General features: G+C 35.8%; 58 protein-coding genes (1 of these 58 running past the window's edge). 34 read left to right on the top strand and 24 right to left on the bottom strand.

The window, feature by feature from the left end; genetic code table 11:
* The 3 genes from pbp4 to KA909_RS11960 form a co-directional block, all read right to left on the bottom strand.
* Positions 1 to 1,098: the 5' portion of a penicillin-binding protein PBP4 gene (pbp4, locus tag KA909_RS11970; RefSeq protein ID WP_210126104.1), read on the bottom strand. It extends 54 nt beyond the left edge of the window; 1,098 of the gene's 1,152 nt are visible here — the first part of the coding sequence; it begins with the start codon at positions 1,096 to 1,098; its stop codon lies off the left edge, out of view.
* A gap of 409 nt (positions 1,099 to 1,507) precedes the next feature.
* Positions 1,508 to 2,647 carry a polysaccharide deacetylase family protein gene (locus KA909_RS11965; protein WP_210126105.1) on the bottom strand — a complete coding sequence of 380 codons (1,140 nt, stop codon included), beginning with the start codon at positions 2,645 to 2,647 and terminating at the stop codon, positions 1,508 to 1,510.
* A gap of 135 nt (positions 2,648 to 2,782) precedes the next feature.
* Positions 2,783 to 2,953 carry a hypothetical protein gene (locus tag KA909_RS11960; RefSeq protein ID WP_154392021.1) on the bottom strand — a complete coding sequence of 57 codons (171 nt, stop codon included), beginning with the start codon at positions 2,951 to 2,953 and terminating at the stop codon, positions 2,783 to 2,785.
* Positions 2,954 to 3,024: 71 nt separating this feature from the next.
* Here KA909_RS11960 and KA909_RS11955 point away from each other — a divergent pair, with 71 nt between their 5' ends.
* Complete coding sequence (locus KA909_RS11955) at positions 3,025 to 3,948, top strand: ABC transporter substrate-binding protein (RefSeq protein ID WP_193838800.1); 924 nt, start codon at positions 3,025 to 3,027, stop codon at positions 3,946 to 3,948.
* A gap of 4 nt (positions 3,949 to 3,952) precedes the next feature.
* Here KA909_RS11955 and KA909_RS11950 read toward each other — a convergent pair whose 3' ends face one another.
* Positions 3,953 to 4,729, bottom strand: coding sequence for an urea transporter (locus tag KA909_RS11950; RefSeq protein WP_210130264.1), 777 nt, complete (start codon positions 4,727 to 4,729; stop codon positions 3,953 to 3,955).
* A gap of 217 nt (positions 4,730 to 4,946) precedes the next feature.
* Here KA909_RS11950 and KA909_RS11945 point away from each other — a divergent pair, with 217 nt between their 5' ends.
* Genes KA909_RS11945 through KA909_RS11915 form a run of 7 tightly spaced genes read left to right on the top strand, consistent with a single transcriptional unit; the run spans position 4,947 to position 10,015 of the window.
* The gene (locus tag KA909_RS11945; protein WP_053030032.1) at positions 4,947 to 5,249 is read left to right on the top strand and encodes an urease subunit gamma; all 303 of its coding nucleotides are present in this window, start codon (positions 4,947 to 4,949) and stop codon (positions 5,247 to 5,249) included.
* A gap of 12 nt (positions 5,250 to 5,261) precedes the next feature.
* Positions 5,262 to 5,669 (top strand): urease subunit beta, encoded by a 408-nt coding sequence (locus tag KA909_RS11940; RefSeq protein WP_053030033.1) that lies wholly within the window; start codon positions 5,262 to 5,264, stop codon positions 5,667 to 5,669.
* Entirely contained in the window at positions 5,669 to 7,384 is a 1,716-nt protein-coding gene (ureC, locus tag KA909_RS11935) for an urease subunit alpha (RefSeq protein ID WP_210130263.1), read from the top strand. Before KA909_RS11940 ends, ureC begins: the two co-directional genes overlap by 1 nt.
* 12 nt (positions 7,385 to 7,396) lie before the next feature.
* Entirely contained in the window at positions 7,397 to 7,849 is a 453-nt protein-coding gene (gene ureE / locus KA909_RS11930) for an urease accessory protein UreE (protein WP_107629269.1), read from the top strand.
* Positions 7,842 to 8,531: an urease accessory protein UreF gene (locus KA909_RS11925; protein ID WP_193838797.1), complete on the top strand. Its 690-nt coding sequence runs from the start codon at positions 7,842 to 7,844 to the stop codon at positions 8,529 to 8,531. Before ureE ends, KA909_RS11925 begins: the two co-directional genes overlap by 8 nt.
* 12 nt (positions 8,532 to 8,543) lie before the next feature.
* Positions 8,544 to 9,158 (top strand): urease accessory protein UreG, encoded by a 615-nt coding sequence (gene ureG / locus KA909_RS11920; protein ID WP_193838796.1) that lies wholly within the window; start codon positions 8,544 to 8,546, stop codon positions 9,156 to 9,158.
* Positions 9,158 to 10,015 (top strand): urease accessory protein UreD, encoded by an 858-nt coding sequence (locus tag KA909_RS11915; protein WP_193838795.1) that lies wholly within the window; start codon positions 9,158 to 9,160, stop codon positions 10,013 to 10,015. The genes ureG and KA909_RS11915 overlap by 1 nt, the downstream gene beginning before the upstream one ends.
* Before the next feature lie 225 nt (positions 10,016 to 10,240).
* On the opposite strand, the gene KA909_RS11910 is transcribed toward KA909_RS11915, so the two are convergent.
* From KA909_RS11910 to KA909_RS11900, 3 genes are all read right to left on the bottom strand, one after another.
* Positions 10,241 to 11,887 carry a phospho-sugar mutase gene (locus KA909_RS11910; protein WP_210130262.1) on the bottom strand — a complete coding sequence of 549 codons (1,647 nt, stop codon included), beginning with the start codon at positions 11,885 to 11,887 and terminating at the stop codon, positions 10,241 to 10,243.
* 243 nt (positions 11,888 to 12,130) lie between these two features.
* Complete coding sequence (locus KA909_RS11905) at positions 12,131 to 12,232, bottom strand: type I toxin-antitoxin system Fst family toxin (RefSeq protein WP_275126180.1); 102 nt, start codon at positions 12,230 to 12,232, stop codon at positions 12,131 to 12,133.
* Between the two features lie 207 nt (positions 12,233 to 12,439).
* Positions 12,440 to 13,417 carry an SMP-30/gluconolactonase/LRE family protein gene (locus KA909_RS11900; protein WP_193838793.1) on the bottom strand — a complete coding sequence of 326 codons (978 nt, stop codon included), beginning with the start codon at positions 13,415 to 13,417 and terminating at the stop codon, positions 12,440 to 12,442.
* Between the two features lie 278 nt (positions 13,418 to 13,695).
* On the opposite strand from KA909_RS11900, the gene trhO reads away from it, so the two are divergent.
* The 3 genes from trhO to KA909_RS11885 all read left to right on the top strand — a co-directional run bounded on the left by trhO (position 13,696) and on the right by KA909_RS11885 (position 17,238).
* Positions 13,696 to 14,658: an oxygen-dependent tRNA uridine(34) hydroxylase TrhO gene (trhO, locus tag KA909_RS11895; protein ID WP_210130261.1), complete on the top strand. Its 963-nt coding sequence runs from the start codon at positions 13,696 to 13,698 to the stop codon at positions 14,656 to 14,658.
* Between the two features lie 348 nt (positions 14,659 to 15,006).
* Positions 15,007 to 16,224, top strand: coding sequence for an MFS transporter (locus tag KA909_RS11890; RefSeq protein WP_210130260.1), 1,218 nt, complete (start codon positions 15,007 to 15,009; stop codon positions 16,222 to 16,224).
* A 36-nt stretch (positions 16,225 to 16,260) separates the two neighbouring features.
* On the top strand, positions 16,261 to 17,238 hold the full coding sequence (locus tag KA909_RS11885; RefSeq protein ID WP_193838791.1) for a choloylglycine hydrolase family protein: 978 nt from the start codon (positions 16,261 to 16,263) through the stop codon (positions 17,236 to 17,238).
* A 219-nt stretch (positions 17,239 to 17,457) separates the two neighbouring features.
* Here the strand turns inward: KA909_RS11885 and KA909_RS11880 are convergent, their stop codons facing one another.
* On the bottom strand, positions 17,458 to 18,834 hold the full coding sequence (locus KA909_RS11880; protein ID WP_210130259.1) for an MFS transporter: 1,377 nt from the start codon (positions 18,832 to 18,834) through the stop codon (positions 17,458 to 17,460).
* Positions 18,835 to 19,185: 351 nt separating this feature from the next.
* Between KA909_RS11880 and KA909_RS11875 the strand changes: the two genes are divergently transcribed.
* The 8 genes from KA909_RS11875 (at position 19,186) to KA909_RS11840 (ending at position 26,420) form a co-directional block, all read left to right on the top strand.
* A complete protein-coding gene (locus KA909_RS11875; protein WP_193838789.1) occupies positions 19,186 to 19,890 on the top strand; it encodes a DUF969 domain-containing protein in 705 nt (234 codons plus the stop codon).
* Positions 19,883 to 20,809 carry a DUF979 domain-containing protein gene (locus tag KA909_RS11870; protein WP_193838788.1) on the top strand — a complete coding sequence of 309 codons (927 nt, stop codon included), beginning with the start codon at positions 19,883 to 19,885 and terminating at the stop codon, positions 20,807 to 20,809. Before KA909_RS11875 ends, KA909_RS11870 begins: the two co-directional genes overlap by 8 nt.
* A gap of 24 nt (positions 20,810 to 20,833) precedes the next feature.
* Positions 20,834 to 21,472, top strand: a complete 639-nt coding sequence (pcp, locus tag KA909_RS11865) for a pyroglutamyl-peptidase I (RefSeq protein ID WP_193838787.1) — start codon at positions 20,834 to 20,836, stop codon at positions 21,470 to 21,472.
* A gap of 362 nt (positions 21,473 to 21,834) precedes the next feature.
* Positions 21,835 to 23,352 (top strand): ABC transporter substrate-binding protein, encoded by a 1,518-nt coding sequence (locus tag KA909_RS11860; protein WP_398577034.1) that lies wholly within the window; start codon positions 21,835 to 21,837, stop codon positions 23,350 to 23,352.
* Complete coding sequence (locus tag KA909_RS11855) at positions 23,345 to 24,304, top strand: ABC transporter permease (protein WP_193838785.1); 960 nt, start codon at positions 23,345 to 23,347, stop codon at positions 24,302 to 24,304. The genes KA909_RS11860 and KA909_RS11855 overlap by 8 nt, the downstream gene beginning before the upstream one ends.
* A complete protein-coding gene (locus KA909_RS11850; protein WP_193838784.1) occupies positions 24,294 to 25,061 on the top strand; it encodes an ABC transporter permease in 768 nt (255 codons plus the stop codon). The genes KA909_RS11855 and KA909_RS11850 overlap by 11 nt, the downstream gene beginning before the upstream one ends.
* Positions 25,028 to 25,801, top strand: coding sequence for an ATP-binding cassette domain-containing protein (locus KA909_RS11845; protein WP_193838783.1), 774 nt, complete (start codon positions 25,028 to 25,030; stop codon positions 25,799 to 25,801). Before KA909_RS11850 ends, KA909_RS11845 begins: the two co-directional genes overlap by 34 nt.
* Entirely contained in the window at positions 25,788 to 26,420 is a 633-nt protein-coding gene (locus KA909_RS11840; protein WP_193838782.1) for an ATP-binding cassette domain-containing protein, read from the top strand. The genes KA909_RS11845 and KA909_RS11840 overlap by 14 nt, the downstream gene beginning before the upstream one ends.
* 72 nt (positions 26,421 to 26,492) lie before the next feature.
* Here KA909_RS11840 and KA909_RS11835 read toward each other — a convergent pair whose 3' ends face one another.
* Positions 26,493 to 27,155, bottom strand: coding sequence for a CPBP family intramembrane glutamic endopeptidase (locus KA909_RS11835; RefSeq protein ID WP_210130258.1), 663 nt, complete (start codon positions 27,153 to 27,155; stop codon positions 26,493 to 26,495).
* Positions 27,156 to 27,311: 156 nt separating this feature from the next.
* Here KA909_RS11835 and KA909_RS11830 point away from each other — a divergent pair, with 156 nt between their 5' ends.
* Positions 27,312 to 28,130 carry a CPBP family intramembrane glutamic endopeptidase gene (locus tag KA909_RS11830; RefSeq protein WP_193838781.1) on the top strand — a complete coding sequence of 273 codons (819 nt, stop codon included), beginning with the start codon at positions 27,312 to 27,314 and terminating at the stop codon, positions 28,128 to 28,130.
* A gap of 130 nt (positions 28,131 to 28,260) precedes the next feature.
* Here KA909_RS11830 and KA909_RS11825 read toward each other — a convergent pair whose 3' ends face one another.
* From KA909_RS11825 to KA909_RS11810, 4 genes are all read right to left on the bottom strand, one after another.
* Positions 28,261 to 28,482 carry a hypothetical protein gene (locus tag KA909_RS11825; protein ID WP_228480654.1) on the bottom strand — a complete coding sequence of 74 codons (222 nt, stop codon included), beginning with the start codon at positions 28,480 to 28,482 and terminating at the stop codon, positions 28,261 to 28,263.
* 27 nt (positions 28,483 to 28,509) lie between these two features.
* The gene (locus KA909_RS11820) at positions 28,510 to 29,325 is read right to left on the bottom strand and encodes a CPBP family intramembrane glutamic endopeptidase (protein WP_193838780.1); all 816 of its coding nucleotides are present in this window, start codon (positions 29,323 to 29,325) and stop codon (positions 28,510 to 28,512) included.
* Between the two features lie 102 nt (positions 29,326 to 29,427).
* Positions 29,428 to 30,960: a sodium:solute symporter family protein gene (locus tag KA909_RS11815; RefSeq protein WP_193838779.1), complete on the bottom strand. Its 1,533-nt coding sequence runs from the start codon at positions 30,958 to 30,960 to the stop codon at positions 29,428 to 29,430.
* A 51-nt stretch (positions 30,961 to 31,011) separates the two neighbouring features.
* Positions 31,012 to 31,893: an N-acetylneuraminate lyase gene (locus KA909_RS11810; RefSeq protein ID WP_193838778.1), complete on the bottom strand. Its 882-nt coding sequence runs from the start codon at positions 31,891 to 31,893 to the stop codon at positions 31,012 to 31,014.
* Positions 31,894 to 32,135: 242 nt separating this feature from the next.
* Between KA909_RS11810 and KA909_RS11805 the strand changes: the two genes are divergently transcribed.
* Positions 32,136 to 33,002, top strand: a complete 867-nt coding sequence (locus KA909_RS11805; protein WP_193838777.1) for an ROK family protein — start codon at positions 32,136 to 32,138, stop codon at positions 33,000 to 33,002.
* Positions 33,003 to 33,070: 68 nt separating this feature from the next.
* Here the strand turns inward: KA909_RS11805 and KA909_RS11800 are convergent, their stop codons facing one another.
* Complete coding sequence (locus tag KA909_RS11800; protein WP_193838776.1) at positions 33,071 to 33,877, bottom strand: MurR/RpiR family transcriptional regulator; 807 nt, start codon at positions 33,875 to 33,877, stop codon at positions 33,071 to 33,073.
* A gap of 171 nt (positions 33,878 to 34,048) precedes the next feature.
* Between KA909_RS11800 and KA909_RS11795 the strand changes: the two genes are divergently transcribed.
* Positions 34,049 to 34,720, top strand: coding sequence for an N-acetylmannosamine-6-phosphate 2-epimerase (locus KA909_RS11795; RefSeq protein WP_193838775.1), 672 nt, complete (start codon positions 34,049 to 34,051; stop codon positions 34,718 to 34,720).
* A 24-nt stretch (positions 34,721 to 34,744) separates the two neighbouring features.
* A complete protein-coding gene (gene nagB / locus KA909_RS11790) occupies positions 34,745 to 35,473 on the top strand; it encodes a glucosamine-6-phosphate deaminase (RefSeq protein WP_210130257.1) in 729 nt (242 codons plus the stop codon).
* A 59-nt stretch (positions 35,474 to 35,532) separates the two neighbouring features.
* Here nagB and KA909_RS11785 read toward each other — a convergent pair whose 3' ends face one another.
* Positions 35,533 to 35,781 (bottom strand): hypothetical protein, encoded by a 249-nt coding sequence (locus KA909_RS11785; protein WP_193838773.1) that lies wholly within the window; start codon positions 35,779 to 35,781, stop codon positions 35,533 to 35,535.
* 116 nt (positions 35,782 to 35,897) lie between these two features.
* Entirely contained in the window at positions 35,898 to 37,055 is a 1,158-nt protein-coding gene (gene nagA / locus KA909_RS11780) for an N-acetylglucosamine-6-phosphate deacetylase (RefSeq protein WP_193838772.1), read from the bottom strand.
* Positions 37,056 to 37,273: 218 nt separating this feature from the next.
* On the opposite strand from nagA, the gene KA909_RS11775 reads away from it, so the two are divergent.
* Entirely contained in the window at positions 37,274 to 38,887 is a 1,614-nt protein-coding gene (locus KA909_RS11775; protein ID WP_193838771.1) for a BCCT family transporter, read from the top strand.
* Between the two features lie 275 nt (positions 38,888 to 39,162).
* Positions 39,163 to 39,948, top strand: coding sequence for a putative hydro-lyase (locus tag KA909_RS11770; RefSeq protein WP_193838770.1), 786 nt, complete (start codon positions 39,163 to 39,165; stop codon positions 39,946 to 39,948).
* A 57-nt stretch (positions 39,949 to 40,005) separates the two neighbouring features.
* Here the strand turns inward: KA909_RS11770 and KA909_RS11765 are convergent, their stop codons facing one another.
* Complete coding sequence (locus KA909_RS11765; protein WP_210130270.1) at positions 40,006 to 41,205, bottom strand: DUF819 family protein; 1,200 nt, start codon at positions 41,203 to 41,205, stop codon at positions 40,006 to 40,008.
* Between the two features lie 191 nt (positions 41,206 to 41,396).
* On the opposite strand from KA909_RS11765, the gene KA909_RS11760 reads away from it, so the two are divergent.
* The 4 genes from KA909_RS11760 (at position 41,397) to KA909_RS11745 (ending at position 44,902) form a co-directional block, all read left to right on the top strand.
* On the top strand, positions 41,397 to 42,815 hold the full coding sequence (locus tag KA909_RS11760) for an anion permease (protein WP_193839938.1): 1,419 nt from the start codon (positions 41,397 to 41,399) through the stop codon (positions 42,813 to 42,815).
* Positions 42,816 to 43,053: 238 nt separating this feature from the next.
* Positions 43,054 to 43,311, top strand: coding sequence for a hypothetical protein (locus tag KA909_RS11755; RefSeq protein ID WP_193838769.1), 258 nt, complete (start codon positions 43,054 to 43,056; stop codon positions 43,309 to 43,311).
* Positions 43,312 to 43,475: 164 nt separating this feature from the next.
* The gene (locus KA909_RS11750; protein ID WP_194378041.1) at positions 43,476 to 43,973 is read left to right on the top strand and encodes an HTH domain-containing protein; all 498 of its coding nucleotides are present in this window, start codon (positions 43,476 to 43,478) and stop codon (positions 43,971 to 43,973) included.
* Positions 43,974 to 44,089: 116 nt separating this feature from the next.
* Positions 44,090 to 44,902: a hypothetical protein gene (locus KA909_RS11745; protein WP_210130256.1), complete on the top strand. Its 813-nt coding sequence runs from the start codon at positions 44,090 to 44,092 to the stop codon at positions 44,900 to 44,902.
* Between the two features lie 54 nt (positions 44,903 to 44,956).
* On the opposite strand, the gene KA909_RS11740 is transcribed toward KA909_RS11745, so the two are convergent.
* The 4 genes from KA909_RS11740 to KA909_RS11725 all read right to left on the bottom strand — a co-directional run bounded on the left by KA909_RS11740 (position 44,957) and on the right by KA909_RS11725 (position 48,949).
* A complete protein-coding gene (locus tag KA909_RS11740) occupies positions 44,957 to 46,033 on the bottom strand; it encodes a hypothetical protein (RefSeq protein ID WP_210130255.1) in 1,077 nt (358 codons plus the stop codon).
* Positions 46,034 to 46,289: 256 nt separating this feature from the next.
* Positions 46,290 to 46,490, bottom strand: a complete 201-nt coding sequence (locus KA909_RS11735; protein ID WP_193838765.1) for a hypothetical protein — start codon at positions 46,488 to 46,490, stop codon at positions 46,290 to 46,292.
* 64 nt (positions 46,491 to 46,554) lie between these two features.
* On the bottom strand, positions 46,555 to 47,520 hold the full coding sequence (gene bioB / locus KA909_RS11730; protein ID WP_194376769.1) for a biotin synthase BioB: 966 nt from the start codon (positions 47,518 to 47,520) through the stop codon (positions 46,555 to 46,557).
* Between the two features lie 235 nt (positions 47,521 to 47,755).
* Entirely contained in the window at positions 47,756 to 48,949 is a 1,194-nt protein-coding gene (locus tag KA909_RS11725; RefSeq protein ID WP_193838763.1) for an NADH-dependent flavin oxidoreductase, read from the bottom strand.
* Positions 48,950 to 49,188: 239 nt separating this feature from the next.
* Between KA909_RS11725 and KA909_RS11720 the strand changes: the two genes are divergently transcribed.
* Genes KA909_RS11720 through lplA form a run of 5 tightly spaced genes read left to right on the top strand, consistent with a single transcriptional unit; the run spans position 49,189 to position 53,282 of the window.
* The gene (locus tag KA909_RS11720) at positions 49,189 to 50,190 is read left to right on the top strand and encodes an LLM class flavin-dependent oxidoreductase (protein ID WP_210130254.1); all 1,002 of its coding nucleotides are present in this window, start codon (positions 49,189 to 49,191) and stop codon (positions 50,188 to 50,190) included.
* Positions 50,191 to 50,211: 21 nt separating this feature from the next.
* Positions 50,212 to 50,553: a glycine cleavage system H family protein gene (locus tag KA909_RS11715; protein ID WP_053030078.1), complete on the top strand. Its 342-nt coding sequence runs from the start codon at positions 50,212 to 50,214 to the stop codon at positions 50,551 to 50,553.
* Positions 50,554 to 50,597: 44 nt separating this feature from the next.
* Complete coding sequence (locus KA909_RS11710) at positions 50,598 to 51,350, top strand: protein-ADP-ribose hydrolase (RefSeq protein ID WP_210130269.1); 753 nt, start codon at positions 50,598 to 50,600, stop codon at positions 51,348 to 51,350.
* On the top strand, positions 51,334 to 52,248 hold the full coding sequence (locus tag KA909_RS11705) for an SIR2 family NAD-dependent protein deacylase (protein WP_228480652.1): 915 nt from the start codon (positions 51,334 to 51,336) through the stop codon (positions 52,246 to 52,248). The genes KA909_RS11710 and KA909_RS11705 overlap by 17 nt, the downstream gene beginning before the upstream one ends.
* An 11-nt stretch (positions 52,249 to 52,259) precedes the next feature.
* On the top strand, positions 52,260 to 53,282 hold the full coding sequence (gene lplA / locus KA909_RS11700) for a lipoate--protein ligase (protein WP_053030080.1): 1,023 nt from the start codon (positions 52,260 to 52,262) through the stop codon (positions 53,280 to 53,282).
* A gap of 233 nt (positions 53,283 to 53,515) precedes the next feature.
* Here the strand turns inward: lplA and arcC are convergent, their stop codons facing one another.
* The 3 genes from arcC to KA909_RS11685 all read right to left on the bottom strand — a co-directional run bounded on the left by arcC (position 53,516) and on the right by KA909_RS11685 (position 56,820).
* Complete coding sequence (arcC, locus tag KA909_RS11695; RefSeq protein ID WP_053030081.1) at positions 53,516 to 54,445, bottom strand: carbamate kinase; 930 nt, start codon at positions 54,443 to 54,445, stop codon at positions 53,516 to 53,518.
* 18 nt (positions 54,446 to 54,463) lie between these two features.
* Positions 54,464 to 55,462, bottom strand: a complete 999-nt coding sequence (gene argF, locus KA909_RS11690; protein ID WP_193838761.1) for an ornithine carbamoyltransferase — start codon at positions 55,460 to 55,462, stop codon at positions 54,464 to 54,466.
* A 326-nt stretch (positions 55,463 to 55,788) separates the two neighbouring features.
* Positions 55,789 to 56,820 (bottom strand): PTS sugar transporter subunit IIC, encoded by a 1,032-nt coding sequence (locus tag KA909_RS11685; RefSeq protein WP_210130253.1) that lies wholly within the window; start codon positions 56,818 to 56,820, stop codon positions 55,789 to 55,791.
* Positions 56,821 to 57,671: the final 851 nt, after the last annotated feature.

The raw sequence follows: 57,671 nt of genomic DNA, 5'->3' as shown, positions 1-57,671 counted from the left end.
TAAGAAATCCCTATGATAATGAACATAGGCTTTGCCATCTTTATTGATGGCTATATGCCACTGAGCGTTATCCTTTGGCACGATATCATATAAATCTTTCTTAACATGATATTTCTTGCCATCAATTTCATGGTCACCTTCAGTTAATACTTTCTTGTATTCATATTTTTGGCGATATTGTTTAATAATGTTGTTCCCTATTCGATTTCTATTATATTTTGCATTTTCATCGCCATAAGGTTGAACGTTCATGACCGTTTCGTTTAAACGCAAGTGATTTTGCTTATTGGTTAATGCGATGTTATAGCCTTTATTACTTGTACCTGTCTTCAACCCATCCGTACCAGGTAAATAAAGCGGTTGGCCTTTTAATGATAGATTTGTACTCTTAAACGTATTGCCTTGTTGTGTATCTTGTGTCAACTTAGATATTTGCAATACTTCAGGATGCTTTGAAATAAGCTGTTGCATTAAAATGTTCATATCTTTCGCTGTACTTTTAGGATATTCTTGGTTTTTAAATTTAGATGGTGCGTATTGACCTAACAAGCTATTCTGCGCGCCAGCAGGATTGACAAAATTTGTATTTGTCATATGAAATGATTGCGCTTGTTGATTCATTTTGTTAGTAAATGCATCATTATTACCACTAATCTTCTCACCTAATATCATCGCAGCAGCATTGCTTGATGCTAATGTTGTTTGTTTGATTAATGCTTCGATCGTATATACTTGACCTTGTTGCAATGATACTGATGATAAATTTGGTAAATTAGACAGAGTTGCATAATGATTGGTAATTTTTACTTTATCGTTAAGCTTTAATCTTCCATTGTCAATGGCTTCATATGTTAAATATAAGGTCATCATTTTAGACATAGATGCCGGATCAACATGTTGATTTCCCTGGTAATGATATAAAATTTGCCCTTGATCTGTAGTCAACATGACACCACTCGGCTGATATTTCGTGCTTATGCTACTATGTTTTTCTTTATTAGCAATCGTTACTGGCGATTCACTCGCGTAACTTATCGACGTATGTAATAGCGCTATCGTAATGATGGCGCCTATCCCCTTTACAAATTTACTAAACAATATATCCCCTCTTTTTAAATATTTATAATATTGTACAATATCTTTTATAACAATATTATATGGATAATACAACTATATATAAACGCATAATCTTAGAATGCTGTTTCTTATTAAGATGATCAACTCTCATTTTTAATGATTTAACCAAATTAAAGGGAGTGGAACAGAATTCTTTTTAAATTCGTCGTCCGCTCCCAGCTTGCTTTGCTTGTAAAATCACTTTCGTGATTTTTTGTGTTGGGGCCCCGCCCGCAAGGATGACTAGAACTGAGAAAAGCTTGATTTAAGCGTATTTTTAGTTCAGTCAGCTACTGCGAATTTGCAAAATAGCATCATCATATTATTAATGTCTCATGCTCATTTCGCTGTCATTTGTCATAGCGATGAGTTATGTGCCTGTGACTTCTGATTATTTATACGCTTTGTCACCTTTAAAATAACTACGATCTTCCTTGCTATAAACCTTGTCAGGGTCTACAAATGGTTTCAACTTGTATTTGAAGTCATAAAGATTCAAACCATCGATAGCAACACGATCTTGATATACACTATACTCACCGATATCAGTAAAGTTATTAGGACCTACGCCCGCTAAATATTTGAAACCAGCTTTATGCTCTAGATATTGATAACCTGCAGAGCCCCTATCTTGCGCGCCATGAGGGAAAATAAATAAATCTGTTTGTCCAATGATTGGTGTGACTTCTTTCTTCCAACGTTCGGTATCTTTCACAATACGATCATATGAACTATTGGCAAAATCAATGTGCCCCCAAGAATGACTTGCAAATGTCCAACCGTCACGTTTCATTGCGTTTGCAACTTTGATTGCTTGTTCTTTTCGCTCATGATAATCTTTGCTGTCTAACTCATTGGTACGATATCCAAGTACACCGTTATAACCTGTTAAACCAACGACACCCTTTTGTCCATTCAGTGAGAAATCGGGATGATCTTTCACAAAGCGATTTAGAATCGGAACGATATCATTCGTTTCACTTTGTGTTACTTTCCCATCTTTACCTTTTGTTTCAGATACAACGTGATTAGATTTGTCTAAGACTAAGCGGTCTGCATAGCCGTTTCCTCTCATATAATCATAGTAATTCATATCATCAATGGATAAAATTAATGGTTTCTTTCCTTTAGGCAGCTTTAATGTTTTCTTCTTAATAGGTTTAGAATTAAAATCGTAAGCATCATGTGGATCAATTAATATGTAATGATGCTGATATAACTCATCAAGTGAACGTTTAAATTCATTAACAGTAATCATCCAATCATTATTACCTTTTGCTTGATTTGCTTCACCAGTGAATGCGATCTTAGGATCTGTAATTAACGGATGAAAAAAGACATGCGCCACATCACCTTTATATTCAACCCAATCTTCTTGTCCAGAACTTTTCTTTTTCGCATACATGTTTGCTTCTTTATTTTGCGATGCTTGTTGCGCTTTTTTATCTTGCGTGTGTGATGTCGATTGACATGCACATAAAACAATGGCTAGAACAACTGTGAATACACTCAACAAATATTTCTTAGTCATGCATTTACTCCTTTATATAACAAAGTGATTTTATGCCGATCACTGAATATTATATAATATTTTTATACTATGCATAACATATCATTTATAACTTAACGTAATTTTTACATGACATTAATTTTATTTAATATTAAATTATTTGTTTTTACGCTTTTCAATGAATTTCATAACTAAATTAACTACAATGGCTAGAACAATAATGCTCTTTAATATTAATTCGTAAATTTCCGGCATTGAAAATGTACTAATGAATACAAATACTATGATGAGCACTATCGCAATTTTATCGTGACTATCTAATGTCATTCTATTTCACCTTTTGCTTCATTTTAATTTCCTATATAATTGCATTATACATATAAAAGGAGATGGATGTTTTGAGAAAATTATTTGCTGTGGCGTTAGTATTTATTTTAGCCTTAGCTGCTTGTGGTAATAATAGCGATAATAATCATTCTAATGATGCTAAAGAAGATACTAAATCTTATACAACTGACGATGGGGATAAAATTAAAATTCCTAAGGAACCTAAACGAATCGTTGTTTTAGGTACAACGTATGCCGGTGGTTTAAAAGAACTTGATGCTAACATTCAAGCTGTAGCTAAAAATGTGGATGATAGTTCAGTATTAAAAGATAAATTTAAAGATGTTAAGAAAATTAATCCTGAAAACGTTGAAGCTGTAGCTAAAGCCAAACCAGATTTAATCATTACTTATAATACTGACAAAAACTTGAAAAAATTGAAAAAAATCGCACCTACTGTCGCATTTGATTATATGAAGCATGATTATAAAGAACAACATTTAGAGTTAGGTAAAATTATCGGTAAAGAAGATAAAGCGCAAAAATGGGTAGATCAATGGGAAGATAAAACGAAAGATGATGGTAAAGAAATTAAGGATGCCATTGGTGAAGACGCTACTGTCTCAATCATCAAAGATTTCGATAAAAAAATCTATGTTCTAGGTAAAACTTATGGTCACGGTAGCGAAGTACTTTACGATTCATTCGGCCTAAAAATGCCAAGTAAAGTTGAAAGTGCAACTAAAAAAGAAGATTTAGCTGATATTTCTGCGGAACAAATTCCAGAAATGGCTGGTGATTATGTCGTAACACCTGTTGCTAAAGGGGCTGACCTTTCATTCGAAAATAAAGATGTTTGGAAAAATACAGACGCAGTTAAAAAAGGACAAACATTTAAAGTTGACGAGGGTGTGTATTGGTTAAACGATCCCTATTCTCTTGACTTTGAACGTAAAGATTTAAAGAAAAAATTATTAGATTCTGCAAATAAATAGTGCCTTACTTGCATAACAACCCTGTAATGACTGCGATATACGTATTTAATTTCGTCGTAAATATCGCACCCAACGCAATACCTGTAAGTATAGCGTTATAGCCGTATAAACCATTCGTAATAGATGGATAGTCACCACCAAGTGCCACAATAAAGATAACAGCTAAGATACTGGAAATGATGGCGTATATACCACCTTTGATTGATCCTACAAAGATGCCTATTATAATTAACACACTTCCCAGTATAGACGTCACTAGAAAGATTTCACTGAAGTTCGTAGTAATACCACTAAGCCAACTGATATGATTATGACTAATATCTGGATGTTTTACTTGTTGTGGCAATATATCAATTGTCACTTTTAATTTCGAAAATTGTGTCGTCATTGCTAACACTAACCATGTCATCAATACAAATGGAAATGTTAGCATAGGTACACCAAAAGGCTTTAACCATTCTCTAATAGCCGCCCCCATAGGCAACGTTAAAATGGTCGCAATCAGCAATACAATCCAAGCTACCATAGTAGACTGAAGGAACAATGCTAAACCAATAGCCGTTAACACAGCATTATACCCTGCTAAGCCATCTTGAATTTCCGCTTCACTATAATTGAAGAAGGGTGCCAATAAGAGCGCTAATACGCTACCTATCATAGCCGCTATACCAATCTCCCATCGAGCCACAAACAAACCAATTAAAATCAGTACCCCTGACCATTTGTTATTCATAAACACAACTTGCGCTATATTTTTGAAAAAAACATTAATATACTTCACAAACTCACCTTACTCTTCTGTTATTACACTTCATTCTTTTAAATTCTAGCACTATTACTACAACTTACAAAATACTTTTACAAAATTTAATCATGTAGAAATACAATTAGAGTTTGGATTTAAAATAATTGTATGACTATATTGCTTGTACAATATTCTTAACAGTTCTAACATTAAGACTACGAACGTTATTTTCAAATGGAAAGAAGGAATAGATATGCATTTTACTCAGCGTGAACAAGATAAGTTGATGATTGTTGTAGCTGCAGAAGTTGCAAGACGTCGTAAAGCACGTGGTTTAAAGTTAAATCATCCTGAAGCACTCGCTTTAATCAGTGATGAATTACTTGAAGGTGCAAGAGACGGTAAAACCGTAGCCGAATTAATGAGCTATGGCAAAACAATACTAAATGAAGAAGATGTCATGGAAGGTGTTGCAAGCATGATCAAAGAAATTGAAATCGAAGCAACATTTCCAGATGGAACAAAACTCATTACAGTCCATCATCCAATCGTCTAAGGAGGCAATAATATGATTCCTGGAGAAATTATAGTTAAAAATACTGAAATCGAAATTAATCAAGGACGCGCGGAAACGGTACTTGTTGTTAAAAATACTGGTGACCGTCCCGTACAAGTTGGTTCTCACTTCCACTTCTTTGAAGCTAATAAAGCATTAAATTTTGAACGTGAAAAAGCTTATGGCAAACACTTAGATATTCCCGCTGGTGCAGCCGTACGTTTCGAACCAGGAGATGAGAAAAAAGTTCAACTTGTTGAATATGTAGGCCATCGTAATATATATGGTTTCCGTGGTTTAGTGAATGGCAAAATTGATGAAAGTCGCGTTTACCGTCCTACAGACGAGAATGATGACTACGCCGGTGTATTTCATGACGAAGGCGAAGAAAACGTCAATAAAAAAGGAGGACAAGATTAATGAGTTTTAAAATGACGCAATCTCAATATACCAGTCTTTATGGTCCGACTACAGGCGATTCAATTCGTCTAGGTGATACAAATTTATTTGCTCAAGTCGAACACGATTATACAAGTTACGGAGATGAAGTCACTTTCGGTGGCGGTAAATCAATTCGTGACGGTATGGGGCAAAATCCTAACGTGACACGTGACGACCGTTATGTTGCAGATTTAGTTATAACAAATGCAGTTATTATTGATTACGATAAAGTAGTTAAAACAGATATTGGTATTAAAAATGGCTACATCTTTGCTATTGGCCAAGCAGGTAATCCAGATATTATGGATAATATTGATATCATTATTGGTGCGACAACAGATATTATTTCAGCTGAAGGTAAAATTGTGACAGCTGGTGGTATTGATACACACGTTCACTTTATTAATCCAGAACAAGCTGAAGTAGCACTTGAAAGTGGTATCACTACACATATTGGTGGCGGAACTGGTGCATCAGAAGGTACTAAAGCTACGACAGTAACCCCTGGCCCTTGGCATATACATCGCATGCTTGAAGCAGCTGAGCAACTCCCTATTAACGTTGGTTTCACTGGTAAAGGTCAAGCTGTTAATCACACTGCGCTCATTGAACAAATTCATGCAGGTGTTATTGGATTGAAAGTTCATGAAGACTGGGGTGCAACACCATCAGCACTTGATCACGCATTAGCCGTTGCAGATGAATTCGATGTTCAAATTGCCCTTCACGCTGATACATTAAATGAAGCTGGATTTATGGAAGATACAATGGCAGCAGTTAAAGGACGTGTCTTACACATGTATCATACTGAAGGTGCAGGTGGTGGACATGCGCCCGACTTAATTAAATCCGCATCATATCCTAATATCTTACCTTCATCTACCAACCCAACATTACCTTACACACAAAATACTGTCGACGAACATTTAGATATGGTAATGATTACACATCACTTAAACGCATCTATTCCTGAAGATATCGCCTTTGCAGATTCTCGTATTAGAAAAGAAACTATCGCAGCTGAAGATGTACTCCAAGATATGGGCGTCTTTAGTATGGTAAGTTCTGACTCACAAGCGATGGGACGTGTAGGCGAAGTGATAACACGTACTTGGCAAGTCGCTCACCGTATGAAAGAACAACGCGGTTTCTTAGATGGTGATGCAGAATACAATGATAACAACCGTATTAAACGTTATATCGCTAAATATACAATTAATCCTGCAATTACACATGGTATTTCAGACTATGTGGGTTCAATCGAAGGTGGTAAATTAGCAGATTTAGTAATGTGGGAACCAGCCTTCTTCGGTGTTAAACCTGAACTAATTGTAAAAGGCGGTTTAATTAATGCAGCGGTTAATGGCGATGCCAACGGTTCAATTCCAACATCAGAGCCACAAAAATATCGTAAAATGTATGGCCAATATGGTGGCAATTTACAGCATACTGCCATTACATTTGTGTCTAAAACTGCATTCGAAAGTGGTATCTACCGTAGCTTAAACCTACAACGTATGGTTCGACCTGTTCATGGCATTCGTAATTTAACGAAAAAAGACATGAAGAATAACGATGCTACACCTAAACTTGATGTAGACCCACAAACTTATGAAGTATTTGTTGATGACGAAAAAGTGACTAGTGAACCTGCTACTGAATTACCGTTAACTCAAAGATACTTCTTATTCTAGGAGGTACGTTTAATGATTATAGAAGAAATTCAAGGAAACATTGCCAATTTACCAGCTGAAGATAAACAAAAGCACGTTGAAAAAGTCTATTTAGAAAACTCTGATTTAGTTAAACGTATTCAACGTGTAACAACAGATCATGGCACAGAAATTGGTATCCGTTTAAAACAACCTATTGATTTACAATATGGTGATATTTTATATCAAGACGAAACAAATATGATTGTGGTTGATGTGAATTCTGAAGACTTACTCGTTATCAAACCACGTACGTTACAAGAAATGGGCGATATCGCACATCAACTTGGCAATCGTCATTTACCTGCACAATTTACAGAAACTGAAATGCTCGTACAATATGATTATTTGGTCGAAGATTTATTAAAATCATTAGGCATTCCTTATAGTCATGAAGACCGTAAAGTTAATAAAGCCTTCAGACATATAGGACATTCACATGATTGATCATTCACATCTTCGATTATTTCAGTTCTGTGATTCACAATTTCCTACAGGTGCATTTAGTCATTCATTTGGTTTAGAAACATACATTCAACGCGATGTAGTTAAAGATGCTAAGACGTTTAAAGCATGGTTACAGCTATTTTTAAATGAGCAATTAACCTACTCAGACGGTTTGGCTATGCGTTTTGTCTATCAAGCGTTAGAAAACGAAGATACAGAAGAAGTATTAAGATTAGACCGCTTAATCTATGTTCAAAGTTTGCCTCGCGAAACACGTGTCGGCACGAAACAAATGGGCACACGTATGGCGAAATTAGCTATGGAACTTTATGATAGCGAATGGATGACGTGGTACCATACGCAAATGACTGAGAAGCGCGCTAAGTTACATCCAGCGATTTGCTTTACAATGTTAGGCCATCATTTAGGTATTGATATCGAAACGATTATTGATTATTACTTGTATCAAAATGTTTCAAGTTTAACTCAGAATGCGGTACGTGCAATCCCTCTTGGTCAAACAACGGGGCAACAAGTTGTGTCAGATATGATTCCGCATATCGAACGTACGCGTCAACATATCTTCACATTGAACGAATCAGACTTTGGTGTGACAGCACCAGGATTAGAACTTAATCAAATGGAACATGAGAACGTTAATGTGAGAATCTTTATTTCATAGGAGGTAATATTTATGGCAAATCCAATTAAAATTGGTATTGGTGGTCCTGTTGGTGCAGGTAAAACACAATTAGTAGAAAAATTAGTCCGCCGTCTGTCTAAAGAATTAAGTATCGGTGTTATCACAAATGATATTTATACTAAAGAAGACCAAAAAATCTTGGTTAATACAGGCGTGTTAGCTGAAGATAGAATCATTGGTGTCGAAACAGGTGGCTGTCCACATACAGCTATCCGTGAAGACGCTTCAATGAATTTTGCTGCGATTGATGAATTATTAGAACGTAATGACGACATTGAGTTAATATTTATTGAATCTGGTGGCGATAACTTAGCCGCTACATTCAGTCCAGAATTAGTAGATTTCTCAATTTATATTATCGATGTAGCCCAAGGTGAGAAAATTCCTCGTAAAGGTGGTCAAGGTATGATTAAATCTGACTACTTCGTCATTAATAAAACAGACTTAGCGGAATTTGTCGGTGCGTCATTAGACCAAATGGCTGAAGATACGAAGACATTTAGAGGAAATCGTCCATTCACATTCACTAACCTTAAGACTGATGATGGCTTAGATAATGTAATTGAATGGATTGAACGTGATGTATTGCTTAAAGGGCTATCTTAATGACTGAAGACAAGAAACAAGCTATTGAACAACCTTGGACTGGACAGTTAGACTTAACTGTATTCAATAATGGTAAACGCTCTGTTGCACGCGACATCTTCTTTGAAAAAGCGCTAAAAGTCATTCGCCCAGTCTATTTAAACCATTCAACGATGCCTACGTTCTATATTGTGAACGTGGGCGGTGGTTACTTAGATGGCGATCGATATCGAATGAATATCAATGTAGATCAAGGCGCAGCAGTGACGCTCACATCACAAGGTGCTACGAAGATTTATAAGACGTTGAATGATCGTGTGGAACAATATCAAACATTCCATATAGCGAAAGATGGATATATGGAATATGTTGGTGACCCGATTATTGCTTACGAACATGCGAAATTCTATCAGCACAATATATTCAAGTTAGATGAAACGGCATCTATGTATTATACAGATATTTTGACGCCTGGCTATTCTATGCGTGATGAACATTTCACATATGATTATATGCATTTATTAAATGAAATTTACGTCGGTGATGAACTCGTCACTTACGATAATTTGCGTATGCATCCAAGTGAAACAGAGATTAGTTCGATTGGTTATATGGAGCATTACACACATTTAGGTTCAGCCTATTTTATTCATCCTGACGTGACGCAAAAGTTAATCGATGAAGTGTATGACGAAATTAAAGGTTATATGAAGCAATATGATTGTCGTCTTGGTATAACACAATTGCCAACACATGGCTTTACCGTGCGTGTATTATCAAATATGACACAGGAAATTGAAGAGATTCTGAATACGGTGCAATCTTATATTGCGAATAAATTATACGATCGACAAATCAATTTTTTAAGAAAGTATTAATAAAGCAGAACAGGGAGCGGGACAGATTTTTTTAAAATCGTTGTCCCGCTCCCTGCTTGCTTTGATTGAAAAAGCGATGACGCACTTGACCAGCCTTTTACAAAGGTTAAATGGTCGTGATTCATCGCTTTTTGTTTTCATTTTTGTCTCAAGACGTATCCGAATCCTAGTGGCGTCTTGCCATCAAAATGCCGTCTTTGTACTAGGAAAGACATTTGAGAAAGGCTATTCAGTATCGCCAAATATATAATTATAGATGTCTTGTGATACTTGTTCGAAGTTATCGACGTTGAGTGAGAGATAGAACTTCAGTTTAGGTTCTGTACCTGATGGTCTCAATGCAATAAAGCCTTCTTTAAAGATGATTCGTATCACATTCGCTTGAGGTAATCGTATTATTTCTTCAGTATGATCTTCTTTATTTACACGTTTTAATGTCTTATAATCTTCCACTGCAACAACGTTTAATCCTGCTATGATTTCAGGAATATTCTGTCTTAATTGATTCATTAATTCATTAATCTGTTGTTGTCCTTCTTTACCTTCAAAGACTTTAGACATCGGTTTATCACGATACTGGCCTACTTCTTTATGGATTTCTTTTAATGCCTCGTGCAGTGTTTTGCCCTGACTTTTCAAAATAGATGCATACTTAATTATCAATGGCACGATTTGAATAGCATCTTTGTCTCGCACGAAATCATCGGCCAAATAGCCATAGCTTTCTTCATAGGCGAATAGGAAAGATTCTGTATCATCTAATTCACGAATAGCTTTAGCAATATGCTTAAAGCCGATTAAGACTTCCTTCACAGTGACCCCATGTTGTTGTGCAAGACGTTTACCTAACTCGCCACTTACAATAGATTGAATAACAACTGAATGCTTCGGTACATTCGTGTGTTCGAGAAGATATTTAATGAGTAATGCGCCGATTTCACTACCACCAAAGTAATATGTTTGTCCATCTGTATAACGTTCAACAAACCCCATGCGATCGACATCTGGATCTGTTGCAATAATTAAATTCGCATCGCTATCATGTGCTTGTTGAATCGCTAAATCAAAGGCTTCGCGTTCTTCGGGGTTCGCACTTTTCACGGAACTGAAATTCGGATCAAGTTCACATTGTGATTGCACTAAGCTGACTTGTTTAAAATTCAGATGCTTTAACACGTCTGGAATAATCGGTACTCCGGTACCATGTAAACTCGTATAAACAACCTTTAATTCAGATTGTGGAATATCTCCTACTAACCGTGTAATTTTATTGATATAACTATCATCAACCGCTTCTGGTAAATCACTAGTATTCTGCTCAATGCGTTCTTGGTTTAATTTAATATTTAACTCAAGCGGATCACCTAAGTTATTGATATAGTTAGCAACTTCTAATGACGTAGCTTCATCTAATTGTGCGCCATCTGCACCATAAACTTTGATGCCATTATAATCTTTAGGGTTATGGCTTGCTGTAATCATAATACCTGCAGATGTTTGCAAATATCGCACAGCATAAGAGAGTTGTGGCGTTGTTTTATACACATCTGACAGATAAACTTTGATATCATTCGAAGTCAAAATTTGCGTAATAATTTGCGCGAATTCTGATGATAAATGACGAATATCATAGTGAATGACAATTGAAGGATTATCTTCTTTATCGTTTAAGTAATTAGCAATTCCTAATGCCAGACGTTGTATGGTATAGCGATTTAATCGACCTGGACCAAGTCCAAACTGGCCACGAATACCGGCAGTACCAAATGCTAATTCAGTTTCAAATCCTTGTTCTTGAAACGTTGCGGTCTGGCTATCATAGAATGATGCTACAAGACTGTCATCTTTATATTTCATCCAATTGTCTTTCATCATATACTCCTTTCATACTTATGCGGATGTCTTATTATTCTTTTTCAGTATACTGGATATTTAAAAAAGTTTCATTTGATTAGTAAATAAGCTCTATTTAGTAATCTTTTATGCTGGCCGAATTAAACTTGCAATAAGTTACTCATAGTGATATAATACATTCATAAATTAATTCCATTGGCAACACCAAACCCCTCACTATTGCGCTAGTGAGGGGTTTTATGGTGTGTTAGACGATGTCGCTTATTTTCTATTACGGTTGTCTAACCAATATTTAAAAGCCGTAACAATACATCCTGTAATAACAGGACCAATGATGGTTAAAAAAATTAACTCCATTGGCATCACACCTCCTTCCGTCGAAATTACCGCCGGAAGAGCTAGCGACGCCTTGATTATAGCACCAAAGTGTAAAATCACTCTACGTTGCAAATTTTGATATAGTAAATGCTACATTAGCATATAAATTAATAAATTCACGATTATTTATAGAAAACTGTTCTATTTACTCTAAAATAATTGATATTTACTATCTTTCTGAGTTTTTATTACTTACTGAAATTGATAGCTTTCATGACCTTTCGCAAAGGCTTCAACGGTATAAATCATAGAACCACCTTCTGAGCCATTCTCAATGTCATTGGTACAAATGAGCAATTGGTTTGTTCCAGGAATAAATTGTGGATGTGTTGAACGTAACATTTTACCTTCATCACGCCCTGGCATTAAGATTTGACCAATAGGATAGCCACGTTTATTAAAGACTAAGACACGTCCTTGCCCATACATCGCTACGTATAAATTATCATCACTATCGATACATACTGAGTCTGGCCCTTCATGACCAGTAAAGTAATACGGAATCGTTGCGCCAAATGGTGCAATTGTCACACCATCGTCCTCCAATTGAATACGATGAAGTCGATTTGTCGTTGTTTCTGTCACCCATAGTACTTTTTCATCCGTACTTAACGCTACTCCGTTAGCTACTGAAATATTCTGAATGACTGGTGTTACTGTCTTGAAGTCAGGCGAAACGTAGTAGACGCCACCTTTAGGGTTAGTAGAATACCCTCTGAAATCAGTGAAATAGAAGCCACCTTTACTATCAAAGACCATGTCATCGATACAATATTCTGTGTTGAGTTCTGAAATAATTTCTTCAAACTGTTCACCATGTTCATCAGTAGCGAAGATGCCGCCTGTTGACTCAAAGTCACCTAAATAACATGTAAATAATCGTCCATCTTTATGTATTTTGACTGCAGCTGGATTTTGTTTTGTTGATTGAAATGCAGTTGAAACTTCTTTTGTATTTATATCAACTTTAAAAATTTTACCGCCAAATACTTCACATAAGAACAAATTATGATCTTTATCAAAGATGAGACCTTCTAATTGCAATCCTTCATCTGAAATTTTCAACCATGGTTCTGCCGTTACCGTTTGTAATTCACTTTCAGAAATAATTGGTACTGCGCTTTTAGATGCTCCAGTATATGTTAATTTTGGTAAAGATTGATTTGTCATTATTAATATTTCCTCCCTTTGTGAAAAGTATCGTTTACATTCATTATAATCCTTTAATACACTTTCTACTTATCGTACTACATGTAATCGTTTTCAAAAAGTAATTATACTTCTAACATAGGTCTATTGCCCTATTTTAAAAACTGAAATATTGAAAGTTATTGTAAATTTGATAAAATAATATAATGTTGATTTTTATAAAAAGATAAATGAATGAATCATTAAATGATATGGCTTGCCTTTACGATAAATAATAATTTTTAGAGGAGAATCAGAAAATGGATTATAGAGTGTTATTATATTACAAATACACAACGATTGATGACCCAGAAACATTTGCTGCTGAGCATTTAGAATTCTGTAAAGCAAACAACTTAAAAGGTCGAATTCTAGTGTCTACAGAAGGTATCAATGGTACGTTATCAGGTACGAAAGAAGATACAGATCAATATATCGAACATATGCATGCAGATGAACGTTTCGCAGATATGACGTTCAAAATTGACGAAGCTGAAGGTCATGCTTTCAAAAAAATGCACGTTCGCCCAAGAAATGAAATTGTTGCACTTGGTTTAGAGGACGATGTTGATCCACGTGTCACAACTGGTAAATACTATTCACCTAGTGAATTTAAAGAAGCATTGGAAGATGAAGATACTGTTATCTTAGATGCACGTAATGACTATGAATTTGATTTAGGTCACTTCCGCGGTGCAATCCGTCCAGATATTACACGTTTCAGAGATTTACCAGATTGGATTCGTGAGAATAAAGACCAATTAGATGGTAAAAATATCGTAACGTATTGTACAGGTGGTATCCGTTGTGAAAAATTCTCAGGCTGGTTAGTAAAAGAAGGCTTCGAGAATGTTGGTCAATTGCATGGCGGTATTGCAACGTATGGTAAAGATCCTGAGACTAAAGGTGAATATTGGGACGGTAAAATGTACGTCTTCGATGAACGTATTAGCGTAGACGTCAACCAAGTTGAGAAAACAGTGATTGGTAAAGAACACTTCGACGGCACACCATGTGAGCGTTACATTAACTGTGCTAATCCAGAATGTAACAAACAAATTCTTGTTTCAGAAGAAAATGAAGCTAAATATCTTGGCGCATGTTCATATGATTGCGCGAAAAATGAACGTAACCGTTATGTAGCTAAAAATAATATAAGTGATGAAGAATGGAATCGTCGTTTAGACAATTTTAAAGACGTACCAGAACACGCACACGCATAGAGGTCTGAACAAAAGCGTTAGGAGACAGTTAAACACTGCCTCCTAGCGCTTATTTTTTAGGCTTAATCTTATTAGGGAGCGGGACAGAAATCATATTTTTCAAAATGTATTTCTTTGTCCCGCTCCCAGTTTGCTTAACTTGTATATTTGCTTGATAAAATGCTCTTTGCTAGGGCCCACCGTCAAGGATGACAAGGTTTGAAAAAACCTAATTCAAGTGCATTTTTTATTCAGTCAACTACTACCAATATATCTTTATAGCCTGAGACACCAATTGATATCCCGTTTTTTTATAACTACCCAATGCTATAATAGTGTAAAAAATCCCTTCTGAAATGTGGTGATTCTATGACAAAGCATAGCAAAGATTTTTACCATTTACTTTATAGTCAGTTATTCGCTAATACTGGTGATATTTTAACGATAGTGGGTTTAATTGCAGTTGTTTATAACATGACATCACAGACGACAGCCGCTTCTTTAATTCCGATTATATTTACTATAGGTATTTTTGTAAGTAGTTTTATTTCAAATTATATTTATCAATACCTTACTCAGAAGAAAGTATTATCTATATTTCAATTTCTTAAACTAGTGAGTTTAGCGTGCATCGCCATTCTATTAATGATAGAAATGACCCCTGCTTTTATATTTATTTTGCTTTTCTTCAATGCTCTTTTTGACGGATTCACAAATCCTATTAAGAACTCAATGATTCCTTTTATTGAGAATAAAGACGCAATCACTTCTGCTAACGCTTTGATGAATATGATGAGCAGCATTGTTCAACTGTCTACTTGGGCATTAGGCGGTGTCTTAATGAGTCTTATCGGTGCAAAGTACTTATTTTTATTTGCATTAATACTAGAAATAGTAAGCTATTACTTTATTTTACGCCTTTCAGAACGTCATGTTTATAAAACAGATAAGGAAACGATTTTTAATAGTTTTAAAACCGTTATCCATGATAACTATCGCAATAAACTAAGTTTATATCTAAATATTTCTATCATTTTTGAATCATTCGCAACAACCATTTGGATTGCAGCAATTATTTTGACTTACACAAGAACTTATTTACACGTTCCTGATTATTGGTTTGGACTGATTAATGCCTTTTTCTTTAGTGGCACAATTATTGCAGGCCTATGGATAAATTATAAAGATCGCTTCTTTACGCAGATCAATTACCCGATTATTATTTACGTTCCTGTGCTCTTAGCATTTATTAATTTAAGCTTTATCCTCCATCATTCAATCATTATTGTCTTATTATTTTCATTATTGATGGGCATTTTCGAAGATATGCGTTACATTTCTTTAAATTCGGTAGTTCAACGTTATACGCCTAAAGAGATTCTTCCTTCTACATACATATTAAACAATTTATTCAGTAGTATTTTCTTCGCTATTGGAACTTTTGTTATATCAATGATCGTTGACTATTATGGTATTATTTGGGCCTATATTATTTGCTTTAGTATGTATATATTAACTTTTATTTTAGGACTCTTTTTCCGAAAATATTTTAAAATTGAAAAACAAAAACAGACATCTTATAATTGATAATAATTCTCACTTTGGATATGGAGGCTATTGTATATGTGTACAGGTTTTACGTTTCAAGCTAAAAACGGTGATGTTATTTTAGGTCGTACGATGGATTATGATTATCCTTTAACTGGTCATCCAGCTGTGCAACCACGTCACTACTATTGGGAATCTCGTGTAGATTATAAAGGGACAACGAAGTATGGTTTCACTGGTGCTGGTTCTGATATGGAAGGGTTTATTTTCGGAGATGGTGTAAATGAGCATGGTCTTGCGATTTCTAATCAATATAACCGTGGCTATGCATCCTATGCGCATGACATACGTGACGGCTTTATCAATATTTCTCAAACCGAAGTATTAACATGGGTACTTGGATATAACCAAACGATTGCCGAACTAATTGAGCAAGCTGATCAGGTCAATGTAGTCGCACATACATTAAATGATATTAATGAAGCACCACCTTTACACTATCATATTTCTGATGCGACTGGTCGTACTGTAGAGATTACATTTGTAGAAGGTCGCATTGTCGTTCATGATAATCCAGTTGGTGTACTAACAAATAGTCCTGATTTAAATTGGCATTACGAGAACTTGAAGAATTATGCGAATGTGACGCCTTACAAGCCACAATATAAACGCTATAAAAATTTATATATTGGCAATGAAAGTGGTACCTCTGGACTACCAGGTGGTTATACCTCAGCTGAACGTTATGTAAGAGCAGCTTATCTTGTAAGTAATATGTTGCCTGACGATGGTGATGATGCGGTGTTGGATGCTTTTAGAATGCTTGATAGCGTTAGCATTCCTAAAGGAGCAGTTCGCCCTTCTGAACATGAATTCCACTATACGCTATACCAAACTGTATTTAACTTAACGTCACGTACGTTATATGTAAAATACTACAATTCTAATCGTATCGCTGAATTACAATTAACAGAGGACTTATTAAATAGCAAGGACTTAGTCATGTTCGATCCTATCCCTCAAGGTTTGACGACCGATAAAGTGAATGAATAGTTTTTTAAAAGCGATCTCAGATGAATATTTACTCAATTTGTTGCGACGCTTTCTTGCGGGAAAGGCTCGTGCCTGTAGTCACTCGTCACTTTCTTTTCCGCCAAGAGTCACGCAACAATATTCGTGATTCATCTCTAGAATTTATTTCTCACTTAAGTACTGTTGCACTTGTGTTCAATATAAAATAAGCGTGGCTGAGTAAACAGTCACGCTTGTTTGTTATGCTTTAACATTTTTAGGGATAAGAATAAATGCCGAAATGAGGCCAAGTACCATAATAATCGCACCTACTAAGAAGGAAATCATTGCTGACATTTCTACTGAGTAGAACTGTTGGCATACTGTAAATACAGTTGTATTTAATGCAATACCAAAGGCGCCCCCAAGTGTAGCACCCATCTTATATAAACCTGTCGCAAAGCTCACTTTTTCTTCTGGCATATTAAACACCGCAATCGTTAATCCTGGTGTTGCTACCAATCCATTACCAATTGCACAAACCACGAATGCGAAGGTTACAACACCAACATACCAACTTGGTGATAAGAATGTACAACTAATTAGAATAATACCAATTGTCGGGAATAATGGTCCTGCAATTAACATGCTTTTACCACCATATTTTTGAATTGCTTTTTCACCTAAACGAATCATTGCAATCGCCATGAAGACGTACGGCACAGTGACTAACCCTGTTTGTGCTTCACTCATGCCAAATTGCTTTTGCGCATAGCCATTGAAGACAACTGTAGTCCCAACACCTGTGTTAAGTACGAAATTATTAATCGTTGATCCTAGAAATGCTCGGTTTTTTACAATCGAGAAATCAATAAATGGTGTGGTTTTGCCTTTTTCAAAAAGATAGAACACAATTAAGGCAATGAGACCAATAGCAGCAACAGATAATGTGAAACGACTCGTCCAACCATATGTAAATCCTTGTGTCATCAGCAACATCAAGCAAGCAATGACGACACCAAAGATGATCATACCTACATAATCAAAAGGCTGATGATTACGTTCTGAACGTGGCGTTTCCTTTCTACGACTTAAAATATAGATTGCGATCACTGATAAAATGATTGAAATTACAAAGATCATTTGCCAACTCAATAAACTAGAAATAAGACCGCCGACATAGGAAGAAAATCCAATTCCGCCAACTGTCGCAATCATCATAAAACTATAGGCTTTTCGCAAATCTTGGCCTTTAAATTTATCTGAAACTAAACCAATCGTTGAAGGCAAGAGTATCGCAGCTGACAACCCTTGAAAAATTCGCCCAATAATTAAAAAGGGTGTTGCTGGCACAATGATCAAGCTAAGACAGCCGATGATACTAAAGATCAAACCTAATATCGTCATTTTAAGGTTGCCGACTTTATCAGCAATATCCCCTGCTCCCACCATGAAAATACCAGTTACAAAAGCGACTAAACTGATTGATAGATTTAATGTTGAATCCGCAGCACTAAACGTCTTTTGAATGCTTGAGCCAATATTAATAAATGATTGCGCAAACAACCAATATGTTAACACTGCAAAACTAGCTGCAATGATTAATTTACCGTCAAACTTACTTTGATGCGATTTCACATCTGACACTTCCTTTACATAATATAATCAATCTCATTAATGATAATTGTTCTCATTTAACCTTAGTTATTATATCATGTATGTAGAGAAAGTATATAGGGTTAATCATCTTTTCTCAGCATGATTCACCGTAACAATAAAATATACAAATTATACACTCTCAAAATATTATTCTTTTTATTTTAAATTCACTTTAATAGCAATTTTAGTTGTGCTAATATTAAGAAAATTACATCTATTAATCATTTATCTATCTTATCTGAGTTAGATTCATTACAGCGTTATTGTAACTTTGAACCTCAGATTTTAGATATTAAATGACAAATTGAATTAATTTTAAGGAGTGGTTTTATGGAATGGATTAAATTGATTGGTATTTTAATCATTATCATCGGCTTCATTCTTAAGTTTGATACAATCGCAATTATTTTAATTGCTGCTGTGGTCACTGGTTTAGTTGCCGGTATGGATATCGTTGAAGTACTTTCAACACTTGGAAAAGCCTTTGTAGATCAACGTCTTGTAACTTTATTTATGCTTACACTTCCTATGGTCGGTTTAATTGAGCGTTTTGGTTTGAAGCAACAAGCTTCTAAACTCATTAGTAACGTTAAGAAAATAACAACCGGTCGCCTTCTCACTTTATATTTAATTATTCGTGAAATCGCCGGCGTAGCTTCTATACGTATCGGTGGACACCCTCAATTTGTTCGACCTTTAATTAATCCAATGGTTCAAGGTGCACTTCGAACACGCTTTAATCTTACTGATAAAGACATCGATGAAAAAGATATTGAAAAATTAAAAGCTGAAGCATCTGCCATGGAAAACTATGGTAATTTCTTCGGTCAAAACTTATTTGTTGGTGCTGCAGGCGTCTTGTTAATGGTTGGGACTTTCCAATCTCTAGATATCAAAGTGAATGCAGTGAGTTTAGTACTTGCTTCAATTCCTATCGCCATCATCACACTTATCTTAGTTTGGATTAAGAATATTTTACTTGATCGTTACTTTAATAAAAAATATGGACATAATGAGGTGAAAAATCATGAGTGAGACAACGTTAAACCATATTTTAGAAATATTTTACATACTTATTGGCCTTCAGTTCCTATATACAGCCTTTCGCGCTTTACGTTCACAAGATAAATCAAAACGTTTAGGTACGGCAGCGTTTTGGACAATTCTAGCTATTTTATTCATAGGCGGGCCTTACATTCCTGACGCAATAAATGGTCTCCTTGTTTTAGCCATGGGTGCGTTAACACTTTTCAGACAAGTTACAATTAAAAATATTATCGATGTCAATGATAAAGAAGTTGAAAAAGGTTCTGCTAAATATGGAAATAAGCTCTTCATTCCAGCAATTGTCCTAGCTGTCGTAGCTGTTGTTGTATCAAACTGGACACCACTTGGTGGTGCAATTGGTTTAGGTATTTCATCAGTTATCGGCTTAATTGCAGCATTACTCATTATCAAACCGAAATTATCTTACACATTATATGATAGTGACCGATTAACACAACAAGTTGGGACAACAGGTATATTGCCACAGTTCTTAGCAGCACTAGGCGTACTCTTTACTGCAAGTGGCGTAGGTCAAGTCATTTCTAAAGGCATTTCATCATTTTTACCTGAGGGTAACCATTTAATTGGTGCCATTGCATATGTGCTAGGTATGGTGCTCTTCACAATGCTTATGGGAAATGCTTTCGCTGCATTTACAGTTATCACAGCGAGTATCGGTATTCCTTTCGTCATTGCTCAAGGCGGAGATCCAATCATAGCAGGTGCACTTGCCATGACTGGTGGTTTCTGTGGAACATTGTTAACACCAATGGCAGCCAATTTCAACACATTACCTGTCGCACTACTTGAGATGAAACAAGAATTTGGTGTCATTAAGGCTCAAGCACCTATAGCCTTAGCACTTATAGTGATTCACATAGCGCTCATGTATTTCTGGGCATTTTAAACAATTCAAAGGAGGAAATGAATAATGAAGATTTTAGTTACAGCATTTGATCCATTTGGTGGGGAAAAGATTAATCCTGCATTAGAGGCAGTAAAGCAATTAGAGGACACAATTGGCAATCATACCATTACAAAGTCAGAAATTCCAACTGTCTTTCATGAATCTAAAGACGTCATTGATAAGGAACTGGCTAAAGGCAATTACGATGTGGTCTTGTCTATTGGTCAAGCTGGAGGTCGTTATGACCTTACTCCTGAGCGTGTAGGCATCAATATCGACGATGCGCGTATTCCTGACAACAAAGGTAACCAGCCTATTGATATGGCTATTCAAGAAGATGGGGCACCTGCCTACTTCTCAAACTTACCGGTTAAAACGATGACTGAAGCGATTAAATCAGCAGGAGTCCCTGCAAGCTTATCGAATACCGCTGGCACTTTTGTTTGTAATCATGTCTTATATCAATTAGGTTATCTCGCTGATAAATCATACCCTGGCTTGTTATTTGGATTTATTCATGTGCCGTTTATCCCAGAACAAGTGACAGATAAATCTGGGAAACCATCGATGTCTATTGAGACAATAGCGAAAGGTTTAACTGCTGCTATTAAAGCCATTTCTAAAGAAGATGATACTAAAGTTGCATTAGGTGAAACACATTAAGCCTGAGACATAAATAATATAATGGAGCTATTTTGCAAATACGCAGTAGCTGACTGAACTGAGAAGGCGCTTTAATCAAGCTTTTCTCAGTTCTAGTCATCCTTGCGGGGGTGGGACAACGAATTTAAAAGCATTCTGTCCCACTCCCTTATTTTTGAAATTGGAAAATCATCACTTATCTATTCACAAATTTATCATTTCAAAGAATTTGTATAGGGTGTATCATATAATAATGTCTATTGATGGAAAAATATTTTTTCATAACTAAACTCTATTATAAAAAATAATGATGAATACAATGGAAAGAAGGTAAAACATTGAAAAAGCGCATATGCTATTCGCTCTCTATGTGCGCGATGCTTATGTTAAGTGGTTGTGCTCAACATCATAATGATGACAGTGAGGTAAAAGTCTCGCTCCCCCGTGAATTTAATACAAAACAACTTGATGCACAAGGTTTTGATGCCCCTATGCCTGTGTACAATGCCATCTATCAACCGCTCGTGACTTATGGTGAAAATGGCAAGATTGAACCTGGACTTGCTACATCATGGGACGTTTCAGAAGATGGTAAACACTACCTTTTTCACTTGAAGCACAATGTAAAATTCAATGACGGTTCTGAATTTGATGCATCGGCTGTTAAATTTTCGATTGAACGTGCGAAGGCAACAGATACAACAGATCCTATGGAAACGTTAGATAAATTAAAATCTGTCACAATAAAGGACAAACATACCGTTGAGATTGAATTAAAATCGCCATCAAACCAAGTGCTAAATGAGTTGTCTCAAGTTAGACCGCTCCGCATTATGAGTCCACATGCAGTTAAAGATGGCAAGACAACTGGTAAATTTGAGAAAGCAATCGGCACAGGTCCATTTAAAGTTGCAGATTCAACCAATGAAACTGTGAGCTTCAAACCAAATACATATTACCGTAATGGCCATCCCCTTAACTACAATCTAACATTTCAATCGATTGAGGATAGCGATTCAAGACATTTAGCGATTGAGAGTCATTCTATTGATATTACGGGTGGTTCCTTAGGTCAAATGACGCCACAACAAGTAAAAGAGTCGCATAGAAACAAAGCGCTATCTGTACATACGTCGCCAAGTACAGAAACGCAATTTATGGGATTTAACCCACAGCATAAACGTTTACAAAGCAAGACGATGCGCGAGGCAATTAGCAAAGCAATTAACACAGATGACTTATCACCGAACAAGAAATTGAAAGGTCTATTTCAACAACATGTTCAATACGTCAATTCAAATAATCAGTCTGACCATGATTACGACCCTTCAACATCTCAGTCACTCATCCGTTCTTTAGGTTACAAGATAAACGATGATGGTTATTTTGAAAAGGACGGCCGTGTACTGTCATTTAAACTCGCTCTACAAACCGATGAATTTCCAGAATGGAAGACGAAAGCGGAAATTATGCAACAAGACCTTAAAAAAGTAGGTATTAAACTCGATATTAATATTTTAGATTCACAAACATATTATGAAACATTAACGGTGCGTAAAGATTTTGACCTCATTTATTATCGAACATATACGAATGCATTAATGCCATACAATTTCTTGAATGCACGATTTAAACAAGATGGTACGCGTCCCGGTGTGTTTGCAGACGATGCCACTTTAACATCTATGATTCATCAATTCCCGACGATCATCAATATGCGTGACCGACAACATGCGTTTGATAAGCTATCATCTTATATTGACCGACAATATCTCATTGTCCCAATTTCCTATCCTAATGAGACATTTGTAACCAGTCCTAAAATCAAGCATTTCGAGTTCTCAGGTCAAACAGATGCACCGCTAAATTATGATAAGTTGAAGGTGTCAAATAATGACTAACATCGTAAAACATTTCATCCGACTACTCATTTATTTAATCATTATTTCTTTTGTGCTCTTTCTTCTTTTGGAGAACACAACTGGCAATCCTGCCGTTCAATACTTACAAGAACATGGTGTCGCTCAAATTACACCTGAACGTATCAAAATGGCTCAAGATAAACTCGGCTTAAGCCAGGCAATGCCTGTTCGCTATGTACAATGGTTAGGTAATGTCTTCACAGGCGATCTTGGTATGAGTTTTAGCAATGGTGAACCTGTAACAGATCGTATTTCCCAGGCAATTACACCAACGATTAAACTAATTATTGGTTCAGCTATCATACTGTTTCCTATTAGTTACGTCATCGGTTATCTATGTGGCAATCATCCACGACAAAATTGGTCAGTCGTATTAACTCGTATTGCTCAAGTGATAACATCATTACCAGAATATTGGCTAGCTATTATTTTCATTTATTACTTTGGTGTGAAATGGCATCTGTTCCCCTTTGTAGGAAGTAATAGTTGGGAATACTTTGTTCTTCCAATTGTTATACTCGTTCTTGTAGAAGGTAGTCATATGTTGCTATTAAGCAGTCACCTTTTTGAGAGCACCTTACAAAGTCAACCTTTCCAATTAGCCCAATTGCGTCGGTACAAATTAAAGGATCGTATTTACGTACAGGTAAAAGAAATATTAGCGCCACTCATGACGATTACCATTAATAATTTTATTCATTTATTTAGTCGTGTGATCATTTTAGAAGTCATATTTAGTATTTCTGGATTAGGTAAATTACTCATCAATAGCATTAATTTGCGTGACTATCCTGTGATTTTAGGCATTTTAATGATGATTATTACTTTTATAATGGTGCTTAATTTCTTCGGCGATGTTTTACTTGAGAAGAGTGATCCACGTCTAAGATTGTCAAGAAAGTCAGGAGGCCGAATTACATATGAAGATTAAACATTGGATATGGCCTATCGTGGCAGTTATTTTAGTCATACTTGCTACACTGCTCTATGATAAAGCAAATATGATTCATCAATCTGAGGCACTATTGCCGCCGAGTCTGCACCACCTGTTAGGTACTGATCATTTAGGTCGTGATTTCTTCACACGCTTATTTGTAGGCAGTATGGTTACACTCGGTTTAACAACGCTTATTATTTTTGGCACCGTGGTATTAGGCCTTGTATTAGGACTAGCAGCTGCACTGATTGGTCGTTGGCTGGATGCGTTATTAATGGCACTTGCCGATATGTTGATTGCCTTACCATCTATTATTATCGCCCTTGTGGTATTAGGTTTTATCAATAACTCAATTATCGGTTTATGCCTAGCCTTGATGATTGGCTGGTTAGGACGCTACTTACGTTACTTTAGAAATTTGGCACGTGATGTACAAACGCGACCATTTGTTAAATTCGCATCTTTGAGTGGTCTTACGAAGACACAAACAACGATACACCACATTGTTCCACACCTTATACGTAACGTAACTGCATTAATCACTGCAGATTTTGGTAAATTAATGCTTAGTATTTCTGGATTAGCTTTTATTGGATTAGGCGTAAAACCGCCGTTGCCCGAATTAGGTGCAATACTCTATGACGGTAAGAGTTACTTTTACTCAGCGCCTTGGTTATTCTTCTTTCCAGGACTATTGTTAGGAGGTTTCGCGCTCATATGTCAAATACTCAATCGTCGATACACACGTTAAACACGTTATTAAAGTTGAACAATGTCTCCGTTTATGATGGCCATCAAGTATTATTGAAAGATATCGATTTTAATGTCACAGAAGGTAGCTTTCATTGTTTAGTTGGGGAGAGTGGCAGTGGGAAATCTTTACTAGCACGGACGGCTTTGAATATGTGCCCTCCACATTTAAAATATCAAGGTCAAATCGATATTGATTTAAATAATACAGATGCCATGTTCCAAGATACCAATAGTAATTTCTTCCAAAACGTACGTATCCAAAAGCATTTTGATGCCCTGTTTGATGCATTGCATACGCAATGGTCTCGACAGCAACAACATGAATTTGTATGCCGCCAATTTAGACATTTAGGTTTAGAGCATCCAGAAGCTTTACTTCATGACTATCCTTTTCAATTGAGTGGTGGTATGGCACAACGTATTGCGTTAGTGATGTCAATTGTAAGAGAAGCCGAATTCTTGATTGTAGATGAACCAACTAGCGCATTAGATTTTGACAATCGCAATCACTTAATGAAATTATTACATCATGTTGTCGAAGCACATCATATGACACTCTTATTTATCACGCATGACTTAAGTTTAGTGATGAATTACGCAACACATATTAGTGTGATGCGTAACGGACAAATAATTGAAAGTGGCAAGGCTGAAGAGATTTTAGAGAACCCTAAACACCCATACACTCAACAATTAATTGAATTGGCACATAGGAGATATCGATATGTTGCAGATTAAATCTTTGAATAAAACATTTTCTGAAAAGCAAATTTTTAAAAACTTTAATTTCGAACTTAAAAATGATGATCATTTAATTATTAGTGGTACAAGTGGGAGCGGTAAGTCGACACTCGCACAAATCATTGCTGGTTTGGATGATCGTTATGAAGGTATCATAAGCTATAAAGAGATGACACTCGGACACGTGTCACGTCACGACTGGATGAAACATATTCAATACGTTCCGCAATATAATGCCAATACATTAGATCCTAAAAAAACTGTTTCATGGGTTTTGAAACAACCTTTAAAGCACTTTAATATTCCTAAACGTCTACATGACGATAAGATTTTAAGTGTCATCGAACAATGTCAACTCGACAAACGTTTATTATCTAAAAAAGTGTGCACTTTGAGTGGCGGACAATTTCAACGCTTGTGGATTGCGAAAGCCCTACTCGTTGAACCTGAGATATTAATTTTGGATGAAGCTACAACGAATCTTGATGTGATCAATGAAGACATCATTATTCAAATGTTACGAAATTTGAATACGTTACAGCTTATTATGATTACACATGATCCTTATTTATTAGACAGCCTTCCTGGTAAACACTTAAAAATCGAGCATATTTAAGTTAAAAAGCAATGCCTATCAAAACTTAGGCATTGCTTTTTATTGCGTATATACTATGTAATTAAAGTATTTCTACCAAAAATAATTTTGAAATGTAGCTAATATATTACCAAGCATGTGTATGATAATAGGTATTTCGAGCCGTTTTGTTGTTAAATAGGCAATAACGAAAATGAAACCTGAAAAGCCGTAAATAAACCATTCACCTATGTTGCTTGGGCCATGAGCGCCAGCGAATAAAATAACAGATACTATGCCACCAACTATAGGCGCACCTCTAAAGATACCTTTAATTAACAATCCTCTAAATATAATTTCTTCTAAGATAGGACCTAAAATACCTATCGCAATGAGTTGTAAATACAGTGGTACATTGCGGTAACTTTCCTCTAACTCCTTTTCATTCCCTGTTGTAGGCATGAATTCAAAATAAATATAATCTGCACCATTGGCAAGAATGAATCCAATGATAATGATTAGCCATTGCTTTTTAGTAATTCGACTAAATTCAAATAGCTTCAACTTACTTAATTTTAAAATTAGAAATGCAATAATGACCCCTACAATAGCAATCCAAAAATATTTTGGCTTCTCTACTAAAAATATAACCATTGATTCGGCAACAAATAAAATACAAATTAAAAATAGAGATTGTAATAGCAACTTCCAATAAGGTTTTTGAGAAATTTGGAAATCTCCTGTTATATGGTCATGTGACATTTCATCTTTAGACATAGTTAGCCTCCTAAACATATAATTCGAAATGTTAATTTTTAGTTAAGATAACGCATTTTTATGAAGTGACCTACAATAGATGTCAAATATATGTTACATTTAAATAGAAGTATTCATTTTCAAGATTTTATATTTCTAGACAAAGGTGGGCTTATTATGACGAATCAACAGAATCTGAATACAAATGCTAATGTAACCACTTCCTCAAATGAAGCTTTGACATCTAAGGAGCATATACATATTGAAGAACGTCGTCCAACTGGTAATAAGTTTGTGCGTGCCCTCATTTTCATAGGCTGGATGTTACTGATTCAAATTCCGATAGCTAGTATCATGTTTATCTATAGCTTTTCTATTTATATAGATACATTGACTGGTACATTAGTAACCATCATTTATTTATTAATCGCTGCTATAGTGATATGGCTTGTTAGAGGCTATTATAAACGTCATACGTATGAAGAACCTAAAAAACTCACAGGCAAAGCGATTGCGATTAACATTGGTTGGGCCGTACTTCTTAGAATCATCGTTATAGGTATGTCATATTTAATGTTATTTGCTACAGGTTCGATGCAAACACAAAATGACAAAATGTTATTAGGTGATATGAATGCGGCTAAACCAACACCTGATCAATTAGGGCAAGTCTTTCCGCTCATTATCTTCGTACTTACGATTACATTTGTAGCACCTTATTTAGAAGAACTTGTTTATCGTGGCATCTTCAAAGAAACATTATTTAAACGTACACGATTCTGGTTACCATTGATTTTATCATCCCTTATCTTTGCTTCTCAGCATGGTATTTCAAATTGGGTAGCTGTTCTAATGTATACGATGATGGGCATGATATTCTATCTTGCTTACCATCGTCGTGGTAACGTTAGAGATAGTATGATGGTTCACATGATTCATAACGGTGTGAGTGGCATCATGATTTTAGTAAGTTATTTCATGGTACTTTTTAGTTAAACATAAGTGTCTGAAGCTAGTTCTACCATAACAAATAATGTCGCTCTTTAATCTTAAATCTTTCTTAATTTAGAAATGATTCTTTACACAGAAAAAGCAGGACTTCATTCCATTGAAGTCCTGCTTTTTCTTATTTATCAAATGCAATGGTTTTAATGTTTTTCTCTTTCAAGAATTTCTCAATTTCGGCTTGTTCTCGACCATTCGCAATCACCTTATCTTTATTGACATCAAGAATATTTTTTAACGATGCATCTTCATCTAAATTTAACGCACGTTGATTTGTTTGATATGTTGCTATCATATAATTACTTATCTTTTTAGTGTATTGTTCATATGCTTTATTAGGCATTTGATTATTTTTTTATGTCCCACTCCCTTATGCTTGCTTTCGCTTAATTGTTAGTAAAATTAGAATAACGCATACATATCCAGCGATGGATATCACTGATGCTTCATAACCAAATTGATTGCCTGTTATAGCTATGTTCTTAGTATGTACGACATACTGCCATATGCTATACTGGCTTTCCTTTTCAGTGATGAATACAATTTGGGATAAATTCCAGCAAAAATGTAACGTAATGCTTGCCCAAATGGTATTGAATGTATAAGTCGCTAAACCAAACATAATACCTACTAATGAACCACTAATTAATAATAAGAAGAAACTAGTTACATTTAGTCCACCGTTTAACAAATGAATGGCACCAAAAAAGATTGCCGTGGAAATAATGGCAACGTTGATATTCGTCTTCTTCTCAACATATCCCATCAAGAAACCTCTGCATACCATTTCTTCAACGATTGCGCCACCAATGGCTGTTACAAAGATAGACCAGAAAAACGTGTGCAATGTATCATTCAAAGTACTAAAATGATGTACGATGAAATCACCTGGTACAAAGATGAAATATACCGCATAAACTGCTACTGGTAAGCCTATACCTAATACCACATAGATGATATTAAATTTAGGTTTCGTAATACGATACGCTTTTAAATGATCTTTAAATACACGCATTATGAATAATCGAATAACGAGAAATGCAAAGATAACATATAATAATCCTTGTAGAATAGCGCCTATACCTAAAAATGGAATTAAGTCACTAAAGATGGATGCAATGCCTTGCGTAATGCTCATGATTAGTAGTGCTAGAATAAACATACCTATAATCTTTAATAATTTCATGATGATACCTCTATTTTCTTATAATCATCTTTATATTAGCACAATGTTAATGGCATAAAATACGAGTCGAACAAACCTGTTGTCCAACTCGCATGCAAAATATTATTTTTTCTCTACTACTTTAGAGATATATGTTGATGGTTTATCTTTATCGAAGATTGTTAATCCAGTAATATCTTTCGCATTTTTAGCTGGTACAACCAGACTTACTAAGTAGCCAAAGACGAAGGCCACGACGAAAGAAATAATTGATACATAGAATGGTGAGTTTCCGCCTCCAACACCATTGAGTAAGTATGCGATCACTACGCCTGTAACTAAACCTACTAAGACGCCAAATGTGTTGGCACGCTTCGTAAAGATACCTACTGCAAAGATACCAGCCAGTGGTACACCAAATAATCCAGTGATTAATAAGAATAAATCCCATAAGTTATTCGAATCAGCAGCAATTAAGTATATTGAAATACCATAACTTAATAAGCCTGCCACAACAATGACTAATCGTGCGAAGTTAACTTCTGCTTTGTCTGCCCCTTTTCCAAAGAAGCGGTGTTTAATATCTTCCGAAATACATGCTGAAATTGAGTTCAAGCTTGATGAAATCGTTGATTGTGCAGCTGCAAATATAGCAGCAATCAATAACCCACCTACAAATGGTGGCATTTCAGTTAGAATAAAGTACGGCACGATTGATGATGTATTGAATCCTTTAGGTAAGACTTGTTCATGTTGATAGAATGAATACATCATTGTTCCCATACCATAGAAGATAGGTGCAGAGATTAACGCTAATACACCATTGGTCCATAATGATTTCTTCGTTTCGTCCATTGAATCTGATGCTTGATAACGTTGAACAACATCCTGACTCGCAGTATATTGGTGTAAGTTGTTAAAGATATTTCCAAGGAAAATGATTGGAATCGCAGCCGCTGCTGAATTCAATTTCCAGTTATCTGCACTAATAATTTTCTTGTTGGCGATTGCGTCACTAACAATGGTGCCTAAACCACCTTTAATTTCAAAAGCACCGATGATAATAATCAATAATGCCCCGCCAAGTAAGATAACGCCTTGAATAAAGTCACTCCATACAACGCCCTCGAATCCACCTAAAAACGTATAAAGAATACATAAAATCCCTACTAAACTAGCTACGATATATGGATTCATATCAGATACTGCTGTAATGGCTAGTGTCGGTAAATAAATTACGATAGCGATGCGTCCCAAATGAAAGATGACAAATAATAATGATCCAATGACACGAATACTTGGACCAAATCGTGCTTCTAAATATTCGTACGCTGATGTTACACGTAACTTTTTAAAGAATGGTACATAAAAAGCAATTAAAATTGGAATAATTGCGACAATCGCAATATTACCAGCTATGTATGCCCAATCCGTTAAAAATGCTTTTTCTGGTGTAGACATAAAGGTAATGGCACTTAATGTTGTCGCATAAATTGAGAAACCAATGGCCCATGAAGGTAAGCGACCACTTGCCGTGAAGAAACTATCCGTATCTTTACCAGCTCTTTTAGTAAAATACGCTCCAATTAATAACATAATGACTAGATAACCAATAACAGCTACCCAATTCCATGCCCCAAAACCTACTTGATGCATAATCAACACCCCTTGTGCTTCATATTCTGTTGTTAAATCGTCTCAGTTTGCTTATAAATCATATTGCTTAATTAAAGTGTCTAATGCGTCACGATGTGTTTCATCAAATGGTTTGAATGGACGTTTAGGTAAGCCGCCATCGATACCACGAGACTTTAATATTTCTTTTAATGTTGGATAAATGCCCATACCTAATACTGTTTCAATGATGTCATTTGAATCGTGTTGTATTTGATAGGCTTCAGCAATTTTACCTTCACGTGCTAAATCAAAAATTTGTCGTGCACGGCGACCATTCACATTGTATGTAGAACCAATCGCCCCATCGACACCTGAGATTGTGGCTTGAACTAACATTTCATCAAATCCTGATAATATGAGCTTATTAGGGAATGCTTTACGAATTCGTTCTAATAAGAAGAAATTAGGTGCAGTGTATTTCACGCCAACAACTTTCTCATGGTTAAATAGCTCGCCAAATTGTTCAATACTGATATTGACACCTGTTAAGTCAGGGATTGCATAAATAATCATATTGTTTTGCGTTGCTTCGATAATATCGAAATAGTATTGCTTAATTTCTTCAAATGAGAATGGATAATAGAATGGTGTAACTGCTGATAATGCATCATAACCTAATTCAGTTGCATATTTCCCTAGTTCAATCGCTTCATTTAAATCTAATGAGCCAATTTGCGCAATTAAGTTCACATCGTCTCCAACAGTTTCTTTCACAACTTTAAAGATTTGTTTCTTTTGTTCTTTACTAATTAAGAAATTTTCTCCAGAACTACCATTCACATATAAGCCATCGAGTTTTTCAGTTTCAATCGCATTTTTGGCGATTTGTTTGAGCCCTTCTTCTTTGACTTGGCCATGTTCATCAAATGGTACAAGTAATGCGGCATATAAACCTTTTAATTTATCTTCCATGTCACGTTCCTCCAAACCAATTTTTATTCAAATTCATTTTTATAAACTTTGAGATAAATTCAATTACAATAAATTTCTATTTACACTTCGAATTGTAAACGCTATCATTTTCTTAAACAACTACTTTTGAAAAGATTTAACAAAATATTCTAAAATTAGTGAAAATATTTTTCAAAAGGAGGGATGACGCTTACTTCGATTTGAAGTGTCGTTATAATAAAGACGAATAAGGAGGTACCTCAATGTATAAAATAGCTGTAGATATAGGTGGAACAAATATTAAAGTAGCAGTCATTAATGATGATTTAGAAATGATTGATTATCAAAAGATTAAAACGCCAGACAATATAAATGTACGTATAGTAGATAAAGCGTATGAATTGGTAGAAGGGTTTATTAGCCAATATCAACTTAACAATCCATTTATTGGCATTTCAAGTGCTGGCGTCGTTGATTCGGATTTAGGACAAATTATTTATACCGGTCCGACCATTCCAAATTACGACGGTACGCAATTCTTCGAGGTCTTTAAAGATTTATCGTCTGATATCGCTGTCTATAATGATGTGGATGCTGCATTATTAGGGGAACTCAAACTCCACCATTATGAAGAGGATAATATTTTTTGTTTAACTTTAGGCACTGGTATTGGGGGTGCATTTTATAATTCAACACTTGGTATATATCAAGGGTCACGTCATCGCGCCAATGAAATTGGTTATTTATTGTATCGACAAGAAGATGGTAAAACATTCGAGCAACGTGCCTCAACTTCCGCACTTAAAGCCCTAATGACGGTACATCAGTTTGAACACGGCACCGACGTACCTAAGTTATTTGATTTAGCTGAAAAGGATCATCAAGATGCTATTCACATTCTTGATCAATGGAGTCATTATGTTGCTGAAGGTATCGCACAAATTCAAATTATGTATGATCCAAGTCTTATTCTGATAGGTGGTGGTATTTCATCTCAAGGTGACACATTACTTAAATACATCGAACCTAAAATCCACCACTATCTACCTTCTGATTACGGCATTGCTAAGTTACAAACCACTCAAACAGAAAACCATGCCGCATTATTTGGTGCAATCACTCATCTATAAGGCTATAACGTTAGACGTGGGATACAATTTGATGCATTCACATTGAATACTATCCCACGCCCCCTTTTTCATTCTTTCTCATCACCTAAAATAACATGCCGCGTTTGTTGATACACGTGATGCATATGCGTGTCATTAAGTAGTATATAGCTGACTAAATCTAATAAAAAATGTGTCGCGATTTGTGAGTTAATAAATTTCGAATCATTGTTGCTGGATTGCGCAGTCGTAATTAATACTAAATCTGCATTCTTAGTGAGCATACTACCTTCAAAGTTGGTTATCACAACCACATAGGCACCCTGTTTTTGCGCAATCTTCGCAGCTTCAATTAACTCTAACGTTTCACCACTATTTGAAATAGCGACAAACATATCTCTCGATGACAATAGCGATGCAGAAATCTTCATTTGATGTGCATCTGTCGACACAGATCCTTTAATGCCCATGCGCATCGTTCGATAATAAAATTCACTTGCCGTTAACCCTGAACTTCCTAATCCCGCGAAATTGGCTTGGCGACATGTCTTCAAATTATGTGCTAAACGCTTAATCTTTTCCTCGGAAATAAATTCACCCGTTTGTTGAATAATATTTTGATGATAACGATGAATCAGTTGAACAAGTGGCGCATTTTCAACTACTTTTTCTGATTTTTCATGTTGCAAATTAAATTTCATATCTTGAAAGTTGGCATAGTTCAATTTCCCACTAAATCTTGTGATTGTAGCTGGTGATGTCCCTATGGCATAGGCTAAAGAATTAATCGTTGAGAAATTTTCATCTAGTTCATGTGTTTGTATGTAGTCGATGATTTTTTTATCCATTTTCGTTAACAAATGACGGCTTCGCTGAATACGATTTTCAAATTTCATTACATCACCTCGTAATTAAGTTAGTTAAACTGTAGTATATTTGAAAATATTTTTCAAATGCGATTTATAAATTGATAAATATTTTCTTAATGTTATGATATGAATGAATAAACGAATCAATTACAATGCTATTTCTATTTACAATTTTGAAAAGACGGAGCGTGTTTAAAAATGTTACCAAACGGATTAATCGTGTCATGTCAGGCGTTACCTGACGAACCATTGCACTCATCATTTATCATGTCAAAAATGGCGCTTGCCGCTTATCAAGGTGGTGCGGTTGGTATTCGTGCTAATACGAAAGAAGATATTTTAGCGATTAGAGAAGAAGTATCATTACCGGTTATCGGAATTGTAAAACGAGATTATGAAGGTTCAAATGTATTTATTACCGCAACTTCTAAAGAGGTTGACGAATTAATCGAAAGTGGTTGCGAGGTCATTGCTTTAGATGCCACTACCCAATCGCGTCCTAAGGAGTCACTTGAGGCATTAGTTCAATACATTCGAGAGAAAGCACCTCATGTTGAAATTATGGCCGATATTTCAACAGTTGAAGAAGCCGTTAACGCAGATCAGTTAAACTTTGATTACATTGGCACAACATTACGAGGGTATACGTCTTATACAAAGGGACACATTCTCTTTGAAAATGATTTTGAATTCTTGAAAGAAGTATTGCAAAAGGTTAATGCCAAAGTGATTGCTGAAGGAAATGTCATTACCCCTGAAATGTATAAAAAGGTAAGCGATTTAGGCGTACATTGCACGGTTGTTGGCGGTGCAATCACACGTCCTAAACAAATCACTGAACGTTTTATAGAAGCTGTCCAACAGAAATAACATCTTAATTTGGAGGCATAAATCATGAAAATAACAAACTTAGTAGACAAAAAACTGGCGAGTGATTATGTTGCCATTGAACTATTGAAACTGACTAAAGACAAACCTGATGCGATATTAGACCTTGCTACTGGTGGCACGATGACGGATGTCTATCCCCGCTTTTCAGAATTGCTATCAGCCAATCACGTTGATTTAGCAAATGTTCAAACGTTCAATTTAGATGAATATGTAGGTTTAGAACCTTCGCATGCTCAAAGTTATCATACGTATATGCATGAATTATTATTTGATCACAATGATAGTTGGAATGAAGATCACATTCATATCCCTCAAGGGCATGTTGATCATTTAGAGGAGGAAGCACGACGTTACGAAGCACGCTTGAAGCAAATAGGTCAACCAGACATTCAATTATTAGGTATTGGTGAAAATGGCCATATCGGTTTTAATGAGCCAGGCACATCCTTTGAAAGCGAAACACGTGTCGTTGATTTAACCGAATCGACGATTAATGCCAACAGTGTGCATTTAGATCATATTGATGATGTACCTAAACAAGCTGTATCAATGGGATTAAATTCCATCATGCGTGCGAAACGAATTATACTCTTAGCATTTGGTGAACGTAAACGTGATGCGATTCATCAATTATTAAACAGTGAACCAACTGAGTCATTACCTGCATCGATCTTACATCAACATCCTAATGTAGAAATCATTGTTGATGACACGATTTTCAAACAGTTATAGTATCTTATCCTAAATAATACAAAAAAAGAAAGTGGAGATTACAATCCACTTTCTTTTTTTTATGAATGCTTAAATAATTTTAAAATTAAATACATAATAATGCTGATAATCGCAATAATTGAGAAAGTAATTAAGAATATTAACTCTGTTTGATGGAATTCAAACGCTAAAGTAAAATGATTAAAACTTTTGAATGTGCTATATACAATAAAATTAAGTACGATTACTGCAAGTAACGCAATAATTGATAGCCATGCTAACCAACTAAAGAAATGTTTAGCATTTGGGAATCTAAAGTCATTATTCATGTATGGACACCTCTTTTCCGTCGCTTGTGTTTCGTATCAAAACATTTACTACATATATACACTTGTATGCATATTTTTAAACGCGGAAAAGAGATAATCACAATTGAATACATTTTTTAATATTGATGTACAACGCCCGATTTGATTGTTTTGTCAATACGAATCGTATCATCTACCACTACGATATCCGCATCTTTGCCGATTGCTAAGCTACCTTTATGCGCATCGATGTTCAATGCAATCGCTTGATTCAAGCTTGTCACACGCCATAAGTTTTCTAATGAATCGTGTGTATAATGAATTAAATTATGCAAACCGTCATTCATTTTAAGAATACTACCTGCTAAGGCACCACTTGCTAGGCGGGCTTCTTTACCTTTAACGATAACGTTCTGTCCACCCAAGTCATATTCCCCATCTTCCATGCCTTTCGCACGCATAGCATCAGTAATGAGATACATATGTTCATTTCCTTTTTGCTTATATGCAATATGCACAGCAGCCGGATGTGAATGAATACCATCCACGATAATTTCAGTATTTAATTGATCATTCGTCCACGCTGCACCAAAGACACCAGGATTGCGATGTTCGAATGGTGTAGCTGCATTATATAGATGTGTGATGTGCTTAGCACCATGTTCCACCGCTTCATTCGCTTCATCAAATGTGGCTACCGTATGCCCCATTGAGAAGATAATATCATCATGTAACTGATTAAGCGTATCATGGGCACCTTCAACTTCTGGTGCAAATGTAATAATTTTGATTTGATGATTAGCCACATCTTGAAAATGCTGAATTTTCGACGCTGATGGACGTTGCACATATTTAGGATTTTGAGCCCCAACTTTATGTTCTGAAATAAATGGTCCTTCTAAATGAATGCCACCTACTTCCGCTGCTTCTCCTTGTTGTTGATCTGCTTGATATGCTACGATATTTTTCAATGCCTTTTCAATATTGGCATCCGATTGTGTCATCGTTGTTGCTAAGAATGTAGTTGTGCCCTCTGATAACAATTGTTCCGCCAAATGTTTCAAACCATCGTAAGACGCATCCATAGCATCCTCACCATAGCCGCCATGAATATGAATATCAATGAACCCAGGCAATACATTTTGACCTTTCACATCTATTTGTTCTAATTCGCCAGTATACGTTCCTTGCTGAATATCACTGATTTTGCCATCTTCTACTACAAGATATCCATTTTCAATAACTTGTTGTTCTGTGTAAATTTTACCGTTCGTAATGACATAGTTTGTCGACATGATATACCTTCTTTTCTATTGAATTCTTCAAATTTTCATCTCAATTATAGCATTTCATTAGATAGTATTTAGCCAAATTTCTCTTTTGGAAAAAGTTTTCAAAATAGCGCAGTATGACTTATGAATCGTTATATTTAATAAAATTTGAATTTTGAAAATATTTACTATTATCGGTATACTCAAAATAAATAAAATATAAAGGATGACTTAATTGAACAATGAATGACAAGCGACAGAAAAACAATTATTTAGTATACACGGTATCCGTGGCCATCATTATACTTATAACTGCAATGGCTGGCTTCTTTCCTAAAGCTTTCGGAAATCATGCACAACATATTTATGACTTTATTTCTAATTCATTTGGTTGGTTATTTTTACTTATCATATTCATTTTAGACATCTTTTTAATCTCTTTAGCAATTTCTCGTTATGGCCGTTTCAAATTAGGGCGTGATGATGAAGAACCAGAATTTTCATTCTTATCATGGTTAGGTATGTTATTTTCGGCTGGACTTGGTGTTGGTATCGTATTCTGGGGGGTTGCTGAACCACTCACACATTATCTCCATTCACCTTTTCCAAAAGACGTGCCGAATGCATCGGCAGAATCTGCTCGTGTAGCTATGGGTTATACTTTCTTCCATTGGGGCATTTCACAATGGTCTATATTCGCCATGGCGGGACTGATCGTGGCGTATTTTCAATTTCGTAAAAAGCGAGACGGATTAATTTCTACAGCAATGGAACCTGTCTTCGGACAAGCTTATAAACGTCCATTTCGAAATATCATTGATATCTTAGCAATTATAGCTACAGTCATGGGTATCGCCACTTCTATCGGTCTTGGAATTATGCAAATTAGTGGTGGTCTTAACCATGTCTTTCATGTACCCAACAATAACGTTACAAAAATAGCTATCACAGTACTCATGGTGTGTATATTCTTAGGTTCTGCGGTAACTGGATTAAATCGTGGCGTGAAATGGCTAAGCAACATCAATATTATTTTAGGTGCAATCTTATTATTATTTATGCTGATTGTTGGGGATTTAAAATTCATCTTTGAATCCTACACGCTAGCCATTGGCGATTATATCAGACATTTTGTTGAATATAGTTTGCGTATCAATCCCTATTCTGGTGATAATGCATGGATTCAACAATGGACCGTCTTTTACTGGGCATGGGTCATCTCATGGTCACCATTTATCGGTGGTTTCGTTGCTCGTGTATCTCGTGGACGTACCATTCGTGAATTTATTATGTGTGTCTTAATCGTACCGCCACTCATTTCATTTGTATGGATTGCTGGCTTTGGTGGTATGGCAGTGAAAGTTGCAATGGGTGGCGATAATATTGCGCAATTAGTTGATAAAGATTACACCATTGCATTATTTGAATTATTATCGAAATTCCCATTGGCTGATATAACGAGCATACTTGCCGTCGTCTTAATATTCTTACTCATAGTGACAAGCGCCGACTCAACGACACATATTGTTGCTGGCATGGCAACGGGAGGTAGTGAGAATCCTAAGGTTAAGCACAAAGTGATTTGGGGATTACTTATTGGTGCAATCTCGGTAGCAATGACGATTGCAGGTGGATTAACAAGCTTACAAACTGCCTCTGTTGTAACAGGATTACCGTTCTCTATCATTCTATTATTAATGACGCTCTCAATTATGCGCGCACTCCGTAGAGAACATACGAAGCACTTCCAAATGTCTTATATCAATGATGACAAAGACTATTCTATCCCATTGGAACAACGCGAACAGCTTAATCAGTCTAATGAAAAGGCGGATCATAATGAGAAACAATCATAATCATATGGACCAGTACTATCATTTATTACCAGTTATTGGGCTAATCATAAGTATATTTTTGTTTATATTGTTTTTTGTCATTTATCGTGTAAGTGATAATTGGATTGTCGTTAGTTTATATTGTTTATTACCGTTATTTGTTAATAGTTCTATCACTTTAGTCTATAACTATTTCAATAAATAAACTGTATCTCCTTTCTTGTCATATGTGTAATTTTAAAATATTGTAGTAATATGCACTTTCAATTATGAAGGGGAAACAAGGGGGATTTAACATGAATTACAAACAAGCATCACCTGAAGTCTTGCGCCAATTGATTCGTAAAGGAGAACTTGTCGATCACACAAGCGGTATGGCTGAGGGCTACATTCAAGCAAATGTAGTCATATTGCCATCGAAATACGCTTATGATTTTTTAAAATTTTGTTTTCGAAATCCTAAGACGTGTCCACTATTAGATGTCTCGGAAGTTGGTGCACATGCATTTCCATATTATGGACGTAACGCAGATATTCGCACTGACGTTCCGAAATACCGCATTTATGAACATGGCCAGTTGATTAAAGAAGTCGATGATATCACAGAGCTGTATACCGAAGATATGGTTAGTTTCTTAATTGGATGTAGTTTCACCTTCGAACATGCCATGTTAGAAGCTGGTTTACCTGTTCGACACATTGAAGAAGGTCATAACGTCCCAATGTATCGTACGCATATTCCTGCCGAATCAAGTGGCTATTTTAAAGGTAATATTACAGTTAGCATGCGTCCAATGACAATGACACAAGCGATTAAAGCAACAGAAATCACATCACACTTTAAGAATGTCCATGGTACGCCCATTCATATTGGTTCACCAGACGAACTGGGTATCACTGATATTAATAAGCCTGATTATGGAGAGGCTGTCACGATCAAACCAAATGAAGTCCCTGTCTTCTGGGGGTGTGGCGTGACACCACAGTCTGTTGCGCTTGATGCTAAACCTGAGTTAATGATTACACACTCACCCGGACACATGTTTATTACAGATATTAAAGATAGCGAATTAAATGATTAAATTTAAAAGGAGATACTCAGCTAAACGTTTTGCTGAGATATCTCCTTTTATGTATGCTTATCCAATGTGTATTAACAATTGATACATAAGTGTCCCGGCATAGTTCCCAATAACATAACCTAATGTGCCTATAATTAATATTGGACCAACAAGCCCTTGCCATCCTTTACTAATTGCTAATGCAGCTGCCGTCGTTGGACCACCTGCTGTCGCATTACTCGCTAACAATATTTCTTCAATCTTGAAGTTAAATAATTTCCCTACAATTAAACTTAAACCTAAATTGAAAATTAAAATAATCATCACAAAGACAAATAACAATGGCGCCGTTTTTATAATCGTCATAAATGAAGCCGGCGTTCCGATAACGACAAAGAATATATAAATAATGAACGTCCCAATTTCTGAAGAACCGGCTAATTTATCAAAGAAATCTCCCCAAATCGCCACCGTTAATAACGTCAGTGTCGTCAATAACAAATACTGATCTCCAAAGAAAGAAACAAGGATAGTTAGTAGAACATTAGACTGCGGTATCACATGTTGAATAACCTCAGATAATTTAAAACTAATAGCTACTAATGCGACTGCAATCGCCACTGAAAGTGCAATATCTAATAGTTGAATTTGCTTCGGTTTCCAATAGGATTGTTGCGTTTCTGGTGTTGACGCTGTTTGGTAATCCGTCTTGAACCATTTCTTTATTATAGGCAATGACGGTATGGCAATTAATAACATAAAGTAAAGCGCCATCACACTATTATCAGCTACAACTGTAGATGAAATCATATCACTTGGTGTTTTAAATTTAGTACTTAAAGCCGCAAAGTTTACACCACCACCGATATAGCTACCTGTCATCATCGCGCCAATCTTAGCTAAGTATGGAATCCATTGATGAAGCACAATAAATCCTACTGTGGTTCCCATTAATGTCCCAACAGACGCAATTAAGAAAATATATAATAATCGACGACTTTCTTTCCAAATCTTTAAAATGTTCGAACTGAACAATAATAAAGGAATTGAAATAGGTACGGCATAATCCCATACCGTATCATACACCGGTGATTCAGTTGGAATCACTTTAAAATTAGATAATACCATCGCACCTACCAAGGCTATAATGGCTCCTGAAATCGTGCTCGCCCATTGATATTTTTGTTCTAAGACAATACTGACTGTCGCCCAAACAATAATAATTGCCCACAATATCCACGTATCATCTTTCGCGATCAACGTCCCTATAGTTAACATCATGTCATCCCCTTTCTTTGAATAACATTTTATCCCATACACATCTAAAATTCGATAGCCTATGCGTTTTTTTAACTTAATATTTCATTGATAATTATTCTCAACAAAATGCAAAAACACGCTGTACATTACTTAAAAATAAGTCTATTCTATGTATGAAAAAGTTCGAAAGTTGGAAAGAAGGTTTCGAGATGAATCACTCTGTTAAATATAAGAAATTTATATTACCCCTTGTCGTCGGCATACTTATCGCTGTGCTTGCCCCCTTCAGACCCGAATCACTCAGTCTGGATGCATGGCTTATGTTTGCTATATTCGTAGGTACCATTATCGGTTGTATCACCCAACCGATGACGATTGGTGCCGTATCAATTATAGGATTCACGTTAACTATATTAGTTGGCGTTATCGATACTAAGACAGCAGTTCAAGGCTTCGGTAACCCAAGTATTTGGTTGATTGCAATGGCATTCTTTATCTCTAGAGGGTTTGTTAAGACTGGACTAGGTCGACGTATCGCACTTCAGTTTGTAAGACTATTTGGTAAAAAGACACTTGGTCTGGCATACTCACTCGTCGGTGTAGATTTAATATTAGCGCCAGCAACACCTAGTAATACTGCCCGTGCTGGTGGTATTATGTTCCCAATCATTCAGTCCCTATCTAAATCATTTGGTTCTGACCCGAAACAAGGCACCGAACGTAAGGTGGGCTCATTTTTAATCTTTACCGAATTTCACGGCAATCTTATTACTGCAGCCATGTTCTTAACAGCAATGGCCGGTAACCCACTCGCTCAAAATTTAGCTGAGAAAACTGCGCATGTTCACGTAACTTGGATGAACTGGTTCTTAGCAGGAGTTGTACCTGGAATTGTGTCACTGATTGTCATACCTTACATTATTTATAAACTCTATCCACCAACAGTGAAAGAGACACCAGATGCGAAACATTGGGCTGAAAATGAATTAGCAGCAATGGGTTCAATTGCTAAAGCTGAAAAATTTATGATTGGTGTATTTATCATCGCCTTACTACTCTGGGTCATCGGTAGCTTTATTGGTGTAGATGCAACATTAACTGCATTTATTGCATTATCTTTATTGCTTATCACAGGTGTATTAGATTGGAAAGATATCTTAAATGAAACGGGTGCTTGGAATACATTAGTTTGGTTCTCAGTGCTAGTTATGATGGCAGATCAACTCAATCAATTAGGCTTTATCCCATGGTTAAGCCATACTATCGCAACAAGCTTAGGTGGCCTCAGTTGGCCAGTCGTTCTTGTCATACTCATTATCTTTTACTTCTATTCACATTACCTATTTGCCAGTTCAACCGCTCACGTCAGTGCGATGTACGCTGCATTGCTTGGCGTAGCCGTTGCCGCAGGTGCACCACCATTATTCAGTGCATTAATGCTTGGCTTCTTTGGAAATTTAATGGCCTCTACAACACACTACAGTAGCGGTCCAGCACCTATCCTTTATGCCGCTGGTTACGTCACTCAGAAACGTTGGTGGCTGATGAACCTTGTTTTAGGCGTTGTGTACTTTGTAATATGGCTTGGTTTAGGTTCTCTATGGATGAAACTGATAGGATTGATGTAACGATACATTAGGAGAGGAACAAAAGATAACGTTCCTCTCTTTTTTTATCGTTTACAATTATTTTAAAAATACACTTTTATGATGCAAAAAACCGCCATTACCTTCCCTGGTAATGGCGGTTTTTCATGTTCTTTTTGTACTTTCTTCTACTTTTTAAAATTCCGTTCTTCTTGAAAGTTAATGAGTCGCCTTGGCAGGCGCCTCTAGTTTCAAACATGAAGAAACGGAGGTGAAACCTATGCTTTATAACATAATCATTCAGGAACTTGCGAAATATCAACAAACGCCAAAAAGTATCGTTAATTGTTATGAACGACTGGATTTTGGAATAGATCGAGTGAATGATCAAGCATTGCTCTTATCAATTTTTCATAATGTTTTTCACAAATTAAATCACAATGATGCGACGAAAGATAATTTAAAAGACATTGCCTCAACGCCTGATGACCTAATTGAGTGGTTCGTATTTCAGTCCTATGTCATTGGTAACGATTGAGATAGACATTATATGTCTTATTAAATTTCAAGAGCTTTAAATATGTAACGCAATATTAAATAAATTAAACTATTTATAAAATTAAATCTTTTAACTAAATGACACATATTGTCTAGGGTCATTTTTTATAATAATTATAGGTTTCGTGAAGGGAAGAATTGCGAATGGAACAGGCATTCAGAGTATTAAATATCTATTCCAAATTATTGAAAAAACAGACAGTTAATAAAGCTAATTTAGCTAAACAATTTGGCGTAAACCCAAGAACCATTCAAAGAGATATTGAAAATATTCGACATTATCTATATGAAGTGAACCTTAATTCAGATATTGCAGAAGAAATTACATTTGACCAACATAAAAACAGTTATTTTATTAAAAGTAGCCATAAAAATATGGGAACAGCACTTCAGACTACTAAAGTCACTTATGAAGTTACACCTCATTTATATGAAAAGCTTAAACATCAGTATGAAATGAAAGTCTTACAACGTACGTCTAAGTCTTACACTATCGAGATTGAAATCAATACTAAGGAAGCAATTGAATTGTGTTTCAATTATCGAAGATCATTACGACTCATTTCACCGACGACGTTACTCAATCAATTCACAACTGAACTCATTAAATTACAAATGATCTATTTACGAAATGAAGTTTAACTAAAGGTGTGAAATGGTTGCGAGATAGAATATCAGTTTATTAAAGATTGAATCATCTCGCTTCTTTTCACACTACTTCAATCTTCAACTTTAAAATAAATTAAGGAGCGTTACCTATGGACAATACTAAAGAACAACTCATGTCTGACATCGCACTAATGATAAAAGGTCATAACCAAATACAGACTTGCAATCAAACTATTAATAAGGAAAACAAAAAAATTCAAAACATGATATTAAATCATATCAAAAGAAAAAATATGTTGTTTTTACTTTTACCAGGTCTTGCTGTCATGATTTTATCCATTATATTATTTCATTCAGTTAGTTTATTTTGTATAGGTATTTTTATTATGATTGCTTGGTTCACCCAAAATAAAAAAGTTAAAAAACCAAGTAAAAATTTTATAAACTCAAATCGTTATAGTAATGCACAACAAGAGATTCACGCACAACCTGAAGCTCAAAATGCATTACAACATATACGTGACAATAAAAATATCATTACTGAAGTTAATCAAACGTTAAATACCTCTGGTGTTTATAGTCGCATTCCAAGTGCTTATTCTCATATCACAGCATTAAGTTCAATGTTCAACTATCTTTATAATCACCGTGCTGATAGTTTAAAAGAAGCCATTAATTTATTTGAAACAGAGTCACATCAAGCACGTATGGAAGGTCAACAGCAACAAATTCTTTCTAAAGTAACGCAAACTAGTATAGATGCAAGAGCTGCCAAATACGCTTCTAACCTAGCTGCAACCAATTCCGCCGCTTCAGCACATTGGGCAAACCGGGCATCTGAATACTCAAAAGAAGCAAGAGATTACGCTGCTTCAGCAAGTTATCAATCCTCTGAAGCAAATCGTAAAGCCGGTTACGCAGCAGCCGACGCTCATAAAGCACGTAAGCATAGCGAACGTTGATAAAATCATAAAAACCACTTATCTAGTCACAATGATAGATAAGTGGTTTTGTATTTATATTTCATTATTCTCCAAAATAAGTGTGCCATGTTTAATTTTTAAATCTAAAAACTCGTCTTTTTTCAAACTACTTTGACGTTCACTCACACTATTATCACTTTTTTTCAAATTACCTTTTGATATTTTACCTGATGAACGCCCTTTATCACTTCTATTTGTAAAGAAGTAAAAATATTCATCTTCCATTTCTTTTAACATTTCTTTAGCATCTTCATTATTAACTTTATAATCATTTTTTAATACTGTCATAATAAGATTTTTCCATACCAAATCATATCTTCTAAATATAAATATGGGTTGGACATTATTACTTAAATCATCTTGTAGATATAATGCTATTCTTCTCAAAATAATACGCGCGCCTAATAATATTGAATCTACCTCTGTTTCAACTAAATCTCTACCAAAGTTATTATTTCCAAAGCCTAACTTAGGTTCTTTAGAACGGAATGGAAAAACTTCAAGATTACATGTCTTTAATTTTTCAACATTTTCTTTTACTATATTATAATTTTCTACTTTACCTAACTCTTTTTTTAGCTTTTGAAAAACTTTATTGTTCTCGTTATCACTTGCTAATAGAGGGTAAAAATACTCGCCTAAATAATAAAACCTATTCGTTAATTTTTTTACACCACTCATTAATTCTTTAAATTTGGATTCATCCAAATTAATTAAGTCTAATAACTCTTTGCTCAACATTGAGCTGTCAGTATCTACAATATGCTTTTTAATTTTTTCTTCATTTGAATAGTTTAAAAATTTTGCGCTTAAATCACCAGTATTTGTGCTTTCAAATTCATCAAAAAAATCTTCTAACTTTTCAGGTTCAGTTTTCTTATCTATAATTGCAATGTTTGGATTAAGTAAACATTGAAAAATTGTTGATTTATCAATGTTTCCATGAATTTGATTTGGTAAACCATAATGTATGTTTTTAGGAAATTCTTTTGCTTTACCTGTTTTTAAATATTTATTTTCTAAATCCTCTTCTATCGCTAACCATGAAAAGTTTTCACTATTGTAATTGAAATCACCAGTAAAATAATTAGATTCATTCTCTTTATTCATTATCATTAAATAATTATTAATAAGATGTGTAGCTCTTTCTTGTGCCTATGGATTGTATTTTGCCATAAATTCATTTTTATTAAATATTGTATTATCTAATAAGATCTTTTCAAATTTCTCTTCCATTTGTCCTTGCCCCATTTCTAATAAGTGAGATTTCTACGATATATTATATATTTAGAAATAGTCGTCTCATCACTTACATTTAATCATTTAACAAAGACAATATATGGGTGTATATTATTAATTCGTGAGTTCAGTCATTATTATTTTCTTTTTCTCTAATCTTTCCTAAATTAACAATCCCTATGGTAAGTGGCCCATATAGAAACATTAATGCATATGCCACATTAGTACCCATTACAAAATGGAATATACAGAATGCCAATATGCCTACTACAATAAGTAAAATGTTATGCCAACGTTTATCTCCAAATGATGATTGTTTAGATGACATGTTATTTCATCCTTTTCTAAATGTTCTTCTCTTCCATCGTAGCAAATTTCAAACGTATTCTAAACTACCCATCAATCTCAAATCCTAAATCTTCAATCATCTGATAGTCGAGTTCGTTTGGTTGTCCGCCTGTAATCAAATAATCACCTACAAAGATGGAATTGGCTGCCTTTAATGCGATGGCTTGGAGTGATCGTAAATTCACTTCTCGACCACCGGCAATACGAATTTCTTTAGATGGATTAATAAGTCGAAACATCGCGATAATTCTTAAACATTTCATTGGCGATAATAAATCGAGTCCACCGAATTTTGTTCCTTTAATTGGGTGTAGGAAATTAATTGGAATACTATCAGCATCAATATCTTTCAACGCAAACGCCATATCGATAATGTCCTCGTTCGTCTCACCCATGCCACAAATCACACCTGAACACGGCGAGATGTGATTCGCTTTCATGATTTCAACCGTACGTACGCGATCTTCATATGTATGTGTCGTTACAACCTCGCTATGATAACGTTCACTTGTATTTAAATTATGATTATAGCGATCCACACCCGCTTCTTTTAACTTCTCCGCTTGCGCTTCATTCGTTAGTCCTAAGCAGGCACAAATTTTAAGTTGTGGGTGTAACGCTTTAATTTCTTCTACTGTGTCGCAAATGTGATCAACCTCTCTATTTGTAGGACCACGCCCACTCATCACGATACAGTATGTACCAATATGGTTATCTGTCGCTACTTGTGCACCTGCTTTAATTTTTTCTGGTTCCACTAAGGCGTATCGCTGTTTGTCTTTCATTTTCACAGATTGACCGCAATAACCACAGTCTTCTGAACAAATGCCACTTTTCGCATTAAGTATCATATTTAATTTCACTTTTTTTCCGAAAAAGTGTTTACGAAGCACATACGCTTCATTTAATAATTCAAACGTATCTATCGCTTCATCTTCAAATAATGCTAACGCCTCATCCTTACTCAATAAGTCTTGATTTAAGATACGATCTGCTAAATTTAATCTCATGTTGTTAAACCCCTTATCCTTAAAAAAATCCCGCTAAACTCTAAATGTAAACTTTATATAATAATAAGTTTACATTAACAACGTAAAAAATTAAATATTTAGCCGAAAATTAAACAAAGCAAAAGGCTGGAACGTATTAAAACATCCCAACCTATATCAACATATTCTTGTTCTATTCATCATTGTAGGACAATGCAACAAAATCTTTTAACACATTCGTTTTATGCCTTGCATCCTACTCTTCATCATAATTTTTCTCTAATTTACGCAATTCATCGCGTGTTTTCTTCTGCAGGCCTTCGCCATAATCCATCATTTGTACAATATCTTTAAAGGCAGCATGTGGAATGGCCAGCTCATCTAACTCATCTGGATGTACATGTAAGTCAATGGCGTCTTCACGTCCTTCTGCCAATTTGCCCACGAAATCTGGTTCTGTGACAAATGGTGAAGACATGCCAACCATATCAGCGTTACTTAAAGCATCTAGTGCCGTCTCAGGTGAATTAATACCACCACTCGCAATTAAAGGTATACGACCATTTAAATGTTCATATACGACTTGATTAACGCGTCGTCCATAATGCGCGCCAGGTGTACGTGTCTTATTCTGATAAATATTACGCCCCCAACTTGCGATAGCCAGATAATGAATATTGGCGACGTCCATAACCCAATCGATATGTTGATTAAATTCATCGACGGTATAGCCTAAGTCACTACCTCTAGTTTCTTCAGGTGTTGCTCTATAGCCGAAGATGAAATCACTTGGTGCTTCATCATCAATCACTTTCTGTACTGCTTGCATGACCTCTAAGCCAAAGCGTGCTCGATTCTCTAATGAATCAACACCATACTGGTCATGACGTTGATTAGAGAATGTTGAGAAGAATGTTTGTAATAATAAACGTTGTGCGACTGAAATCTCAACACCATCAAAGCCCGCTTGGATTGCACGAGATGTCGCATCTGCATATTGTTGTGTAACTTCATGAATTTTATCAACTGACATCTCTAACACGTTATGTTTAATTGGTGAATGCAAAGTCATTGGACTGGGGCCATACACTTCTCCATAATTCATAATTGCAGTATTGGAGAATCTTCCAGCATGTGCGAGTTGAATAATCGCTTTATTACCATCTTGTTTCATCGCTTGCGCAACTTTTCTAAGACCAGGAATACAAGCATCATCAGAGATATTAAAGCCGTATTCAAACAATTGTCCATATGGCTCAATATATGCTGCGCCGGTTACTTGCAATCCTGCTGAACTTGCGCGTCGTTTCGCATAACGTAAATCTTCTTCTGTGATATGTCCTTCTTTCGTAGATGAGTTCGTCGTCATTGGCGAAAGGACAAATCGATTGGCTAATGTAATGCCATTAGATAATGTAATGGGTTCTAGCAATGGTGCGTACTTCGACATTTTATGACATCCTCTTTCGTTCATTTTTGTATTATTTTCAAAGTATCATGCTTTATGACAATACACAATCGACTTGTTTGTGAACGCATTTTCGGCCCCTTTTCGGGAAAAGAAAATAGCAGTAGAACATTTGTGTGACGTATAAACTAAATTACTACAAAAATTCTTTAAACACGTTAAAATGGTGGTGGGTATTATAATAAGGGACTAAACAATTAAGCTTTGGAGATGAGCACCAAGTGGATTTCAATATATTAGATTATGCCATGATTGATGAAGGTAAGGATGCGACACAAGCATTACAAGATACAACAAGACTTGCAAAACGCGCTGACGAACTAGGTTATAAACGTTTCTGGTTAACGGAACATCATGACGTTCCAGCGTTTGCGAGTGGTAGTCCTGAACTCTTAATGATGCATTTGTTAGGGGAAACGAAACGCATTAAGTTGGGGTCTGGTGGGGTCATGTTACCGCACTATAGTCCGTTTAAAGTGGCCGAAAATTTCAAGTTGTTAGAGGCACTCCACCCTGGTCGGGTTGACTTGGGTATCGGCAATAATCCAGGTACAGCGGTGGTTAAACGCGCAATGGACGAGGACAAACGTGATTATCTTGATTATGCACAAAGTATTGAAGATATTCGCCATTACTTGACGCAAGCACCAGAAGCCCAACGCGTAGGACAGGTCATTAGTCAGCCTCAGCTATCTCGTCATCCTGATATGTGGCTCTTAAGCGCAAGTCAACGTTCAGCTAAATTAGCTGCTACACAAGGCATGGGCTACACATTAGGGACATTCTTATTACCAAATCAAGATAAGATTGATGCAGCTAAAGCGTCTGTCGAAACGTATCGCGAACATTTTCAACCGACTGCGTTAAACATGTCACCCACAGTCATGTTAACCACGTTTGTCATCGTTACGGATACTGAAGAAGAGGCGCAAGACTTATTACATGCACTTGACGTTTGGTTATTAGGCAAACAACAATTTGCTGAGTTTGACCGCTTCCCTTCTATTGAAACAGCTAGACAATATAAATTAAGTGACCGTGATAAACGCGTTATCGCTCAACACCGCTCACGAATTCTAGCTGGAACAATAGCACAAGTGAAACCCCGCTTGGATGCAATGATCCAAGAATTTAAGGCGGATGAAGTCTTAGTTGTACCACTATTACCAGGCATCGACCAACGATGTCGTACTATCGAACGCATAGCACAAGCGTATTTATAAAGAAAGAAAGGATGATATGTAATGGCTAAATTAGCTAATTATTTATATGTAGAAAAAGTAGGTAACCAATATATTTATCGTATGACACCTGAATTACAAGATGATGTAGGTACTGTAGGTTATGTCGAATTTATGGGCGCAGACGATGTTAATGTTAATGATGAAATCGTCAGCATCGAAGCATCTAAAACTGTATTAGATGTGCAATCTCCACTTGCAGGTAAAATCGTCGAACGTAATACGAAAGCAGAAGATGAACCAGCTATTTTAAATTCAGAAAAACCAGAAGAAAATTGGTTAGTTAAATTAGAAAATGTAGATGAAGCAGCATACGACGCATTACCAGATCCAGATGAGGATTAAATGCAGTGAATCAACAAGAACGTTTAGCTTATCTAATTGAAGCCATGTGGAAAGAACAATATGGTGACAAACCTTTAGACCTCCCTGAGACTGACATAGAACAGTGGGAATTGTATCGTGGTTTGGCCAATGTTCGTCCACCTGAGCCTGTAAGTTCTGAGTACTTAGAGATACAAGATGCCTTTTTATCTACATTGAACAACCAACAAAACATCACACATATTGAAGATTTAACACCTATTTCAGATGCGTCACTATATGTATGGCAAGGCGACATCACAACACTTGCTATTGACGGTATCGTCAACGCAGCGAACAGCCGATTCTTAGGATGTATGCAAGCGAATCATGATTGCATCGATAACATCATTCACACTAAAGCTGGTGTACAATTACGTCTTGATTGCGCTGATATTATTGCGCAACAAGGCCGTAAAGAAGGTGTGGGGAAAGCAAAGATTACCTCTGCTTATAATCTACCAGCGACATATGTTATTCATACAGTCGGCCCTCAAATTCTTAAACAACCTGTGTCACAGATGAATAAAGATTTGCTCGCACGTTGTTATCGAAGTTGTCTGGCACTCGCCGACGAACATGGCTTAAAGCATCTAGCATTCTGTTGTATTTCAACAGGTGTCTTTGGATTCCCTCAAGATGAAGCGAGTCGCATAGCAATTCAAACCACACGCGACTATTTGCATGAAACTGGCTCAAAGATGAAAGTACTCTTTAACGTATTCACAGACAGAGATTTAGCACTTTATAAGGAGGCTTTCAATGACGACAACAGATAACACGACACAGAAACAGAACTGGATTGCACTTGATAAGGCGCAACAAGCAGACGCTAATCAAACCGATATTTTAGCACAAGCGATTGATGAAGCAGATGCCATTGTTGTAGGTATAGGTGCGGGGATGTCTGCATCAGACGGCTTCACTTATATTGGTGAACGCTTTACGCAGAATTTCCCTGATTTTATCGAGAAATATAACTTCTTCGATATGCTACAAGCGAGTCTGCATCCATTTGAAAGTTGGCAGGAGTATTGGGCATTTGAAAGTCGTTTCGTGAAATTAAACTACTTAGATCAACCTGTAGGTCCTTCTTACGTGGCACTTAAACAGATGCTTCAGCAAAAGGATTATCATATCATTACGACAAATGCAGATAATGCCTTTCTAGTGGCAGATTATGATTTAGACAAAGTGTTCCATATTCAAGGAGAATACATTCTCTGGCAATGTAGCCAACACTGTCATGCACAAACGTATCGTGACGATGATGCAATTCGCGAAATGGTAGCCCAACAAGAAGACATGAAAATTCCATATGAGCTGATTCCACATTGCCCAAAATGTGATGCACCTATGGAAATTAATAAACGTAAAGCACAAGTAGGGATGGTTGAAGATGCGGACTTCCATGCACAACTGGATCGCTACAACCATTTTCTAGACACGCATAAAGATGGCAAAGTGTTATATCTTGAAATCGGTATTGGTTATACGACACCACAATTTGTGAAACATCCGTTCCAACGTATGACACGCCAAAACCCAAATGCTGTGTTTATGACGTTAAACAAGAAAGCGTATCGCATCCCTAAATCAATCCAAGATAGAACGATTCATCTTACTGAAGATATTGCGTCGTTAATCATTCATGCACAAAGACAATTAACAACTTAGGAGACGAGAACATGTATTTAATAGAACCTATTCGTAATGGTAAATATATCGATGATGGCGCCGTTAACTTGGCGATGCAAGTATATGTTAATAACCACATCTTTTTAGATGAAGATATATTACTTCCATATTATTGCCAACCGAAAGTAGAAATCGGTCGCTTCCAGAATACTGCAGTAGAAATTAATCAAGATTATGTCGATGCGCATCATATTAAAGTCGTGCGCCGTGATACAGGCGGTGGCGCAGTTTATGTGGATGATGGTGCCGTCAACGTATGTTGCATTTTAGAACAAGATACATCCATATACGGAGATTTCCAACGCTTCTACCGTCCGGCCATTCAAGCACTACACAATTTAGGCGCCACTGACGTCATTCAAAGTGGTCGAAATGACCTTGCTTTAAATGACAAGAAAATTTCAGGCGCTGCGATGACATTATTGAATGATCGTATTTATGGTGGTTATTCATTATTATTGGATGTTGATTATGACGCCATGGTCAACGTGTTGAAACCAAACCGTAAGAAGATTGAATCTAAAGGTATTAAATCCGTACGTGCCCGTGTCGGTCAAATTCGTGATGCATTAGATCCTAAATATCAAGACATCACTATTCATGAATTTAAAGATCTGATGATTACGCAAATTATGGGCATTGATGACATTAAAGATGCTAAACGCTATGAATTAACTGATGAAGATTGGGCTGGCATCGATCAATTAGTCGCTGAAAAGTATGATAATTGGGAATGGAACTATGGCCGTTCACCACGATACGAATACAACCGAAATGAACGCTTTAGTTGCGGCACAATTGATATTTCCCTATCAATTGAACATAACCGTATTGCCGCTTGTCGTATTTATGGCGATTTCTTTGGTCAAGGCAACATTCACGATGTTGAAGCACATTTAATTGGGACACGCATGGTCAAAGCAGATTTAATTGAACGTTTGAATGACATTGATTTAACCTTCTACTTTGGCAATCTTAGCGTAGAAGAATTTGTGGCATTTATATTGAGTTAATTGTAACAGAGCAATTTTAAGTTACATTATTGAATGTTACTAACAACTAAATCACATTTGATAAACCTCATTCCCTTCACTACGCCATTTAGTGGGGGATTTTTAATATTTAAATGACCACTAAAAACCTGAGCTTAGTATGTAAATCACATACACTAAGCCCAGGTTCAACTTATTTATTAAAATGTATTGAGTGTTATTTTATAACCATGTCAAAAGTCAATCACATAACATTACTTTTTAATTAATGTACCAATCTTACCATCTAAGGCATCTCCTAAGTCTTCAAGAGATGTGATTAATACACTACCTTCTGGATTTTTCTCGATGAATTGTAATGCTGCTTCTACTTTAGGTAACATACTGCCTTTTGCAAATTGACCGTCAGCAATGTGTTTATTCATTTCATCTACTGTTACTTCACCTAAAGCTTCTTGATTATCTTTACCATAGTTAATGTAAACATAGTCTACTGCTGTTAAGATAATTAATTGATCTGATTTTAAGTGTGCTGCTAATAAAGCACTTGTTTTATCTTTATCGATAACAGCATCGACGCCTTTGTAGTTACCTTCTTCTTTAACAACTGGGATACCGCCACCACCAGCTGCAATAACGAGTGTGCCGTGTTTAATCAATGTTTCAATGCTATCTAATTCTACAATGTTGATTGGCATTGGAGAAGGTACAACTCGACGATAGCCACGTCCTGAGTCTTCTACAAATTGATAACCTTTTTCTTGCATTGTTTGATCCGCTTGTTCTTTAGTATAGAATAGACCAATTGGTTTTGTTGGATTATCAAATGCTTGGTCATCACCAGCAACTTCTACTTGTGTTACTAATGTAACAACTTGTTTATCGATACCTAATTCATGAAGTTCATTTAATAAACTTTCTTGTAGTTGATAGCCAATGTAAGCTTGACTCATTGCGCCACATTCTGGGAATGGGAACGCTGGTCCTTGGCCATTTTCAGCTGCGTAATTTAATCCTAAATTAATACTGCCGACTTGTGGGCCATTACCATGACTGATTACAACTTCATAACCTTTTTGAATTAAGCTAACTAATGATTTAGCTGTTCCTTTAACTAATTCTAATTGCTCTTCAGGTGATTGTCCTAAAGCGTTACCACCTAAAGCCACTACGATTTTAGACATAGGTAGGTCTCCCTTCGATTATTCTCCTAAAGTTGCAACCATCACAGCTTTAATAGTGTGTGCTCTGTTTTCTGCTTCTTGGAAGACAACAGATTGTTCACTTTCAAAGACTTCGTCAGCAACTTCCATTTCAGTTAAGCCATATTTTTCTTGAATTTCTTTACCAATTTTAGTTTCAGTATCGTGGAATGATGGTAAGCAGTGTTCGAAGATTGCACGTGGGTTACCAGTTTTTTCCATCATTTCTTTAGTTACACGATATGGTTCTAATAATTTAATACGTTGTTCCCAAACTTCATCAGGTTCACCCATTGATACCCAAACGTCTGTGTAGATAACGTCTGAACCTTTAACACCTTCGTCGATGTTATCAGTTACTAAGATTTCGCCACCATTTTTAGCTGCGATTTCTTTACAACGATTTAATAATTCATCTGTTGGATTTAATTCTTTAGGGCAAACTAAGTGGAAAGTCATTCCCATAATTGCTGCACCTTGCATTAATGCATTTGCAACGTTGTTACGTCCGTCTCCAACATATGTGAAGTTAATTTCGTGGTATGGTTTTTTCAATACTTCTTTTGCTGTTAAGAAGTCAGCAAGTACTTGAGTTGGATGATCTTCATCTGTTAAGCCGTTCCACACAGGCACACCTGAATATTTCGCTAATTCTTCAACAGTACGTTGTGAGAAGCCACGGTATTCGATTCCATCATACATACCACCTAATACACGAGCAGTATCTTTAGCAGATTCTTTTTTACCCATTTGGCTTCCAGTTGGTCCAAGATATGTCACGTGAGCGCCTTGATCATATGCTGCAGTTTCAAACGCACAACGTGTACGCGTAGAGTCTTTTTCAAAGATCAAAGCGATGTTTTTACCTTTAAGCTTTTGTTGTTCTATACCAGCGTATTTCGCTCGTTTTAAGTCCTCAGATAGATTTAGTAAAAACTCAACCTCTTTTTGTGAAAAGTCTAATAGTGTTAAAAAACTTCTATTTCTTAAATTTTGCATCTTGTACAACTCCTTTGTGATATCTTTCACATGTATTGTAAGCGATAACAAAATATAATACAACACTTTTTAAATAAGTTTATAAATTATTTATGTATAATTGACAAAATGTTTACAATAACATGATTTTAGATATTTTTACATTTTATAGCGTTATAATGAAAGAGATTACTCCAATTTTTATATTTTTATTATTACACATAAAATAGTATTATTAAACTTATTTAGTAATTCGTTTCTCATTAGCAATACTTATTCCATTTTTTTAATTTATATACTAAAAAACCTTCTTTGTCACAATGGTACAAAGAAGGTTTATTTTGATATTATGCGTCTTTAGCGCCTCGATTAATCATGTCCTGTTTAGTAACAATTGGGTATTTTTTAAATACGAGTGAACCAATCCAACCTGCAAGTCCACCAACGATAGCCATCACTACACCGTATATAACAACTGTCATTGGATTATTAAAGCCAAACATGACAAGGAAACCTGCAATCGGTGTCGCTGTACCTGTCGCATCATTAACCATACCAGATAATGCGATAATTAGACCTGCTGCTGCACCACCGAAGAAGTTGGTTATGTATATTGGAATTGGGTTAGCTGATACGATATCTGCTTGAGATAACGGTTCAATACTTACTGAGATTGTTGATTTACGATCACCTAGTTTTAAACGGTGGAATAATGTTCCGTTCATAAATGCTGAACTAAATGCAGCCATTGCCCCGATTGCCATTGGTATACCTGTTAATCCGAGTAATGCGGTTAATGCCATTGAACTTAATGGTGCTGTACCAACAACTGTAATAATACCTCCGAGAACAATACCCATAAAGATTGGATTCGTGTCTGTACTGCTTTGAATAATGTCACCAATTTTCAAGAGTGTATTATTAACGACTGGTGTTAAGCCAGCTGCAATTAATCTTGCAAGTGGCGCAAGGATCACAACCGAACCAATTAAATCGACACCGTCTGGAACATATTTCTCTGTGTATTTCATAACGTAACCAATCAGATAACCTGCGAAGAAACCTGGTAAGAGATTCATACCACCACAGGCAGCACCAATCACTAGTGCATAGACTGGAGACACACCAATCGCAAGTGCAGTTAATCCTGCTGCAGCAACGCCACCAAGGCCTCCCGCAGCATCCCCTAACTCTTCAAGAAACTTGATGCCAAAGACTTCTCCGCCTACATACTTGTTGAATGCTTCGACTAAGAATGTTGCAATCGCCGCATTTGCTAGTGCTCCCATCGCACGCATACCATTGGGCGCTTTATACGTAAATAATGTAAAAATAATAAGAACTAAAATTAAAAATAACGTGCCAATAAGTAAATCCATAAAATTTTTCCATCCCCTTATAGATAATAAAAAAAGAGAATATAAGTTAACTGTTTTAAACCCCTAAAGTTATCTTTTATCCTCATTTAGTGACTATTTTACTAAAAAAACAAATTATATTCCACAGAATTTATTATTTTTTATGTAAAAAACAAAATAAATACTATGCAAAATCATATATACGTAAATCGCATTTAATTGTATCGTTTTGTAATGGAAAAACTTAGAAATCGTAGGATAGCATGGCACGCTAAAAGAAAATATCTTTATCTTCACTAAAATTAATATTTTTATCCTTTTTGATTGTAAAAAGAGTTTTATTTTAAATTGAATGGGTATTTATCAAAAGTAGATACATGATTTATGTATTTGTTTTGGGAGACTAATTGCATTCGTAATGTTCTTTACGTGATCAATTACATGCTCTTTTCTTTTCAATTTAGTTTGAATTACTCAAACTTCTTTAAATTATTGAGTACATTTATGAATTACTAGTAATCCCATGCCAATAAAATGTATCCTTACGTACATTTTATTAAAAACCCAATTTTTATATTTTCCCAAAACGCCAATATGGCCGTTGAAGCACTTATAGTTCTCCCAATCTATAAGTGCTTTTGTTGTGTGAAAAATAGGAGTGGGACAGAATTCTTTTGAATTCGTCGTCCCACCCCCGCAAGGATGACTAGAACTGAGAAAAGCTTGATTTAAGCGCCTTCTCAGTTCAGTCAGCTACTGCGAATTTGCAAAATAGCTTCATTATATTATTTATGTCCCAGCCTCTTTTCTCAGTTTTTTTCGTTTTTGGGTGAGACAGACAAGCTATCGATATTATAATGATTGATAATTTT

The organism is Staphylococcus sp. GDX8P54P (assembly GCF_017893165.1).
In the GTDB taxonomy this organism is placed as follows: domain Bacteria; phylum Bacillota; class Bacilli; order Staphylococcales; family Staphylococcaceae; genus Staphylococcus; species Staphylococcus borealis.
Note: the sequence above shows the minus strand (reverse complement) of the source record. Positions and strands in the feature narration are given on the sequence as shown.

Coding starts and splice junctions, on each gene's coding strand:
- KA909_RS11965 (WP_210126105.1), bottom strand. CDS start 2,647: ATGACTAAGAAATATTTGTTGAGTGTATTCACAGTTGTTCTAGCCATT.
- KA909_RS11960 (WP_154392021.1), bottom strand. CDS start 2,953: ATGACATTAGATAGTCACGATAAAATTGCGATAGTGCTCATCATAGTA.
- KA909_RS11945 (WP_053030032.1), top strand. CDS start 4,947: ATGCATTTTACTCAGCGTGAACAAGATAAGTTGATGATTGTTGTAGCT.
- KA909_RS11940 (WP_053030033.1), top strand. CDS start 5,262: ATGATTCCTGGAGAAATTATAGTTAAAAATACTGAAATCGAAATTAAT.
- ureC (WP_210130263.1), top strand. CDS start 5,669: ATGAGTTTTAAAATGACGCAATCTCAATATACCAGTCTTTATGGTCCG.
- ureE (WP_107629269.1), top strand. CDS start 7,397: ATGATTATAGAAGAAATTCAAGGAAACATTGCCAATTTACCAGCTGAA.
- KA909_RS11925 (WP_193838797.1), top strand. CDS start 7,842: ATGATTGATCATTCACATCTTCGATTATTTCAGTTCTGTGATTCACAA.
- ureG (WP_193838796.1), top strand. CDS start 8,544: ATGGCAAATCCAATTAAAATTGGTATTGGTGGTCCTGTTGGTGCAGGT.
- KA909_RS11915 (WP_193838795.1), top strand. CDS start 9,158: ATGACTGAAGACAAGAAACAAGCTATTGAACAACCTTGGACTGGACAG.
- KA909_RS11910 (WP_210130262.1), bottom strand. CDS start 11,887: ATGAAAGACAATTGGATGAAATATAAAGATGACAGTCTTGTAGCATCA.
- KA909_RS11905 (WP_275126180.1), bottom strand. CDS start 12,232: ATGCCAATGGAGTTAATTTTTTTAACCATCATTGGTCCTGTTATTACA.
- KA909_RS11900 (WP_193838793.1), bottom strand. CDS start 13,417: ATGACAAATCAATCTTTACCAAAATTAACATATACTGGAGCATCTAAA.
- trhO (WP_210130261.1), top strand. CDS start 13,696: ATGGATTATAGAGTGTTATTATATTACAAATACACAACGATTGATGAC.
- KA909_RS11890 (WP_210130260.1), top strand. CDS start 15,007: ATGACAAAGCATAGCAAAGATTTTTACCATTTACTTTATAGTCAGTTA.
- KA909_RS11885 (WP_193838791.1), top strand. CDS start 16,261: ATGTGTACAGGTTTTACGTTTCAAGCTAAAAACGGTGATGTTATTTTA.
- KA909_RS11875 (WP_193838789.1), top strand. CDS start 19,186: ATGGAATGGATTAAATTGATTGGTATTTTAATCATTATCATCGGCTTC.
- KA909_RS11870 (WP_193838788.1), top strand. CDS start 19,883: ATGAGTGAGACAACGTTAAACCATATTTTAGAAATATTTTACATACTT.
- pcp (WP_193838787.1), top strand. CDS start 20,834: ATGAAGATTTTAGTTACAGCATTTGATCCATTTGGTGGGGAAAAGATT.
- KA909_RS11860 (WP_398577034.1), top strand. CDS start 21,835: ATGTTAAGTGGTTGTGCTCAACATCATAATGATGACAGTGAGGTAAAA.
- KA909_RS11855 (WP_193838785.1), top strand. CDS start 23,345: ATGACTAACATCGTAAAACATTTCATCCGACTACTCATTTATTTAATC.
- KA909_RS11850 (WP_193838784.1), top strand. CDS start 24,294: ATGAAGATTAAACATTGGATATGGCCTATCGTGGCAGTTATTTTAGTC.
- KA909_RS11845 (WP_193838783.1), top strand. CDS start 25,028: ATGTCAAATACTCAATCGTCGATACACACGTTAAACACGTTATTAAAG.
- KA909_RS11840 (WP_193838782.1), top strand. CDS start 25,788: ATGTTGCAGATTAAATCTTTGAATAAAACATTTTCTGAAAAGCAAATT.
- KA909_RS11835 (WP_210130258.1), bottom strand. CDS start 27,155: ATGTCTAAAGATGAAATGTCACATGACCATATAACAGGAGATTTCCAA.
- KA909_RS11830 (WP_193838781.1), top strand. CDS start 27,312: ATGACGAATCAACAGAATCTGAATACAAATGCTAATGTAACCACTTCC.
- KA909_RS11825 (WP_228480654.1), bottom strand. CDS start 28,482: ATGCCTAATAAAGCATATGAACAATACACTAAAAAGATAAGTAATTAT.
- KA909_RS11820 (WP_193838780.1), bottom strand. CDS start 29,325: ATGAAATTATTAAAGATTATAGGTATGTTTATTCTAGCACTACTAATC.
- KA909_RS11815 (WP_193838779.1), bottom strand. CDS start 30,960: ATGCATCAAGTAGGTTTTGGGGCATGGAATTGGGTAGCTGTTATTGGT.
- KA909_RS11810 (WP_193838778.1), bottom strand. CDS start 31,893: ATGGAAGATAAATTAAAAGGTTTATATGCCGCATTACTTGTACCATTT.
- KA909_RS11805 (WP_193838777.1), top strand. CDS start 32,136: ATGTATAAAATAGCTGTAGATATAGGTGGAACAAATATTAAAGTAGCA.
- KA909_RS11800 (WP_193838776.1), bottom strand. CDS start 33,877: ATGAAATTTGAAAATCGTATTCAGCGAAGCCGTCATTTGTTAACGAAA.
- KA909_RS11795 (WP_193838775.1), top strand. CDS start 34,049: ATGTTACCAAACGGATTAATCGTGTCATGTCAGGCGTTACCTGACGAA.
- nagB (WP_210130257.1), top strand. CDS start 34,745: ATGAAAATAACAAACTTAGTAGACAAAAAACTGGCGAGTGATTATGTT.
- KA909_RS11785 (WP_193838773.1), bottom strand. CDS start 35,781: ATGAATAATGACTTTAGATTCCCAAATGCTAAACATTTCTTTAGTTGG.
- nagA (WP_193838772.1), bottom strand. CDS start 37,055: ATGTCGACAAACTATGTCATTACGAACGGTAAAATTTACACAGAACAA.
- KA909_RS11775 (WP_193838771.1), top strand. CDS start 37,274: ATGAATGACAAGCGACAGAAAAACAATTATTTAGTATACACGGTATCC.
- KA909_RS11770 (WP_193838770.1), top strand. CDS start 39,163: ATGAATTACAAACAAGCATCACCTGAAGTCTTGCGCCAATTGATTCGT.
- KA909_RS11765 (WP_210130270.1), bottom strand. CDS start 41,205: ATGTTAACTATAGGGACGTTGATCGCGAAAGATGATACGTGGATATTG.
- KA909_RS11760 (WP_193839938.1), top strand. CDS start 41,397: ATGAATCACTCTGTTAAATATAAGAAATTTATATTACCCCTTGTCGTC.
- KA909_RS11755 (WP_193838769.1), top strand. CDS start 43,054: ATGCTTTATAACATAATCATTCAGGAACTTGCGAAATATCAACAAACG.
- KA909_RS11750 (WP_194378041.1), top strand. CDS start 43,476: ATGGAACAGGCATTCAGAGTATTAAATATCTATTCCAAATTATTGAAA.
- KA909_RS11745 (WP_210130256.1), top strand. CDS start 44,090: ATGGACAATACTAAAGAACAACTCATGTCTGACATCGCACTAATGATA.
- KA909_RS11740 (WP_210130255.1), bottom strand. CDS start 46,033: ATGAATAAAGAGAATGAATCTAATTATTTTACTGGTGATTTCAATTAC.
- KA909_RS11735 (WP_193838765.1), bottom strand. CDS start 46,490: ATGTCATCTAAACAATCATCATTTGGAGATAAACGTTGGCATAACATT.
- bioB (WP_194376769.1), bottom strand. CDS start 47,520: ATGAGATTAAATTTAGCAGATCGTATCTTAAATCAAGACTTATTGAGT.
- KA909_RS11725 (WP_193838763.1), bottom strand. CDS start 48,949: ATGTCGAAGTACGCACCATTGCTAGAACCCATTACATTATCTAATGGC.
- KA909_RS11715 (WP_053030078.1), top strand. CDS start 50,212: ATGGCTAAATTAGCTAATTATTTATATGTAGAAAAAGTAGGTAACCAA.
- KA909_RS11710 (WP_210130269.1), top strand. CDS start 50,598: ATGTGGAAAGAACAATATGGTGACAAACCTTTAGACCTCCCTGAGACT.
- KA909_RS11705 (WP_228480652.1), top strand. CDS start 51,334: ATGACGACAACAGATAACACGACACAGAAACAGAACTGGATTGCACTT.
- lplA (WP_053030080.1), top strand. CDS start 52,260: ATGTATTTAATAGAACCTATTCGTAATGGTAAATATATCGATGATGGC.
- arcC (WP_053030081.1), bottom strand. CDS start 54,445: ATGTCTAAAATCGTAGTGGCTTTAGGTGGTAACGCTTTAGGACAATCA.
- argF (WP_193838761.1), bottom strand. CDS start 55,462: ATGCAAAATTTAAGAAATAGAAGTTTTTTAACACTATTAGACTTTTCA.
- KA909_RS11685 (WP_210130253.1), bottom strand. CDS start 56,820: ATGGATTTACTTATTGGCACGTTATTTTTAATTTTAGTTCTTATTATT.